General features: G+C 41.0%; 47 protein-coding genes and 3 pseudogenes (1 of these 50 cut by a window edge). 34 read left to right on the forward strand and 16 right to left on the reverse strand.

Features of this window, described 5'->3' with window-relative positions; genetic code table 11:
- The first annotated feature begins 129 nt into the window (after positions 1 to 129).
- Positions 130 to 576: a hypothetical protein gene (locus tag V7K27_RS33930; protein ID WP_334953137.1), complete on the forward strand. Its 447-nt coding sequence runs from the start codon at positions 130 to 132 to the stop codon at positions 574 to 576.
- A 316-nt stretch (positions 577 to 892) separates the two neighbouring features.
- Here the strand turns inward: V7K27_RS33930 and V7K27_RS33935 are convergent, their stop codons facing one another.
- The gene (locus V7K27_RS33935) at positions 893 to 1,666 is read right to left on the reverse strand and encodes an MlaE family ABC transporter permease (protein ID WP_334953139.1); all 774 of its coding nucleotides are present in this window, start codon (positions 1,664 to 1,666) and stop codon (positions 893 to 895) included.
- A gap of 931 nt (positions 1,667 to 2,597) precedes the next feature.
- Here V7K27_RS33935 and V7K27_RS33940 point away from each other — a divergent pair.
- The gene (locus tag V7K27_RS33940; RefSeq protein ID WP_334953140.1) at positions 2,598 to 3,992 is read left to right on the forward strand and encodes a hypothetical protein; all 1,395 of its coding nucleotides are present in this window, start codon (positions 2,598 to 2,600) and stop codon (positions 3,990 to 3,992) included.
- A gap of 156 nt (positions 3,993 to 4,148) precedes the next feature.
- Complete coding sequence (gene ggt / locus V7K27_RS33945) at positions 4,149 to 5,960, forward strand: gamma-glutamyltransferase (RefSeq protein WP_334953142.1); 1,812 nt, start codon at positions 4,149 to 4,151, stop codon at positions 5,958 to 5,960.
- 97 nt (positions 5,961 to 6,057) lie between these two features.
- Here the strand turns inward: ggt and V7K27_RS33950 are convergent, their stop codons facing one another.
- Positions 6,058 to 6,324, reverse strand: coding sequence for a hypothetical protein (locus V7K27_RS33950; RefSeq protein WP_334953144.1), 267 nt, complete (start codon positions 6,322 to 6,324; stop codon positions 6,058 to 6,060).
- A 340-nt stretch (positions 6,325 to 6,664) separates the two neighbouring features.
- On the reverse strand, positions 6,665 to 7,264 hold the full coding sequence (locus tag V7K27_RS33955; RefSeq protein ID WP_334953146.1) for a DUF1802 family protein: 600 nt from the start codon (positions 7,262 to 7,264) through the stop codon (positions 6,665 to 6,667).
- 74 nt (positions 7,265 to 7,338) lie between these two features.
- Between V7K27_RS33955 and V7K27_RS33960 the strand changes: the two are divergent.
- The 3 genes and pseudogenes from V7K27_RS33960 to V7K27_RS33970 form a co-directional block, all read left to right on the forward strand.
- Positions 7,339 to 7,683: pseudogene (locus V7K27_RS33960) on the forward strand (aldo/keto reductase); the annotation flags it as partial.
- Between the two features lie 657 nt (positions 7,684 to 8,340).
- Positions 8,341 to 8,529, forward strand: coding sequence for a hypothetical protein (locus V7K27_RS33965; RefSeq protein WP_334953148.1), 189 nt, complete (start codon positions 8,341 to 8,343; stop codon positions 8,527 to 8,529).
- Positions 8,516 to 11,380, forward strand: coding sequence for a CHAT domain-containing protein (locus tag V7K27_RS33970; RefSeq protein ID WP_334953150.1), 2,865 nt, complete (start codon positions 8,516 to 8,518; stop codon positions 11,378 to 11,380). The genes V7K27_RS33965 and V7K27_RS33970 overlap by 14 nt, the downstream gene beginning before the upstream one ends.
- Before the next feature lie 379 nt (positions 11,381 to 11,759).
- On the opposite strand, the gene V7K27_RS33975 is transcribed toward V7K27_RS33970, so the two are convergent.
- Positions 11,760 to 12,299, reverse strand: coding sequence for a DUF262 domain-containing protein (locus V7K27_RS33975; protein ID WP_334953151.1), 540 nt, complete (start codon positions 12,297 to 12,299; stop codon positions 11,760 to 11,762).
- A gap of 1,115 nt (positions 12,300 to 13,414) precedes the next feature.
- Between V7K27_RS33975 and fbp the strand changes: the two genes are divergently transcribed.
- The 4 genes from fbp (at position 13,415) to opcA (ending at position 19,073) form a co-directional block, all read left to right on the forward strand.
- A complete protein-coding gene (gene fbp / locus V7K27_RS33980; RefSeq protein WP_334953153.1) occupies positions 13,415 to 14,464 on the forward strand; it encodes a class 1 fructose-bisphosphatase in 1,050 nt (349 codons plus the stop codon).
- A gap of 328 nt (positions 14,465 to 14,792) precedes the next feature.
- Complete coding sequence (gene tal / locus V7K27_RS33985) at positions 14,793 to 15,938, forward strand: transaldolase (protein ID WP_334953154.1); 1,146 nt, start codon at positions 14,793 to 14,795, stop codon at positions 15,936 to 15,938.
- A 134-nt stretch (positions 15,939 to 16,072) separates the two neighbouring features.
- Entirely contained in the window at positions 16,073 to 17,602 is a 1,530-nt protein-coding gene (gene zwf, locus V7K27_RS33990; protein ID WP_334953155.1) for a glucose-6-phosphate dehydrogenase, read from the forward strand.
- A gap of 94 nt (positions 17,603 to 17,696) precedes the next feature.
- Complete coding sequence (gene opcA, locus V7K27_RS33995) at positions 17,697 to 19,073, forward strand: glucose-6-phosphate dehydrogenase assembly protein OpcA (RefSeq protein ID WP_334953247.1); 1,377 nt, start codon at positions 17,697 to 17,699, stop codon at positions 19,071 to 19,073.
- A 75-nt stretch (positions 19,074 to 19,148) separates the two neighbouring features.
- Here opcA and V7K27_RS34000 read toward each other — a convergent pair whose 3' ends face one another.
- Positions 19,149 to 19,778 carry a glutathione S-transferase family protein gene (locus tag V7K27_RS34000; protein WP_334953157.1) on the reverse strand — a complete coding sequence of 210 codons (630 nt, stop codon included), beginning with the start codon at positions 19,776 to 19,778 and terminating at the stop codon, positions 19,149 to 19,151.
- A 109-nt stretch (positions 19,779 to 19,887) separates the two neighbouring features.
- Between V7K27_RS34000 and V7K27_RS34005 the strand changes: the two genes are divergently transcribed.
- The 4 genes from V7K27_RS34005 to mutS all read left to right on the forward strand — a co-directional run bounded on the left by V7K27_RS34005 (position 19,888) and on the right by mutS (position 26,149).
- Positions 19,888 to 21,348, forward strand: coding sequence for a cobyrinate a,c-diamide synthase (locus tag V7K27_RS34005; RefSeq protein WP_334953159.1), 1,461 nt, complete (start codon positions 19,888 to 19,890; stop codon positions 21,346 to 21,348).
- 207 nt (positions 21,349 to 21,555) lie between these two features.
- Positions 21,556 to 22,728 carry an AAA family ATPase gene (locus V7K27_RS34010; RefSeq protein ID WP_334953160.1) on the forward strand — a complete coding sequence of 391 codons (1,173 nt, stop codon included), beginning with the start codon at positions 21,556 to 21,558 and terminating at the stop codon, positions 22,726 to 22,728.
- Entirely contained in the window at positions 22,728 to 23,435 is a 708-nt protein-coding gene (locus V7K27_RS34015; RefSeq protein ID WP_334953162.1) for a DUF4276 family protein, read from the forward strand. The genes V7K27_RS34010 and V7K27_RS34015 overlap by 1 nt, the downstream gene beginning before the upstream one ends.
- A gap of 101 nt (positions 23,436 to 23,536) precedes the next feature.
- On the forward strand, positions 23,537 to 26,149 hold the full coding sequence (mutS, locus tag V7K27_RS34020; protein ID WP_334953164.1) for a DNA mismatch repair protein MutS: 2,613 nt from the start codon (positions 23,537 to 23,539) through the stop codon (positions 26,147 to 26,149).
- 292 nt (positions 26,150 to 26,441) lie between these two features.
- Here mutS and V7K27_RS34025 read toward each other — a convergent pair whose 3' ends face one another.
- Positions 26,442 to 27,092, reverse strand: coding sequence for a type II toxin-antitoxin system PemK/MazF family toxin (locus tag V7K27_RS34025; RefSeq protein ID WP_334953165.1), 651 nt, complete (start codon positions 27,090 to 27,092; stop codon positions 26,442 to 26,444).
- A 1-nt stretch (position 27,093) separates the two neighbouring features.
- Positions 27,094 to 27,573 (reverse strand): type II toxin-antitoxin system antitoxin SocA domain-containing protein, encoded by a 480-nt coding sequence (locus V7K27_RS34030; RefSeq protein ID WP_334953167.1) that lies wholly within the window; start codon positions 27,571 to 27,573, stop codon positions 27,094 to 27,096.
- Positions 27,574 to 27,920: 347 nt separating this feature from the next.
- Between V7K27_RS34030 and V7K27_RS34035 the strand changes: the two genes are divergently transcribed.
- Complete coding sequence (locus V7K27_RS34035; protein WP_334953168.1) at positions 27,921 to 28,307, forward strand: hypothetical protein; 387 nt, start codon at positions 27,921 to 27,923, stop codon at positions 28,305 to 28,307.
- Positions 28,308 to 28,309: 2 nt separating this feature from the next.
- Here the strand turns inward: V7K27_RS34035 and V7K27_RS34040 are convergent, their stop codons facing one another.
- Positions 28,310 to 31,351 carry an Eco57I restriction-modification methylase domain-containing protein gene (locus tag V7K27_RS34040; protein ID WP_334953169.1) on the reverse strand — a complete coding sequence of 1,014 codons (3,042 nt, stop codon included), beginning with the start codon at positions 31,349 to 31,351 and terminating at the stop codon, positions 28,310 to 28,312.
- Positions 31,352 to 31,429: 78 nt separating this feature from the next.
- Complete coding sequence (locus tag V7K27_RS34045; protein ID WP_334953170.1) at positions 31,430 to 32,701, reverse strand: lipid-A-disaccharide synthase; 1,272 nt, start codon at positions 32,699 to 32,701, stop codon at positions 31,430 to 31,432.
- 147 nt (positions 32,702 to 32,848) lie between these two features.
- On the opposite strand from V7K27_RS34045, the gene V7K27_RS34050 reads away from it, so the two are divergent.
- Positions 32,849 to 33,691, forward strand: a complete 843-nt coding sequence (locus V7K27_RS34050) for an Rpn family recombination-promoting nuclease/putative transposase (protein WP_334953171.1) — start codon at positions 32,849 to 32,851, stop codon at positions 33,689 to 33,691.
- 222 nt (positions 33,692 to 33,913) lie between these two features.
- Here V7K27_RS34050 and V7K27_RS34055 read toward each other — a convergent pair whose 3' ends face one another.
- Complete coding sequence (locus tag V7K27_RS34055) at positions 33,914 to 34,402, reverse strand: helix-turn-helix transcriptional regulator (protein WP_334953172.1); 489 nt, start codon at positions 34,400 to 34,402, stop codon at positions 33,914 to 33,916.
- Between the two features lie 200 nt (positions 34,403 to 34,602).
- Here V7K27_RS34055 and V7K27_RS34060 point away from each other — a divergent pair, with 200 nt between their 5' ends.
- From V7K27_RS34060 to V7K27_RS34085, 6 genes are all read left to right on the forward strand, one after another.
- The gene (locus tag V7K27_RS34060) at positions 34,603 to 34,980 is read left to right on the forward strand and encodes a hypothetical protein (RefSeq protein ID WP_334953173.1); all 378 of its coding nucleotides are present in this window, start codon (positions 34,603 to 34,605) and stop codon (positions 34,978 to 34,980) included.
- A 6-nt stretch (positions 34,981 to 34,986) separates the two neighbouring features.
- Positions 34,987 to 35,310: a hypothetical protein gene (locus tag V7K27_RS34065; RefSeq protein ID WP_334953174.1), complete on the forward strand. Its 324-nt coding sequence runs from the start codon at positions 34,987 to 34,989 to the stop codon at positions 35,308 to 35,310.
- Positions 35,311 to 35,350: 40 nt separating this feature from the next.
- Positions 35,351 to 36,451, forward strand: coding sequence for an ATP-binding protein (locus V7K27_RS34070; protein WP_334953175.1), 1,101 nt, complete (start codon positions 35,351 to 35,353; stop codon positions 36,449 to 36,451).
- A 532-nt stretch (positions 36,452 to 36,983) separates the two neighbouring features.
- A complete protein-coding gene (locus V7K27_RS34075) occupies positions 36,984 to 40,970 on the forward strand; it encodes a magnesium chelatase subunit H (RefSeq protein ID WP_334953176.1) in 3,987 nt (1,328 codons plus the stop codon).
- A gap of 114 nt (positions 40,971 to 41,084) precedes the next feature.
- Positions 41,085 to 41,504: a XisH family protein gene (locus V7K27_RS34080; RefSeq protein WP_334953177.1), complete on the forward strand. Its 420-nt coding sequence runs from the start codon at positions 41,085 to 41,087 to the stop codon at positions 41,502 to 41,504.
- Complete coding sequence (locus tag V7K27_RS34085; RefSeq protein ID WP_334953178.1) at positions 41,492 to 41,827, forward strand: XisI protein; 336 nt, start codon at positions 41,492 to 41,494, stop codon at positions 41,825 to 41,827. Before V7K27_RS34080 ends, V7K27_RS34085 begins: the two co-directional genes overlap by 13 nt.
- 44 nt (positions 41,828 to 41,871) lie before the next feature.
- Here V7K27_RS34085 and V7K27_RS34090 read toward each other — a convergent pair whose 3' ends face one another.
- On the reverse strand, positions 41,872 to 43,653 hold the full coding sequence (locus tag V7K27_RS34090) for a GIY-YIG nuclease family protein (RefSeq protein WP_334953179.1): 1,782 nt from the start codon (positions 43,651 to 43,653) through the stop codon (positions 41,872 to 41,874).
- Positions 43,654 to 43,816: 163 nt separating this feature from the next.
- Positions 43,817 to 43,957: a hypothetical protein gene (locus V7K27_RS34095; RefSeq protein WP_334953180.1), complete on the reverse strand. Its 141-nt coding sequence runs from the start codon at positions 43,955 to 43,957 to the stop codon at positions 43,817 to 43,819.
- A 57-nt stretch (positions 43,958 to 44,014) separates the two neighbouring features.
- Between V7K27_RS34095 and V7K27_RS34100 the strand changes: the two genes are divergently transcribed.
- Positions 44,015 to 44,164, forward strand: coding sequence for a hypothetical protein (locus V7K27_RS34100; protein ID WP_334953181.1), 150 nt, complete (start codon positions 44,015 to 44,017; stop codon positions 44,162 to 44,164).
- A 23-nt stretch (positions 44,165 to 44,187) separates the two neighbouring features.
- On the opposite strand, the gene V7K27_RS34105 is transcribed toward V7K27_RS34100, so the two are convergent.
- Positions 44,188 to 44,583 carry a hypothetical protein gene (locus V7K27_RS34105; RefSeq protein ID WP_334953182.1) on the reverse strand — a complete coding sequence of 132 codons (396 nt, stop codon included), beginning with the start codon at positions 44,581 to 44,583 and terminating at the stop codon, positions 44,188 to 44,190.
- 278 nt (positions 44,584 to 44,861) lie between these two features.
- Between V7K27_RS34105 and V7K27_RS34110 the strand changes: the two genes are divergently transcribed.
- The 10 genes and pseudogenes from V7K27_RS34110 to V7K27_RS34155 all read left to right on the forward strand — a co-directional run bounded on the left by V7K27_RS34110 (position 44,862) and on the right by V7K27_RS34155 (position 53,083).
- Complete coding sequence (locus V7K27_RS34110) at positions 44,862 to 45,254, forward strand: XisH family protein (RefSeq protein WP_334953183.1); 393 nt, start codon at positions 44,862 to 44,864, stop codon at positions 45,252 to 45,254.
- A gap of 11 nt (positions 45,255 to 45,265) precedes the next feature.
- The gene (locus tag V7K27_RS34115) at positions 45,266 to 45,607 is read left to right on the forward strand and encodes a XisI protein (RefSeq protein ID WP_334953184.1); all 342 of its coding nucleotides are present in this window, start codon (positions 45,266 to 45,268) and stop codon (positions 45,605 to 45,607) included.
- Positions 45,608 to 45,869: 262 nt separating this feature from the next.
- Positions 45,870 to 46,100, forward strand: a pseudogene (locus tag V7K27_RS34120) (type II toxin-antitoxin system HicA family toxin).
- 29 nt (positions 46,101 to 46,129) lie between these two features.
- Positions 46,130 to 46,465 (forward strand): type II toxin-antitoxin system HicB family antitoxin, encoded by a 336-nt coding sequence (locus V7K27_RS34125; RefSeq protein ID WP_199346326.1) that lies wholly within the window; start codon positions 46,130 to 46,132, stop codon positions 46,463 to 46,465.
- 83 nt (positions 46,466 to 46,548) lie between these two features.
- Entirely contained in the window at positions 46,549 to 47,124 is a 576-nt protein-coding gene (locus V7K27_RS34130) for a Uma2 family endonuclease (protein ID WP_334953185.1), read from the forward strand.
- 272 nt (positions 47,125 to 47,396) lie between these two features.
- Positions 47,397 to 47,645, forward strand: a pseudogene (locus V7K27_RS34135) (zinc ribbon domain-containing protein); the annotation flags it as partial.
- 665 nt (positions 47,646 to 48,310) lie between these two features.
- Positions 48,311 to 48,877, forward strand: coding sequence for a DUF2808 domain-containing protein (locus tag V7K27_RS34140; RefSeq protein ID WP_334953187.1), 567 nt, complete (start codon positions 48,311 to 48,313; stop codon positions 48,875 to 48,877).
- A gap of 943 nt (positions 48,878 to 49,820) precedes the next feature.
- Positions 49,821 to 50,087, forward strand: a complete 267-nt coding sequence (locus tag V7K27_RS34145) for a hypothetical protein (protein ID WP_334953188.1) — start codon at positions 49,821 to 49,823, stop codon at positions 50,085 to 50,087.
- Between the two features lie 292 nt (positions 50,088 to 50,379).
- Positions 50,380 to 51,447 (forward strand): NADPH dehydrogenase NamA, encoded by a 1,068-nt coding sequence (gene namA, locus V7K27_RS34150; RefSeq protein WP_334953190.1) that lies wholly within the window; start codon positions 50,380 to 50,382, stop codon positions 51,445 to 51,447.
- Positions 51,448 to 51,766: 319 nt separating this feature from the next.
- Positions 51,767 to 53,083, forward strand: a complete 1,317-nt coding sequence (locus V7K27_RS34155; protein ID WP_334953192.1) for an MFS transporter — start codon at positions 51,767 to 51,769, stop codon at positions 53,081 to 53,083.
- Positions 53,084 to 53,274: 191 nt separating this feature from the next.
- Here V7K27_RS34155 and V7K27_RS34160 read toward each other — a convergent pair whose 3' ends face one another.
- The 3 genes from V7K27_RS34160 to V7K27_RS34170 form a co-directional block, all read right to left on the reverse strand.
- Entirely contained in the window at positions 53,275 to 54,099 is an 825-nt protein-coding gene (locus V7K27_RS34160) for an ABC transporter permease (RefSeq protein ID WP_334953194.1), read from the reverse strand.
- 5 nt (positions 54,100 to 54,104) lie between these two features.
- Positions 54,105 to 54,887 carry an ABC transporter ATP-binding protein gene (locus V7K27_RS34165; protein ID WP_334953196.1) on the reverse strand — a complete coding sequence of 261 codons (783 nt, stop codon included), beginning with the start codon at positions 54,885 to 54,887 and terminating at the stop codon, positions 54,105 to 54,107.
- A 120-nt stretch (positions 54,888 to 55,007) separates the two neighbouring features.
- On the reverse strand, positions 55,008 to 55,949 hold the full coding sequence (locus tag V7K27_RS34170; protein ID WP_334953198.1) for an ABC transporter substrate-binding protein: 942 nt from the start codon (positions 55,947 to 55,949) through the stop codon (positions 55,008 to 55,010).
- A gap of 669 nt (positions 55,950 to 56,618) precedes the next feature.
- Here V7K27_RS34170 and V7K27_RS34175 point away from each other — a divergent pair.
- Positions 56,619 to 57,671 carry the 5' portion of a vanadium-dependent haloperoxidase gene (locus V7K27_RS34175; protein WP_334953200.1) on the forward strand. It continues 795 nt past the right edge of the window, so only the first 1,053 of its 1,848 coding nucleotides appear in the window; the start codon lies at positions 56,619 to 56,621; its stop codon lies beyond the right edge, outside the window.

A 57,671-nucleotide genomic window follows, 5' to 3' on the forward strand; every position in this document is an offset into this window, starting at 1 on the left:
GAATTCAGAAGTAAAACAGGCTTTATACCTAGATTTGAGACGAATCGTTGTGTACTTCACCTTCCTTGAAATCTGCTGTATATTCAGTAATGGAATAATACCTTGACCCTGTACTAGGAATATCAACCCATGTCAATTTTGAAAAGAGTTCCTTGGGTGTCCCTGGCGCTAGTGCTGCTTAGTTACAGTACTTTGGGCTGGGTAATATCTGAAACACATGCTCGTCAGTTTGTATGGCTGGCAACTGTGATTGCTATCTTGTTGTTAATAGTAACGGTGACTGCTCCTTGGCCGAAGATGACATATTACTACAGTATTTTGCTTAAATCAAATATCAGGACTTTCGGCGTTGCCGTCTTAGCAGCTTTCTTGTTTTTTATTATGATTGCCTGGTTTCAGGTATTTCTTGATACCTTACTCATCATTTCAGCGACTATATTAGTTAGGATAGACTTTCAAAGAGCGGGTCTTAGGGAAGGGCTAGCCTTTTCAACTGCGTCTATCTTTTCATTGGGAGGTTTAGCTTTGGGTGCGCTAATCTACAAGTTAATATATTCCCAAACTCCGCTAATGTGATCAAGTGGGCTGCGCCAAAACTTCAGAATTGATATTGCTTACCGAAAGATTTCCGACTTCTTAAAAAAGTCGGAAATCTTGTTCTTCAACAAACTTCGGCGGGTTTAAGTCCCCGGCTACAAGAGAAGCCGCAAGTATGTTAGGCGAGGTCTAAATCCCCCGAAGTAATGCGACTCGAAAACCCTCCCCACAACAGCACTCAACTCTTAGAGACGCTGTTCGGGTTCGTTACAAAAGTAGAGACGCGATTAATCGCGTCTCTACGAATTACGAATTACGAATTACGAATTACGAATTATTTAATACTTGCTTGGGTTCAAAATACAGGCTGTTCAAACAGCAGTAGAGAGAGGAAAAAATCCATGATAAAAATTGAGACCCAACTAGTAACAACTGCTTTTGTTGCAGATTCTCCTACTTCCTTTGCTCCCCCCTTAGTAGTTAACCCCCAACTACAGCCAATGACAGCAACCAGCACTCCAAAAATAAACCCTTTTAGCAAAATAATAAATAAATCTGACGGTTCTAAAAAATCTCTGACTGATTCTAAAAATGTTTCGGGAATAATTTGGTAAAAGTGTGATGCGGCAAAAACTCCGCCGAAGATGCCCGTAACTAAAGCCAAAATCGTCATCAAAGGCACCATCAAACAACAAGCAATTACTCTCGGAAGTACTAGATAATCAATTGGATCAGTTTTGAGCATATAAAGTGCATCAATTTGCTCTGTCACCCGCATTGCACCTATTTCTGCGGCAAAAGCAGAACCGACTTGCCCTGCCATAATACTAGCGGTCAAAATTGGAGCCAATTCTCTACAAAAAGCTAAGGCGAAAGCACCTCCCACAGCATTGACAGCCCCAAATCGGACTAATTCCCTCGCCGTCTGAATAGTAAAAATCATTCCTGCAAAACCACTGACAAGGAGAACTGGAGAGATAGAAACTGGCCCAGCAGTCACCAGATGTTGCAGAATCTTGCGGTAGTACGTTTTTCCTTGGAGAAAATGTAGCCACACTTGACCGAAAAGCAGTACTGCCGCAAAAAAGCGTGCAATCTCAGATTGCTCAAAATTTGTTTTTAATCGCAATTTTATCGTCCTTAAGACTGACTTTTTTGCACATATGTGATATCAATTCTCCAAAATAAGACTACAGATACAGATGGTGGAAACCCAGCCAGATGTAATCTAAGTTTCTCAATTATATAGACGCACGAAGTGCGGCTTCCCGCAGGATATTACGAATTGGTATTAGGGTATGGTACATGAACAGACGCACTAGATGTTTAGATGTTTACCTTCAAAGTTGAGGAGCTGTTTGGGCATGATTCAACTTAGTTTAGTAAACTTTCGTGAAAAATAGCACTTATGGTATTGTGAACTTTTTGCTACTGCTCTCATACTTTATGTGCTTGGGAGTTGCGATCGCTGGTCTGTGGTCTGTCATAGGAAAAGTAATTGACTCAACTCAAAGGGTTTAAAAATTTGATCATATTTCCAAATAATGTAATGTTAAACAATTTTTTATGAACAGGATTAAATACTTAATATTTATGTTGCTATTGATACTAGCTGCTGATGCTGCCAGTCCCTTGCTGTATTTTGGGAGATAAAGCAAAGTTACTCAAAAATTCTTCGCTAATTTTCCGGAATCGATCGCAACGGGGTGGTAGTACATATCAGAGCATCGATATTATACTGAACCTCTATAACTAACCTTCGGGGAATATAGCCCCATTATTTCTCCTCAAAAAACCGGTCTTCATGACCGGTTTTTTGATGTTTAGGGACTGACAGATAAAAAAATACTCTACTTCTTGTGGGGTGGGCATCTTGCCCGCCCGTAGCCAAAGGCGGGCAAGATGCCCACCCCACAAGATTGGGTAATTTATTTGTTGTCAGTCCCTAAGCTACGCACCAGCACTTCTTGAAATTGTCCGCGTATAAAATAAAACTGTTTTCCAGAAACCTTTGAGAGATTTTATCGGTCTGGTTCTCCAAATTCTGCAAAAATCTACCAATGTCATCTTCTGCTCAAGGTATTCCCGGATTACCCGATTTGACGCATCCGATTGAGCTTGTCCAATTTGGAACCCAGGCGCTCAAAGCTTCACTATTATTAGTATTTTTGGTCGTAGCTTTGGGAGTTGCGATCACTCTGATAAGTTTTTCTCTACGTCGCAACCAGCCGGAACAAGTGATAATCATTGGCGAATGGGTTGTTCGTTATTCCCAACTGTTACGCGGATTACAGCATTTAACTCTAATATTAGTTCTGTTAATACCTGGATTTTTTCTCTGTTCAACTTTGAGCAATCGCTATCACTATTGGGAACAAGCAAGGGTGGCTCAAGTGGCCGAAAGTGTCGCAGGTGAGAAGCTCGAACAATCTGCCCCGCAAGTGCGTTACTCTATTCAAGAGCCATACTCCTATAACACCCAAGTCAATGGCAAAATTGTCAAGGTAAATGAAACACGAGAAATCAACCGCTTCTTGACGTTGGGTGGTTCGCAAATTCAAGTCAAGCTTGACCAAAGCGTAGATGTTCCAGGGCGCAGTTCAATTTATCGCGTGGAATACACTGCTGATTATAAAGTAGTTAACCAACTCAAGGATATTAATAATTTCTTTTTTGAAGCACCGCCGCCTAACGGCTACACGCTGCTTGCTAGCTACAAAGTCGAGCGTGACGGTACTAGGTTACAACAAACCAATCCGGGAGATTATGGTTTTCCCTTCCGCCTGCAACCAGGGGAAGAAACCACCTTTCGAGTCACCTATCAGGCTCAAGGAGGACCTCGCTGGGTTTATAGCGCAGCAGGACAGTTGCTTTCTAATTTTCGCCTCACGGCAATTGCTAACTTTGCGCCGGCTGATTTTGCTAGTGGTGTTGTACCTAATGAGATTAAAGTTGATGGACGCACTACTCAGTTTACTTGGAAGTTTGACGATAATGTTTCAGTCAAAAATCCATTTGGAGTGTTTACCAACACCGATCCCATTCGTCACACTGGCGTTATTCCTCGGCTTTTATTACTAGCACCAGCAATATTTTTGTGGTGGATATTGTTGTTATATTTGTCACTGCCAATGAGTTTCAGAAATATTGCGATCGCAGGTAGTATTTTCTTTGCTTGTCTGTTGACTTTGACCTATCTAGCTCGCGTGATCAATGCTCAATTGGCTTGGACTTTAATTTCCATCATCTTACTAATTTTAACATGGGGATTGGGAGCAAGCCGCAGCGCTTCCCTGGCTGCGATTATCGCCACTATTGCTGGAGCAGTATTACCTATCTTTGGATTATTAGTACCGTTCAGCGGCCTCACCCTCAGCCTAGCAGGTTTGCTTTCTGCCGTCTGGCTAGCAGTTCGTCACTGGTATGGCTGGTACAGTTTGCACCCAGAAGACTAATATTGAAGAAGAATGCAGAATTCAGAATTCAGAATTCAGAATTCTTGACGTTAGGAAGTCGTACAGAATTCAGAATGAATTCTGTTTCGATAAAAATGTGTATCAAATACACACCTTAACGGTAGGCTAAGAAATATTAAATAAAATGGCATAAAAATGCTTACTGTTGTCAAACCTAAGCGGGTTGCGATCGCAATCTTTTCTTTCACCGTCTTACTTTACAGCCAAGTCGCATCAGCTGCCTTAACTTTACCCCTACGCAGCAAAAAAGGAATGGTGGTTTCAGCCCATCCCCTAGCAAGTGAAGCGGGAATTTTGATGTTACGCAAAGGTGGTAATGCAGTAGATGCAGCCGTAGCCACAACTTTTGCAATCTCTGTAGTTGAGCCTTTTTCGGCGGGAATTGGTGGCGGCGGATTTTTGCTGATGCACTCTGAGAAAACTGGCGAGATGAAAGCGCTAGATTTCCGGGAACGCGCACCCCTGAAAGCGACAAGAAAGATGTATCTTGACGCAGAAGGAAAGGTGCGTCCGAATGCAAGTATTAATGGTTATTTGGCAGTAGGGACACCAGGAACGGTGGCGGGACTTTATGAATTGCATCGTCGCTATGGTAAACTTTCTTGGCAAGAGGTGATGAAACCTGCGATCGCACTCGCTGCATCTGGCTTTGTTATTGGTGATGCCCCAATTTGGCGTTCTCTGCAAACAAGCCAATCCTCCAACCAAGCAATTCTCAACAATCCAGCAGGGCGAGAAATTTTCACTCACAACGGCAAATTTTATCAACCAGGGGACAAGCTAGTGCAGCGTGATTTGGCACGCACCTTAACCGCTATTGCCCAAAATCCCCAAAGTTTTTACACCGGAAGTATTGCGCGGGCGATCGCTTCTGATATGGTAAAAAATGGTGGTTTAATTACTCTAGAAGACCTCAAAGCCTACAAACCAATCTGGCGCACTCCCGTTTGTGGAAACTTTCGCAAAGCTAAAATTTGCTCAATGCCTCCACCGTCATCAGGAGGCGTTCATCTATTGCAGATTTTAAATATTATCGGTGACACTGATTTAAAATCTTTAGGATGGCATCATCCCGACGCGATACATTTAATGGTAGAAGCAATGAAGATTGCTTACGCCGATCGCTCCCAATATTTAGGCGATCCAGATTTTGTCAAAGTCCCTGTACAAGAACTGCTCAGTCCAGCTTACGCCAAAAAACGCCGTCAAGAAATTAATATGCAAGTGGCTAGACCTTCGACTGAGGTAAAGCCAATAGATAAACAGACGCTACAACGTTTTAGTCAAGCCAATAATCAGAAATGGGGAGAAAATATCATCCCGTTATCTTCACAATCTCTCAAACTACAAGCGACTCGGCATGAATCTCCCGAAACCAGTCATCTTACTGTTGTGGATGAAGAACGCAACGCCGTGAGTCTGACTTTCACGGTTAATCTCATTTTTGGTGCTGGTGTGGTGACACCGGGAACTGGAATTGTCCTCAACAATGAGATGGATGATTTTGCTTCTGCGCCAGGAGTGCCTAATGCCTTTGGTTTGGTTGGTAATGATGCCAACAGCATTGCACCCCGTAAAACTCCTCTATCCAGCATGACTCCCACAATTGTCACAGAAAATGGTCATTTCCGCATGGCAGCAGGTGCCCCTGGTGGTAGCACCATCATCACCCAGGTTTTGCAAGTGATCCTGAATGTGCTGGAATACAACATGGATGTTGGTGCGGCTGTTTCTGTTCCACGCATACATCATCAGTGGCTTCCAGATGAGTTGCGCGTAGAATCTTGGGGTTTGGATGCTCTGACTATGCAAGAATTACGCCGTCGAGGGCATAAAATTAAGGAAACTCCTCCTTGGGGTAATGGTAATGCGATCGCACTCACACCCGATGGAACTCTAGAAGGGGCGGCTGATCCTCGCGGTGAAGGTTCCCCCAGAGGGTGGTGAAGGGGATCAGGGAGAAATCAATTCAAAATTCAAAATTCAAAATTCAAACATTTTAGAACTTCTGCCTCCTCTTTCCAATGCCCAATGCCCAATGCCCTTATTGATTTTGGACTGTTGACTCTGCGTAGCTGCTGGTGCTGCCAAACTCGTTTGCCCGTGTGCTAGGTACTAGTGTCCAACCTGCTTTGAGAAGTTTTTGATAAGTTGCCCAACCTTTAGAACCACCTTGTATTTTATAATCTGGGACTGCAAAATGTCCAAAAGCTGTGTAGGGACGCCAAGGTTGATTGGGTTCTGTCTGCAAATACAAAATTTTCTCTCCGTCGCCACCAGACTTAGATAACCAGCACATTTGTCGATGCATTGCAAACTCCTTTGCTTTTGTTAATAACGCATAATAGCAGACTTTTGTCAAGCTAATTATCATCCTTGAGGGTAATTTTTTGCCCAATACTTTAGACAAAGTGTATCGGATACAAAGATAAACAGCTTTCCCTCACTTCTTTGCTAGGGAAGATTTTTCTAATGTTATCCGCGCTTTTTCTGTCTGTGTGTAGCAATAACTACTATTTTGACTGGAGTTTGCAATCAAACTATTTGTTTTTCTGCTTACATATATAAGCTCAGATTTTGGGAATTGCTTATAAGATTTAGATCCCCGACTTCGTAAAAGTTGTCGGGAATCTGGGCAGCAAGTTGGGTTATCAGAAGGATGGAGCATACAACTTATCGCCGACAATGCCGCGAATTGTCTCTACTAATTCGCTGTATGCAAAGTTAGATAAAACTGGTTTTGCTGCTTGCAACTGAATTGGTTGATCTAAATCAATCCATGACTTACAGCCAGCGTATTTGGCGTAATAGGGAATTTCTTGCTCTTGGGGTAGTTTATATGTCCGCAGGAGGAGAATATAAAGGGGTTGACGTGGTTTCCATTTGAGGCGATCGCTAATAAAATGCTCGTTCCAAATATGGAAGGGAAGTAAATTGTTGACAATAGACTCGTCACTCACTGGCAAAATATCAGTAATTTCAGCCCAACTGCCGATGCGAACTGTTTCAGGATGCCAACCTGATGTGACTGGATAAACATGATTGGCATATTCAGCTTTTAGCATGAAAGCTTGCTGATGTTCATAAGTAGGATAAAGCAAAATTTCCTTGTGGGCAACTTGGAAATGTCCATTTCGTTCATGGATACCGCCTTTGCGGAGCAACATAATTGTTTTGCCACTTTCCAAGGCATTTACGGCGACTGCCCATTCTTTGAGAGCATGAAAAGTTGTAGTCAATTCCATCAGCATCTACTGTAACTCTGATTTAATTTCAATCTAAAACCGATAAAGTATGCACCTATCCAAGGAAGTGAATTAGGAAAGGGAAATTTGCTCACGGTCATAAATTTGACCCAACAGATAACCGTGCTAAAAATAAACTGTTTCAAGGCGAAAACTTTGAACGTGCTCAACAAGCGCTACAACAACTGCGTCCCATAGCCCTTGTTCATAATTGTACCCTTGCTCAGTTAGCTTTGGCGTGGTTAATTGCTCAACCCCAAACAAATGCGTAGAGGCGTAGCGGCTTGTCGTCAGACATCGCCGGGGCGCGTTATCCCGAACAAGCACTAGACAACGCATTAGCCGCCCAATTAGCAGAAATTGATGCCATTGCACGTATTGTCACTGACCATCTGGATAACAGTCAGATTATGTGGAATTGGTGACAATGCTGTTTAGTTAGCCATGCTGATCTCTTCAAGATGCCTTCAACTCTCTTAAAAAGAGGGTTGGGGATCAAACTTCTGGTTCTAGATTGCAAAATCTAACAAAAGGTCAACTTTAGTAAACTAAGGGTTGCAACTCACAAACTAAGTGGTAAATTAAATAATAGGACACCAAACAAAAGGAAACCAAACTAAAAGGGTCAATGACTTAGTGTCCCCTGTCATCAACCCAAGCAAATTTCAGCATATCAAATATAGAAGTGGTAAAAAGCCTAATGTAGAAGGCAAAGCCAAATCCCAAAGCGGAAAAACGCAATGATGCTGAGTTTGTTCGTTGTTTAGTCCACCTAGTTATTAACTTTCAACTACTTAATTAGTTTAACAATTTGAAACCTGTGAACTCGATAAAACCTGGTCAACCTTGACCAGGTTTTTGGTATTTTATCAAAACAGAATTCAGGAGTCAGGAGTCAGAATTCAGGAGTCAGAATTCAGGAGTCAGAATTCAGGAGTCAGGAGTCAGAATTCAGGAGTCAGAACTGTACCAATACTGCGTAGGTTTTGAGTCGATCCCCCCAACCCCCCTTAAAAAGGGGGGCTAAAAATGCCTTATTTTTCCCCCTTTTTAAGGGGGACTAAGGGGGATCTCAAATGACTATGCACCAAAACCCGAGCAGTATTGAGAACTGTACTTCCGACTTCCGACTTCCGACTTCCGACTTCTTTAATCTTTCCCCCTCTCTGGTAAGGGATGGCAATGGTAACATTACCCTGGTAGCACAAACACCTACAGTTAATCCTGTGCGTTCTTGGTTATCACTTACCTCAAGCCATGCTTATGACTAAAACAACTAAGATTTTTGGCGCGAATTCTGTAAAAGTTCAAAGGCAAAAGCAGCCAGGGCGTAGCTCGCCTTCTCTACAAAACGCGCCTTCGCGTTGGGAGAAGATCAGGCTGGCTCAGTTTTTACGTTTGCCTTTGTACTTCCTAATCGCTTTGTTATGCATCCTTGGTTCACCCGTGCTGGCAAAAGTTCCTGGCTCAAGTAATTCCTCATCCCAACTACCAATTAACAGTCTGATGTCGCTGACTCTGGCCGTTGACCCCGCCTCACTACTACAACAGGGCAAAGTTTTATACAATGGCGGAAACTTTGCTAAGGCTGTAGAAGTGTTACAACAGGCTGTCCAAGCATATAAGCAGCAAGGGAAGACTCTGAGACTGGCAGCGACACTGAGTAATCTTTCCCTAGCTTATCAGCAACTTGGTGCATGGAGTCAGGCACAGCAGGCAATTACAGAGAGCTTAAATATGCTCAAAGGACAGGATGGAAACCAAAATCTGCAAATATTTGCCCAATCACTGGATATTCAAGGTCGTCTCCAACTGACAATGGGAAAGGCCGAGGCAGCTTTAGCAACTTGGCAGCAGACGGAAAAAATTTACAAGGAAGTAGATAATAAAAGTGGCGTGCTGCGATCGCTAATCAATCAAGCACAGGCATGGCGAACCCAAGGATTTTACCCTCGATCTGTCAAAACACTCGATCAGGTTAGTCAGACATTAAAATCTCAGCCAGACTCGATCGAAAAAACAGTGAGTTTACGATCGTTCGGTGATGCCCTTTTGGTATTGGGCGATTTGGAAAAGTCACGCCAAGCTCTAGAACAAAGTCTGAAGATTGCTCGAAATCTGCAATCAAGCGCTGATATTGGCGCTAGTCTGTTCAGCCTGGGGAATAATGCCCGTAAACAACAAGATAAAGCAAAAGCGATCGCCTATTATCAACAAACAGTCGAAATATCTCCCTCACCTCTGACAAAAGTCCAAGCCCAACTGAATCACCTGGGTCTACTCATTGAAGATCAACAATGGGCAGAGATTCAAACTCTCTTGCCGTTAATTGAGTCTCAACTCGACCAACTCCCCCTCAGCCGCGCTAGTATTTACGCTCAGGTTAACTTTGCACAAAGTATAGAAAAAGTCAATAGTGCTGAATTACAAGCATCCAATAAAAATTATTTGCCCCAACTCCCCACTCCCATTCGGCTACGCTCACGGCAAGCCAACTCCCCACTCCCAACTCCCCACTCCCCACTCCCCACTCCCCACTCCCAACTCCCCACTCCCCACTCCCCACTCCCCACTCCCCACTCAGCACTATTACTCGCCAGTGCCATCCAGCAATCCCAGAGTTTAGGCGACAAGCGTGCAGAAGCCTATGCTCTGAAAAGTTTAGGCGGCTTATACGAAAAAACCGGACAGTGGTCAGAGGCGCAAGACCTTACCCGCAAAGGATTAGCTTTGGCACAGAGCAGCAATGCACCAGAAATTAGCTATATATTGGAGTGGCAGTTAGGTAGATTGCTCTCGGCACAAAAAGATATTAGTGGGGCGATCGCGGCCTATGATGGTGCTGTGGAAACTCTTCAGTCTCTTCGCAAAGATTTAGTAGTCAATAAAGATATAGTCAACCAGGATGTGCAATTCAACTTCCGAGACAGCGTAGAACCCATCTACCGACAGTCAGTAGAGTTATTGCTGAAATCCCAAGAAGGAAAACCAGATGAAAAAATATTGGAGAAAGTCCGCCAGAGGATTGAAGCACTTCAACTAGCAGAGTTAGATGACTTCTTCCGGGAAGCTTGCCTACAAGGTCAAAGAATAGCCCTCGATCAAGTCGTAGACCAAGATAATCCCACGGCTGCCATCCTTTATCCGATTATTCTTCCTGACCAACTCCAGGTAATTGTCAAAATTCCCAAACAGCCCCTGCAAAACTACACTACTCAGATTTCCCACACAGAAGTAGAGAAACTCTTAGTAGAACTGCGAAAGAATCTTGTGAATCCCACCGCTACCAAAGCCGTCCAAACCCAGGCGCACCAAGTTTACAACTGGCTGCTCAAACCCATTGAGTCACAATTGCAAAAAAGTGGCGTAGATACCCTAGTATTCGTTCTGGATGGCGCGTTACGCAATTTACCAATGGCAGCTCTCTACGATGGTAAGCAATATTTGGTAGAGAAATATGCGATCGCACTGAGCGTTGGTCTGCAACTCCTCGACCCCAAACCGCTTGTACAACAGCAGCTAAAAGCGCTAACCGCCGGATTAACTCAGCCACCGCCAGGTTTTTCCAATTTTGCACCGTTGCTGGCGATCAAATCTGAATTCGAGGGCATTAGCAAAGCAGGAGTCTCGACAACTAGCCTAATAGATAAAGATTTTAAGAAAAAGAATTTAGAGAGTGAAATTAGTGCTGCTTCATTCAACATAGTGCATTTAGCAACCCACGGTCAGTTTAGTTCCCGCCTGGAAGACACTTTTATTTTGGATTTCGATGGTGAGATAAATGTCAAGGATTTTGATACTCTCTTCCGCAGTCAGGGTAAAACCATAGTAGAATTATTAGTTTTGAGTGCTTGCCAGACAGCAACAGGAGATAGCCGTGCAACACTCGGTCTAGCAGGAGCAGCTGTACGAGCTGGGGCACGCAGTACCATCGCCTCCCTGTGGCAGATTGATGATGAATCAACGGCAATGTTTGTTAGTGCCTTCTATCGAGAACTCAAGACTGGCAAAATCTCCAAAGCCGAAGCTGTCCACCGTGCCCAGCTACAACTGCTAAAACATCCTAATTACAAAGCACCAAGCTTTTGGTCTGCCTATGTGTTGATTGGCAATTGGTTGTAATTTTGGGGGCTGGGGGCGATCGGTAGAGAAATTTATGGTTTTACGTTTGCTTACAAATATAGGACTTACGCACTTTATAAATTGAGTATTATGTGCATATCAAGCTTATTCAGATAAAAGTCTTGCCCTGGCTCGTTCCCAGGCTCTGCCTGGGAATGTGATCACTCGGAGGGCTGCTGCCTCCGAGTTTGACAGGAGGCAGAGCCTCCCACAAGAGCATTACAAGGCAGAGCCTTGTAACGAGAGGCTAAGAAAAGGTTATAGGTTAAGGTATTTACTATATGAATCTCAAGTCGCTCATAAAGCTTAACGCAACGCCAGTTGCTACAATGGATAGCGTTGGTAGCCTCCGCAACGCACTGGCTCCCCTACGTGTATTTCAAAAATCAAATATGAGTCCTATACTGTTTCTTAATTCTTGAGCATTAAGAGAAACTGACCCTTTATGGAGTCTTCCAAATACTTCAAATTGTATTTCTGGGTGGGTATCCCTTTCAATGATAATGATATTGATTTGGCGTTCAAAAAACAGACTACTTATACTGGGTGGAAGTGATGAAAAACTGGTTTGGTTTAAATCTGGTAAACTTTCAAGACCTGAGAGTTTGAGACTTCCATTCATAAAGTTACCAAGAGTAGCGACTCTTTGAACTCCGTCAATTATTTCAAAGATTGTTTTGCCTGTCTCATTCCTGAATTTTTCTACTAAGAATAAAGGTGGAATTGGAATATCCATAAAAATAGATTCAATAAATCGGCACTGCTTTGCGTCGTCCCATACAAAAGTTCGCTCGTAATCTGGTATTAGGATTTTCTCATTTTTAAAGTCTTCCATTAAATCCCTGACTGTGCGAATTATTGTATTTTTAACAACTCTTACTTTTTTTAACTGTGTTAGAAAATCTTGTCCTACTGGCATATATTTTGTATTAGATTTATTTGATTTGAAATTCAACCTTACGTAAATTAAATCTTACGCGACAACCGTACAATGGCGTAATTTTACTCACTTATTAATATCAGTGAGTAAATGGTTTCCACCAAAAGCACAATCTAGGTTTGCATATTTGCATTACTACAGATTGAACCTCACCCCCAACCCGCTCCCGCAAGGTGGCTTGACATCTTGCTTTTTAAGTTTCGTAGGCCGTGCGTTATGGCAATTAAGTTAAAAAATTTACATTTATCGGAATATTTTCGATTTTATATGCCCTAGCGTTGCTTTTTCAACTCATTACGTCTTATCTCTAAGCTTTCCGTCTTAAAATCACGATTTTTTCTTAAAATCACGATTTTTTTCTTAAAATCATGATTTTTTTCTTAAAATCATGATTTTTTTCTTAAAGTCATGATTTTTTTCTTAAAGTCATGATTTTTTTCTTAAAGTCACGATTTTTTTCTTAAAGTCATGATTTTTTTCTTAAACAGTACTTACGCACTAAAAACTTGAAACCTCGATCCCCCCTAACCCCCCGATAAATTGGGGGGAAACTCAAAAGCCCCCAATTTATCGGGGGTTGGGGGATCTCTTGTGCGTAAGTTTATCTCGTTCCCAGTCGGAGACTGGGAATGCCCCTCATTGAGGCTCCGCCTCCGTAACTTGCGGCAGAGCCACCAGGAACTGCATTTCCAGCAAGAGGCTGGAAACGAGATTTTAAAGGAGTTTGGGCTTAAGTTGACACCAATGAGCTTTTTCTTTGCCCCTACCGCGTGGTCTATTTACCTGAAAATAGCTGTAATATCTTGTGCATCAACGAGAATACGTGGTTTCAGGCTTTTAGAAATCATCCTTTATTACTTTCTGTAGTCATTTGATTTAGGTAAATCATTGACTCAATATTGGCAATGTCTACGGCAAGCAATTACGTATTTAGGCTTTGGGCGCAGGAGTCACAAAAAATTGATTTCTTTAGTTTATCTAAAGTCGCATCTAAGTTCTCAAATTACCTTTCTAAGATAGAGGCAGCAACTACTATAAGTTGTCATACACGACTAAAACCCAACTAACAGCTAGTGGCTGCAAATAACACAAAAATGACTAAAGCGCCAGAATCTTTAGACTTATCTACCTACGAAGCAACAGACAAAGCCCTAGATCGTGATTGTACAACCTTATCTCGTCACGTTTTACAACAACTTCAGAGTTTTTCGCCAGATGCACAGGATTTAAGTGCGCTGATGAATCGCATCGCCCTGGCGGGGAAGCTGGTTGCTCGTCGCATGAGTCGCGCCGGTTTAATGGAAGGCGTTCTCGGATTTACTGGGGAAGTTAATGTGCAAGGAGAATCCGTCAAAAAGATGGATGTCTATGCCAATGATGTGTTTATCTCGGTGTTTAAGCAAAGCGGCTTAGTTTGTCGCCTCGCTTCTGAGGAAATGGACAATCCCTACTACATCCCGGAAAATTGCCCCATTGGACGCTACACTCTACTGTATGATCCAATTGATGGCTCATCCAACACTGATAACAATCTCAGCTTAGGTTCCATTTTCGCCATTCGCCAACAAGAAGGAACTGATAGCGATCGCAAGGCAACTGACCTACTCACCAATGGACGTAAGCAAATTGCTGCCGGATATATCTTGTATGGCCCCTGCACAATGCTGGTTTATACTATAGGTAAGGGCGTTCATTCCTTTGTCCTCGATCCCAGCTTAGGAGAGTTTATTCTCACAGAAGAAAATATTCGCATTCCTAACCACGGGTCTGTTTACAGCGTCAACGAAGGTAACTTCTGGCAGTGGGAAGAATCGATTCGAGAATATATCCGCTACGTTCATCGCACAGAAGGCTACAGCGCTCGTTATAGCGGCGCAATGGTGAGCGACATCCATAGAATTTTGGTTCAAGGCGGCGTGTTTCTCTACCCAGGCACAATTCAAAACCCAGAAGGGAAATTGCGCTTACTTTATGAAACCGCTCCTCTGGCCTTTTTAATTGAGCAAGCAGGCGGTCGTGCGACTACAGGACAGATGGATATCTTGGATGTCGTGCCGAAAAAACTGCATCAGCGCACGCCTTTAATTATTGGTAGCAAAGAGGATGTTGCAAAGGTGGAGTCTTTTACTCAAAACGGACATTAGTATCCCAAGGTAGAAGACAAAAGAAAATAAAGCTTTATTTACAAGCTTTTTCAACTGGATAGTTATTTTTGCCATACTGCATTAGAAGACGGTGACAAAAGCATCAAGGATGCGTCTAGCCTATGGCATTAATTAAAAGTTAATCATGGTGATTTAGGATTGGAAATGGAGAATAGCACTTCTTAAAGATGTATTAAAGATTATCTCAGCTGGCCGATGCGATAAGTGATTGGCAACGTCACAATTCAAAAGTCACCATCAAAATTTGATGGGTTTTGCCAACTTCACTTAGAAATATCACTATACAGGAGTGAAACAAATTAGAGCTATGGCTACCAATCATCTACTAGAAATTAAGGAATATGGTCAAAGTATCTGGATAGATAATTTGACCCGTGACATTATTCAATCAGGCGAACTCAAAGACCTGGTTGAAAATCAAGGGATCTCTGGGATTACCTCTAACCCAGCTATCTTTGAAAAAGCGATCGCTGGTAATGTCATTTATGATGCCGATATCGAAGCCGGAGTCCGGGCTGGCTTACCGATACAGAAAATTTACGAATCCCTAGTTTTTGCAGATATCCGTAATGCCTGTGATATTTTACGCCCTGTTTATGAAGCCTCGAATAGACTAGATGGTTATGTGAGTATGGAAGTACCCCCAACCATTGCCCAAGATACGGAAGCAACAATCGCCGAAGCCCGGCGCTATTTCCAAGAAATTGGTCGGGAAAATTTGATGATTAAAATTCCCGGTACAGAATCTGGTTTGCCAGCAGTGGAACAGGCGATCGCTGATGGTATAAATGTGAATATTACGCTACTGTTTTCTGTAGAGAGCTACATCAACACAGCACTGGCTTATATTCGAGGCTTAGAAAAACGGGTGGCTGAGGGTAAAGACATCAGTAAAATTGCTTCAGTTGCTAGTTTTTTCCTCAGTCGCATTGATAGCAACATTGACGGCAAAATTGATGCTAAGTTGAAAAAAGGCGTTGATGATATTGCCGTGGAAGCAAAGCTCTTGGCTGTGAAAGGGAAAGTAGCGATCGCTAACGCGAAGATTGCGTACCAAGAATACAAGAAAATCATTAGAAGCGAGCGCTGGCAAGCTTTAGCAGCAGAAGGGGCGACAGTACAACGGCTACTTTGGGCTAGCACCAGCACCAAAGACCCCAACTACAGAGACGTGATGTATATCGAAGAGTTGATCGGCCCTGATACCGTTAACACCGTACCACCAGCGACGATTAAAGCTTGTGCCGATCATTGTAACGTAGGCGATCGCTTAGAAACAGATGTAGACAAAGCTTACACGCTGATCGAAAACCTCAAAGATCCCGACATTAACATCGATCTCGATGCCGTAATGGATGAACTGTTAGTTGAAGGTATTGACAAATTCATCCAACCCTTCCAGTCCTTGATGAACTCTTTAGAAGAAAAGATCAAGGTATTGTCACCAGTGTAGGGGCTGGGGAGTGGGAATTTTAGATTTTGGATTTGCGATTTTAGATTGAAGTCCAATCCAAAATCCAAAATCTAAAATCTAAAATCGCTTCTCATGCCCAATCCAAAATCCAAAATCCAAAATCCAAAATTCCTATGGTTAGTCTGCTAGAAAATCCCTTGCGCGTTGGTCTGCAACAACAAGGGATGCCCGAACCCCAGATTATAGTTATTTTTGGCGCTTCTGGTGATCTCACCTGGCGCAAACTAGTGCCAGCACTTTACAAATTGCGGCGAGAACGGCGTATTCCACCAGAAACTACCATTGTCGGTGTGGCACGTCGAGAGTGGAGCCACGAATACTTCCGTGAACAGATGCAAAAAGGCATGGAAGAGGCACATCCCGACGTCGATTTAGGAGAACTCTGGCAAGACTTCTCTCAAGGACTCTTCTACAGTCCTGGGGATATAGACAACCCCGAAGGCTACCAGAAACTGAAAACCTTATTGACTGAATTAGACGAAAAACGGGGCACGCGAGGGAATCGGATGTTTTACCTCTCAGTCGCCCCCTCATTCTTTCCCGAAGCCATTAAGCAGCTAGGAAGCATCGGGATGCTAGAAGATCCCTACAAACATCGTCTAGTAATTGAAAAACCTTTTGGTCGGGACTTGGCTTCTGCCCAGAGTCTTAACCAAGTGGTACAGAAATTTTGCAAAGAAAACCAAGTCTACCGCATTGACCACTACTTGGGTAAAGAAACAGTCCAGAATTTGCTGGTGTTTCGCTTTGCCAATGCGATTTTTGAGCCATTGTGGAATCGTCAATTTGTTGACCACGTACAAATTACCGTGGCAGAAACCGTGGGAGTGGAAGACCGGGCTGGTTACTATGAAAGTGCCGGCGCACTGCGGGATATGTTGCAAAATCACCTCATGCAACTTTACTGCCTAACAGCGATGGAAGCACCCAACGCAATGGATGCCGACAGCATCCGCACAGAAAAAGTGAAGGCACTCCAAGCTACTCGTTTAGCTGATGTTCACAATCTATCACGGTCAGCAGTACGCGGTCAGTATAGTGCTGGTTGGATGAAAGGTGAAGCAGTGCCAGGGTATCGGACAGAACCAGGCGTTGATCCCAACTCCACCACGCCCACCTACGTAGCGATGAAGTTTTTGGTAGACAACTGGCGCTGGAAAGGTGTTCCTTTCTACTTGCGTACCGGAAAGCGGATGCCGAAAAAAGTCAGTGAGATTTCGATTCACTTCCGCGAAGTTCCGTCTCGGATGTTCCAATCTGCCGCCCAACAGGTAAACGCCAATATTTTGGCGATGCGGATTCAGCCGAATGAAGGAATTTCCTTGCGTTTTGATGTCAAAATGCCGGGGGCAGAATTCCGCACCCGTTCCGTTGACATGGACTTTAGTTATGGTTCCTTTGGCATCCAAGCAACATCCGATGCCTACGATCGCCTATTCCTTGATTGTATGATGGGCGATCAAACATTGTTCACACGGGCCGACGAAGTAGAAGCAGCTTGGCAGGTAGTAAATCCAGCCCTTTCCGTTTGGGATGCACCCGCCGACGCAAATACTATTCCCCAGTACGAAGCAGGTACTTGGGAACCAGCAGAAGCAGAATTCTTAATTAACCAGGATGGCCGTCGCTGGCGCAGACTCTAAATATTAGTCATTAGTCATTAGTCATTAGTCACTAGTAAAAACAAATGACAAATGACGAATGACAAAATCCAAAATCCAAAATCCAAAATTCCTTATGGCTCCCCAAGCTTCTACAATTTTTTCACTTCAGGCACCAAAAGATATTTCGCTTAACGAATTAGATGCGGAACTGAGTCAAATTTGGCAAAGCTACGGCATTAATGGCGATAACGGTGGGCTTCCTGCTGCTACTCGCGCTACGACATTTACCTTAGTGGTTTACGAACCGGAAGAAACCCAGTATCTTTTGGCCACTTTGGGATTTTACAACGGCCCGCTTGACGGAATTTTAGGGCCTCAGATGGAAACTGCGCTGCGGCAAGTGCAGAGAAAATATGCACTGCCAGATAGTGGAGTAGCAACACCTCAAACCCTGACTGTGTTGAGAGAAGAATTTGCCAAACGTCAAGGAAACGGGGCTACGGGGGATAATGGTTCTGGTAGTATTCCCAGCTTAAATGCCCCAAGCCCCAGAATTGCTGATGAAATCGCCCTCCGCAACCCCTGCCGCATCATTGCGCTGTTTCCCATTGCTGGCGAAGATGAAGGAGTTAAGGCTCAAGTTTCTGCCTATTGCCCCATCCAAAAGCAATCGTCAAGCACACTAATCTGTTGCGAATATATAACTCTCAGTGGAACTGCTGCTGCCTTAGAACGGATAGGCGGCATGATTCCAGCATTGTTGATTGGCGGCTTACCAAAGTTTCTCTGGTGGAAAGCCACACCAGACCCAAACAACAGTTTATTCAAGCGGCTGGCAGCAGTCTGCAATAATGTGATTGTGGATTCTTGCCGCTTTAACGAGCCAGAAAGTGATTTACTCCGTCTACAAGAGTTGGTAGAAAGTGGTGTTCCCCTGGCTGACTTGAACTGGCGTCGCCTCTCAGCATGGCAAGAGTTGACAGCTGAAGCCTACGACTCACCCCACCGTCGCGCGGCGCTTAGAGAAGTTGATCGAGTAACTATTGATTACGAAAAAGGCAACCCCGCCCAAGCTTTGCTATTTTTGGGCTGGCTGGCAAGTCGGTTAGAATGGCTGCCAGTTTCTTATCAAAAGGAAATCGGAGATTATGACATCACTCGCATTGCCTTCGTGGCCAAAGATCAACGACAAGTCGAAGCCGAGTTAGCGGGTGTCCCGGTTGCTGATGTGGGTGAGATTATGGGAGACTTGATTGCCTTGCGCCTCAGTTCGACAAATCCGCAGGCAGACTGTGGTACAGTAATCTGCTCGGAAACTGGTGGTTGTATGCGGATGGAAACCCACGGTGGTGCCCAATCGGCCGGTTTGTTTCAACAAGTGACTTCACTTTCGGAACAAAAGGCGGAAGCATTGCTGAGTCAGCAGGTGCAACGTTGGGGCCGCGAGTCACTTTTTGAAGAAAGCCTGGGAATTACAGCGAGTATTTTCAAATTGGAAACAAATAGTTAACTTCGCCTGGAAAGAATAAAAGTTACACACAAGCTCTTCAGATTTTTGGATATTTCAATAATCTGGAGGGTTTTTCTATCTAAAGTCGTATGTGCCTCCACGCTCAAGCGCACGTTTGTAAGCAGGTCGCGCATGAATCCGCTCGATAAATTCTTTGAGCTTTGGCCGACTCTCGACCTCTTCGGGGTGCATGGCGATTAGTTCAAGTGGAAAGCTCATTTGAATATCGGCGGCGGTAAATTCCTCACCCGCAAACCACGTACTTTTACCGAGTTCGCCTTCTATGTAGTCAAAGTGAAGTTTGATCTGGGGCGCTACGAATCCGCTAACTACGTTGCTCTCACCTGCCCCGAAATTATTCAAGACCGTCCGCATCACCAAGGGTAGCATTGCAGAGCCTTCGGCATAATGCAGCCAATAGGTATAGCGCAGATGTTCCGGCGTACCGGATGCTGGAACTAGCCGACCATTGCCGTAGCGAGCAACTACGTATTCGATAATGGCACCCGACTCAGCGATCGTCAGGTCTGCATCTGTAATCACTGGTGACTTCCCAAGCGGATGGACTTGGCGCAGCGACTCTGGTGCCAGCATCGTCTTTGGATCGCGTTGATAGAATTTTATCTCGTATTCGATACCTAGTTCTTCGAGCAGCCATAGCACACGCTGCGATCGCGAGTTGTTAAGATGATGAACAACGATCATAAAACGTTCCTCTTTTGCTAGATGTTCTCAAACACCGAATCATTTTAACAGTCAAATTTTAACTAATACTTATAATAGTTAGTGCATAAAAATCTTATTTGTTTCATTTATGGCTTTAGTCATTGCCGGGGAACGTAGTGGAGTGGGCAAGACAACAGTCACGCTGACCCTTTTAGCATCTTTACGTCGTCGCGATCGCCTGGTGCAATCTTTTAAGGTAGGCCCAGACTACATTGATCCGATGTTTCATCAACACGTAACTGGTCGTGCCTGTCGCAATTTAGACCCAGTACTGACTTCTGAAGCCTACGTTCAGCAATGTTTTACCCGTCATAGCCAATTGAGTGAATATGCTCTAGTGGAAGGGGTAATGGGATTATTTGATGGAGTGAAGGGGAGTAGGGAGTGGGGAGTGGGGAGTAGGGAGTGGGGAGTGGGGAGTAGAGAGTGGGGAGTGGGGGAAGAAGAATTAATAACCAATGCCCAATGCCCAACAGACTTTGCGAGTACGGCACACATTGCGCGGCTTTTAGATTTACCAGTGGTGTTGGTGATTGATTGCAGTCGTTTATCTGGTTCTGTAGCTGCGATCGCTCACGGCTACCAGTCTTTTGATCCCCGAATTAAAATAGCTGGGGTAGTATTAAATCGCGTGGGAAGCGATCGCCATCTCTCTCTACTCAAAGATTCCCTAGAACCCTTACAATTACCTATTCTCGGCGTGCTGCGTCGTCAAGATAACATCACAATTCCCGATCGCCACTTGGGTTTAGTACCCACAGCCGAACTTCCCCAACTCAACGCTTTAATTGATCGCCTCGCCGATTTAGGTGATACTTGCTTTGATTGGCAACGCTTATTACCTTTGTTGAAATCAAAACCACTCCCTCATCCCCCTCATCTCCCTCATCCCTCATCCCCAGTTAGGATTGCAGTAGCCCGCGATCGCGCTTTTAATTTTTACTACCAAGATAATCTCGATTTGCTGCAACAGCTTGGTGCAGAACTGGTTTTCTGGAGTCCTTTAGAAGATGCTGGCATACCAAAAGATGTGCAGGGAATGTATTTTGGCGGTGGTTTCCCAGAAGTTTTTGCCCAGCAACTAGCAGAAAATACCCGCGTTCGTGATGCAGTGAAAACGGCAATACTTAAAGGAATGCCGACAATTGCCGAATGCGGAGGATTGATGTATTTGTGTGAGCAAATTATCGATTTTGAGGGTAAATCTTGGTCGATGGCGGGAGTTTTACCAACATCTGCTGTGATGGGTGGGGGTTTAACTTTGGGCTATCGTCGTGCAGTAGCTTTGCAAGATAATCTGTTAGTTAAGACAGGCACAACTGTTTACGGACATGAGTTTCATCGTTCCCATTTAACCTTAACTCCCACTCAGCCTCTATTTGAAACTTCTCGCTACGATTGTGAGGAAAATATGGGATGCGAGGGATGGGGTTTTCCCGCAAATGTTCATGCTTCTTATGTTCATCTACATTGGGGAGAAAGTAGAGAAATTCCCCAGCAGTTTCTTAAAGAATGTCTGAAAGTAGCATCTTCAGGAACGTGGATTTAAGCTAGTACCAAGTTTGTTACAATACCCTCAATGACAGCTAATATAACGAAGGGTAAAATATCATTGAGCGTAGGCGTAGCCCGCCGCAGGCATCGCTATTCCTCTCTAACATCAAGCTATCATCAGATATTATGGAATTTCCGTGCGTAATTATTAGTATCTATGACATTAATAGAATATAGATAATTAACTAAATAGGGAAATATAATGGAAGGTAAAAGATTTATCCGCACTCTGCGATTAGAAAACTTCCTTTCTTATGGAAGTGAGGGTGAAGAAATTGAACTGCAACCTCTGAATGTATTAATTGGCCCTAATGCTTCTGGGAAATCGAATTTAATTGAAGCAATTGGAATTTTAAAGGCAACACCCACAGACTTACCTGCCCCATTTCGGCAAGGGGGAGGGATTGATGAGTTTCTGTGCAAGGGTGGACAGGAAAATCCAGTAGCCAAAATAGAAGCTATTGTTAATTATCCAGAAGGATTCCAACCCTTACATTATCAGTTGAGCTTCACGTCTACTAGAGGAAGGCTAGATTTAATAGACGAAGTAATAGAAAATCAGTACCAAAATTCTGTTGATAATATTCTCATTTCTTACTATCGCTATAACAGTGGGTATCCAGATTTGCGTAGGGGAGACTTATATGTTAACCCACTCAATGTGAAACTAGACCAATCTATTTTCTCTCAGCGAACAGATCCAGATTTATATCCACAACTCTCTTATCTCAGCACTACATTTTCTAATATAGCTTTATATCGTGACTGGCAAATGGGGCGATATTCAGAACCAAGAAATGCTCAAAAAACTGACTTACCCCAACATCCTTTACTAGAAGATGGGAGCAATTTAGGTTTATTTTTAAATGATTTACAATCCAAAATAGGTAGGAGAAATCCTATTGAAAAGCTGAGAAAATTTTATGAGTCAGCCGAAGAATTGGATGTAAGAATATATGGCGGTACAGTACAGATAATTATTCGTGAAGAAGGACTTATTCAACCAATTCCTGCAAATCGGTTATCTGATGGTACACTTCGTTATTTATTTTTAATGGCTTTACTGCTTGACCCAACTCCACCACCACTTATTTGTCTTGAAGAACCAGAGATTGGTTTACATCCAGATATTTTATCCACTATTGCCGAAATGCTAATCGAAGCATCACATAAAACACAATTAATAGTGACAACTCATTCTGATGCTTTAGTTTCGGCTTTGAGTGAATATCCCGAATCAGTCATAGTTTGTGAACGAGATAAAAAAGGTAGCCACCTCCATCGTCAGGACCCTGAGAGATTGAAAAAATGGTTAGAAAAGTATACGCTTGGTGATCTCTGGCGGATGGGGCAAATTGGTGGAAATCGTTGGTAATGAAGATATACATTTACATTGAGGGTGCTGGAGATGAAGATGATACTGAACTGCTAATCAGACCACGCCCAGGTTTTCGTAGTGGGATCAGGAGTGGAAAAGAAACCACAACTGGACTACGCCCAGGTTTTATAAAATTTTTTCAAGAACTATATGATATTGCTGGCGAAAATATTAATATAATTATTGTTATGTGTGGATCAAGGCGTGATGCTTATGAAGATTTTAAAACAGCTTTAGAATCTCAGCCAGAAGCTTTCAATGTTTTATTAATTGATGCTGAATCTCCAGTTGATTCCACTGTTACACCTTGGGAACATCTGAGAAATAGAACAGAAGATCATCGTTGGATTTTAGATGCAGTTAATTTTGACGATGAGCAGTGCCACCTGATGGTGCAAACGATGGAAGCATGGTTTATTGCTGATATTGATGCTTTAAAAGAGTTTTATGGGGAGAGATTCCGGGAAGATGGAATCCTTCAGGGAATGGCACGGTATGGTAGCGTAGAAGAAGTTTCTAAAGCTACTCTGAAAGTATGGCTTGAGGCAGCTACTCGCCGTACCGATAAGAGAAAATATCATAAAAAAAACCATGCTCCAAAGCTCTTGGAATTGCTTGATGTAGCTAAGGTTCGCCAAGCTTCGGCATACTGCCATCGCATCTTCACCACTTTAACAGAAATAATGGGTGCATCAGCAAGCTAATATAACGAAGGGTAAAAAATTCTTCAGCGATCGCTATTCCTCTCTAAGATCAAGCTATCATCATATATTGGGGAATTTCCGCGCGTAACTCAGTAGCATCTATGACCGCTTCTCACTCTGAAACTCCATCTACCAAACCCGACGCGAGTACTTTTATTTCCGACCATCGACAGGTAGACCGCACCAAGCTAAGTCAAATGTACCTCCACTATGTCGAGACGAAGGATAAATATCCTCACGCCGTATTGCTGTATCGGGTAGGAGATTTCTTTGAATGCTATTTCCAAGATGCTGTAAAACTAGCGCAAGAATTGGAATTAGTTCTCACTAGCAAGCAAGCTGGAGAACAAGGACGGGTGGCGATGTCTGGTGTTCCGCACCACGCATGGGAACGCTACGCGACACTATTAGTAGAAAAAGGCTATGCAGTCGTAATTTGCGACCAAGTGGAAGATGCTTCGGAAGCAGCTGGTAGATTGGTGCGGCGGGAAGTAACGCGCATCCTGACTCCTGGTACTTTGCTGGAAGAGGGAATGCTGAAATCAAGTCGCAATAATTACTTAGCAGCAGTAGTAATTGCCGCGAATCATTGGGGTTTAGCTTATGCAGACATCTCCACAGGGGAATTCCTCACGACTCAAGGCAGTGATTTAGAACATTTGACACAGGAATTAATGCGCTTGCAACCTTCAGAGGTGTTAGTTCCGACAAATGCGCCCGATTTAGGTAGTTTACTACGTCCGGGAGAAACTTCGCCACATCTTCCCCAGTGTTTGCCATCATCATTTTGTTATAGTTTGCGATCGCAGGTTCCCTTTTCTCAAGCCGAAGCTAGACCTAGATTATTGCAGAAATTTAAGGTGCGATCGCTCGAAGGACTCGGTTGTGATCATCTTCCTCTCGCCGTCCGTGCGGCTGGCGGTCTTCTGGAATACTTGGAAGATACTCAAAAAGAAAACCCAGTCACTCTTCAAAGACTCCGCAGCTACACTGTTACCGACTACTTAATTGTTGACAATCAAACCCGCCGTAACCTGGAAATTACTCAAACTGTCCGGGATGGCACTTTTCACGGTACCCTACTCTGGGCGTTAGATAAAACTAGTACAGCGATGGGTGGGCGGGCTTTGCGGCGGTGGTTATTGCAACCACTACTCGATATTAAAGGCATTCGGGCCCGTCTTGATACCATCCAAGAATTGATGGAAAATACGCCCCTACGTCAAGATTTGCGGCAGTTGTTACGCCAAATTTATGACCTAGAACGCTTGACAGGAAGGGCGGGTTCTGGTACAGCGAATGCTAGAGATTTAGTAGCTTTGGCAGATTCCCTCTCACGCTTACCAGAATTATCCTACTTAGTAACTGAGGCGCGTTCTCCCTTCCTCAAAGCTTTGCAGAAAGTCCCAAGTGTGTTGGAAGAATTAGCACAAAAGTTACACGCGCATCTTGTAGAGTCACCACCCATACAAATCAAAGAAGGCGGATTAATTCGCCCTAGCGTAAATTCCCTTTTGGATGAGAGAAAGGCGACTGTAGAAGCGGATCAGCAATGGATTGCCAATTTAGAAGTTGATGAGAGGGCTAAGACGGGAATTTCGACACTGAAGGTAGGATTTAACAAAACTTTTGGTTATTATATCAGTATTTCCCGCACCAAATCCGATCAAGTACCCGCTAATTACATTCGCAAGCAAACCCTGACGAATGAAGAACGTTATATTACTCCAGATTTGAAGGAACGGGAAGCGCGGATTCTTACGGCGCGGGATGATTTAAATCAGTTGGAATATGAGATTTTTACGGCGTTGCGGGAAGAAGTAGCACAAGAGGCGGAAATAATTCGCAATCTGTCTCGTGCAGTGGCGGCGGCAGATGTGTTGTGTGGTTTAGCTGAGTTGGCGGTGCATCAAGGTTACTGTCGTCCAGAAATGTTGTCAGGAAGGGAGATAAACATTGTTGATGGGCGTCATCCGGTGGTGGAACAGTCTTTACCTGCGGGTTTCTTTGTGCCGAATTCGACTCAATTGGGTCAAGAGTCATTAGTCATTAGTCATTTGTCATTAGCAGATGACCAAGGACAAAGGACAAATGACAATCCTGATTTAATCATTCTCACTGGGCCAAATGCTAGTGGCAAAAGTTGTTATTTGCGTCAGGTGGGATTGATTCAGTTAATGGCGCAGATTGGTAGTTTTGTACCAGCTAAGTTTGCTAGATTGGGAATATGCGATCGCATTTTCACTCGTGTAGGTGCAGTAGATGATCTTGCAACTGGTCAATCTACGTTCATGGTGGAGATGAATGAAACGGCAAATATTCTCAATCATGCCACATCTAGGTCACTGGTATTATTAGATGAAATTGGCCGCGGGACAGCGACATTTGATGGTCTTTCTATAGCTTGGGCGGTGGCGGAATATATCGCAGTGGATATTCGGTCGCGCACAATTTTTGCCACTCATTATCATGAATTGAATGAACTAGCCAGCATTTTGCCGAATGTGGCTAACTATCAAGTGACAGTCAAGGAATTACCCGACCAAATTATCTTTTTGCATCAAGTCCAACCGGGAGGCGCTGATAAGTCTTATGGGATTGAAGCGGGAAGATTGGCGGGTTTACCTGCGGTGGTGATTCAACGAGCAAAACAAGTTATGGAACAAATTGAGAAACACAGTAAGATTGCGATGGGTTTGCAAAATCTGGATTGATGTCTCTCGATTGAGTAATTATTATGAACCTAAATTGTTTATAAGAAGAATTCAGAACTCAGGAGTCAGAATTCAGTATGAATTCTGTACGAGTGGGTGATGAATATTGGTTAAAAGCCAATACGGTTCAGTTAAGGCTAGCACTCTTTGTCAAAGTCATTTTTTTTAACGAACCACAGAGGCGCAGAGGACACAGAGAGAGAAGAAAGAGAAGGAAAAAATTGCTTAACTGAACTGTATTGGGTTAAAAGCGAGTGGAATGGTGGGCGAAAAAAATTAAAATATTCTCATTTTAAAACTCTATCCCTTTATGGGTAGAGTATTCTGAATTCTGTATTCTGTATTCTGACTCCTGTTTTATTAATTCTTCTATGACTAAACTTTTGGTTTCTTCAGGTAGATAATCAAAGACTTTTTTTAAAAATTCTGGAGACGCATTTTGAGCAAACCAGTCATCACTAGGATTTTCTTGAATATTCAAAAAATACTTTAACCGTTCTTCTATAGCGTCTTTATCTGGTTTATCTAATTGTCCAATTCTATCTAACCAATTTGCTGATGAGTCTTTGAAGCAATTAGCATCAACAGTACAGATTTGATGAACTAAAGCGTAGGAATTTTTATCAAGACCATTTCTAGTTGTAGAGTTAATTGGATATGTGGTTGGTAAACCCTTAAATGTTGTTTGTGAAGTCAGAGGAATAACGGAAAAGGTTGCTATGTATCCAGATTCATCTTGAAATTGATCGCTTGTCCAAATGATGTAAGGATGTGTTCCTCTGAAAACCCTGCTTGAATTAATATTCTCAGTGCAAGTTTGACATTCTACTTCCCCTGGCTCATCTAAATTATAAATATGGACATGACCAAGTTTGCAACGAAGAGATACCCTATAGGGATTTATGGAATAGATCCAACCTTGTCTAGGTCTTTGTCCAACCACTTCACAATCCTAATTCACTAACTAATTTTTCTCTTTCTGCTTGTAAATTAAGTTTAACTTTTTCTTCTGGTCGATGGGTATTTTTTGCTTCCAGCATTGGAGCAGTGCTATATACATACTCTAGTAACTGATTCAGTTTATCTGCGCCAGCCCACTCTCTCCGAATATTATCCAGCACGAACTTAAGACTTAGAGGTATTTGCAAATCATCTACCTGAGCAGCTTCATTGACAGGTTTAATGTATGTTACATTTTCCTGAGATTCTTGAATAATCTCTTTCCCATTCATTTGATTTAAAGCAGAATCTATACCCTCATTCCAAGGGCCAAATTGATAATAATACCAATCTAGATGAGTCAGCTGCTTTCCTGTCCACTTAACAGAGTAAAGATCAGCTAAATACAAAAACTTGATCAGCTGTGTTTTTGTAATATACCCTTTTGTCGCGTAGACAAAATATTTTATGAGTTTATCCAACATCACCTTTCTCTCTGCTAACTGCCACAAAATAGTCTAATTAATTAACAAACATAAATGTATATAAAGATTCATATAGCGTTTCCTAATCACATGAAGTACATCATAGTCCCCTCTCGAAGAGCGGGGTGGGGTTCCTCAGGCTGACCGCGAACTAATTGCAGGTGTAAAATTAGACGATGAATCATTAATCAAATCAGATTCCTATATGTTAGTATCCTAGCTTAAAGGAGCAGGAGAGTTGCCAAGTAGTTGAAATATTGTTAGCATCTATGGTTAAAATTGCACAAAAGGTTTATTTAGCATCTACTGACAGCTAAAGTTGACCCTTTGCAGGACTCTCATAAACGATGCTGACTGAAATTTTCCCTTTCCGCTTTGAGTTAGACACGATCGCTATCGCCGGAGCGAGTTTGTGGTCATTGGCGCTATATCTAGGTTTATCAAGAGTCAATGAATGGGTAATCGAGCAACTCAATCGCTGGTTTAACTTTGCGGAGCGATCGCTTTACACCAGCCAGTCAGAATTTGAAAAGACTCGTAAAGCCAGAGAATCCCAAAACGCTTTCTACGCTTCTCTGTTCAGCATCGCGCCTTTTTTGGTAGTTGGTGCTTTATTGAACTGGGGTCTAGAAATTAGTTTAGGTGAGAGTTGGGGAATTAGTACAGGTATATTAGCTTGTATCTCCGCCGGCATTTATGAACTTGGGCGAAGAGATGGAGAATCTTCTGATTAAATTCATGCACCTTCAACAATAGCTATTTCCTCATCAGTTAATCCATAGAGTTCATACACTAATTGATTTATTTGTCTATCTGTGGCATTAATTTGTTGTTGAATTCTTTTTTTGGCTGGCGGTGTTTGTGCTTCATTTAGTTGTTTATGGAGTACAAGCATTTGTTCAACAAGTTGAATTATGTGATTATGAATGTTTTTTTCTTGAGAATTGGAAAAATCAATCAATCGAATTGGTAATTGTTCAATAAACTGAGTAAAATAACGAAAAAAGCCTCCTCGCATTGTGGTACTAATATTCTTCAGATAAAAATCTAAAACTTTACTATTGAGTAATCCTAAAATATATTTAATTGATTCTTGAACATTATTCTTAAGTATAATTCCATAACCACTGGTAAATGCATAATTTCCTTTTTCATCCCAAGCAAAAGAAGCTCGATTTGCAATATCAGGGACTAATATTTTTGATTTTTTCATCAATTCTATATTTTTAGGATAAATATAAGCATACCAATCTGAACCTAGCATTTTTCCTTTTTCTCTATTTTCTAAAAATTCTTTATTTTGGATTAGATAATCAAAAGTTTGGGGATAGTTATTACGCAATTTATCTTCCTTAATAAGATGAACATTTCCATTTTTTAGTTCATAAGGAATAATTAATAACTTACTTGAATATAAAAGTTGATACGGCTTTATTTCCTTACCCTGTAAAAACAGAGAAGTTAAATTAGATTCAATTGTAACTATTTTATTTAAAGCTTTAGAATATACCTGGAGCAAATTATCTTCTTGAGAAATAAAATCTACAACATATATTTCATTACCACTTGTTCTAATACCTTGAGAGATATTAGTTTTTAGCTGACTTAAACTGATAAATTTATCATTATTGAATTTTTCAAATAAAATAGAATTTTTACTTTTACCAAAATCCCAACTTTGACTTGTAACAGATTCATCAGTTAGCAGCATTTCTTCTGCATTACCATCAATAACCCATTTTAACAAATCCTTAATTTCAATAAAACTTACCTCTGATTGTTTTGTTTTAGACAAGAAGCACAAACAAGTATAAGTTGAAACCTTTGGAAAAACTTGTTGATCTCCAAAATGAACAATCTTTTTAAGATATTTACCTTCAGAGATTAACCTTCTTAAAGATTCTCCATATTGAGCATTAAAGAACTTATGGGGTAAAATAAAACCTAAATGACCGTCTTTTTTTAATAAATCCAATCCCTTTTCTACAAAAACAACATAAATATCATAATTTCCCTGACTAGCAGAAACATATTGTTTCTTATAAAACTCAACTTCCAGAGAAGCCCATTCTTTTAAAGCTTGAATTCTAATATAAGGAGGATTCCCAATAACCACATCAAATCCCCCTCGTTTCATAATTCCTGAGAAAGCTGATTTCCAGTCAAAAATATTAACTCGATAAGCTATATCTTCATCTAGTAAACTAAGTTGATTTTTTTGATAAAATTCTCCATCTATCAAAGAATTACCACACTGAATATTATTATCTAAATCGGGTAAAGCTCTTTCCTTAAATAAAGTTAACTGTTTCGTAATTGCTTCTCCTGACTCACCCTCTAAAACCTTTAACAACAAAGATAATTTAGAGGTTTCTACCGCTTGCTGATCAATATCCACTCCATAGATATGAGTTAATAAAATGCGCTTTCTTTCAGTTGAAGTTAAACGGAAGTTACCACCCGTAGTTTGATATACTTTATTTTGATCTTTTTTCTTGGGATTTTGAAGATACTGTTCTAAATACCAATCTAATAAAAATTGATAAGCCACAATTAAAAAAGAACCTGAACCACAAGCCGGATCAAGAATTGTGATTTCTTTTATCTTTTCTGGTTTTTTACCCTCTAAAAGTTTACCAATAGTTTGTTTAACAATATAATCAACAATATAACTAGGAGTGTAATAAACACCTCCTGCTTTTCTCACTTCTGGTTTAGCTTCGACAGATGCTTGACGACTTGCTGATAAAGTAATTATTTTACCCAAAAACTGCTCATAAACCTGTCCCAAAATTTCCACCGGAATAACTGAAAACTCATAAGGACTTTCAGGAAGATAGAGTTTTCTGATAATTTGTTTTAAAGTGGTATCATCAATTTTAATATTGAGGCTAAAATCATCTGGCTCATCCCGTCCTTTCTCAGTTTGAAAATGAAACAAGCCAGAATTATAACGATAATCTGCATTCCTAAATAAACGCCCTAATTCTTCATAAATATTTTCTAATCTTAATAAATTAAACAACTGTTCATAAATTTCAATTCCCCGATCTTCGCAGATACGTAAAAAGACAATTCTGTTAATTGTCATTTGCACTGCAAAATTTAACTCCCGTTGGTTAATTTCCAGGTTGCGCCAAGCAATATTAGCAGCTAAATTTTCTCGCCAATTTTCAATTTCCTGTAAAAAAGCTTTATCAACAGTAATCCCTGATTTAACTTTAGTTTCAGCAAATTTTTCTAAGGAACCATTTAACACAGCTTCCTTAGAAAAAACATTATAAATTTCTTCCCATTTTTCCAAATATTCTGTATAGTTAAAATGCTTAATTCTAGCAGTCGATGCTGAATCATTTTTATTCGGCATGATTCGACAATCATAAACGGAAAATTCTTCAAAATCAGTTAGAATGCTCAGGGGTAATTTGGCTGACCATCCATAACGCCTAAGTTGAAAAGCAGCACTAATATTTGTTCCTACATTCACAGCAGGTTTTTTCGCTTCGACAAAAAACTTTCTAGCTCCACCAACACGAAAACTATAATCAGGGGCTTTAGCTTTTTTGGCATCACTAATTTTTAAACTATCTTCGTGAACAACATCTTTATAAATATCAGAAGATTGTTGTTCATTTCTAATATCCCATCCTAACGCTGCAAAAAATGGATCGAGAAATTCAATTCTAGTTTGTGTTTCATTTAAACTACCAGCCCGATATAAATCTATTGAGGAGTGAAAATGATCAATGAGTTTAATAATACTAGATGGTGCGGTCATAATTAATCCTTAAAATGGTTGAATTAAGCGATGAATCGCTCACTACAAACCAATTTTATTTTTCCTTAATTCTCATCTTCAAAATTTATCAATTTCTTCCCTCACCAAAGTTGCTAATTTTTGGGCTGCACCGCTTTCGCCGCGAATATTGCGGAGTTTAGCGCGGATATCAGCCAATTTTTCTGGATGGGCTAATAAGTCTAAAACCATTTCTCCAACTTCTTGTGGCTGGAGTTTGCCTACAAGTTCTGGCACAATCTCTTCCTGTGCCCAGATATTCGGCCATGCTAATAAACCTTTACGTCTGAGGAATACCCAGTTAATCACCTTGGCAAATGTGGAACCCACCCCTGGCAAATTCGCCAATAAACCTGGTAAACCATCCCAAGAACGCATCGCGTCTAGTTGTTGCGTCGGTAACACAACAATCATCGGTATGCCTAAAGCACCGAGTTCAGCAGTGTTTGCCCCTACTGTCGTTATGCAGATACAACACTGTGATAATAAGTCATAAGCAGGGTTTTCTTGGAATAACTCTACAGTTAAGCCTTTCTGTGTTTTTAGTGATGCCTTGCTTTTACCGTCCTCTGGAATAATTAAGGAAGCACCGCTAAAACCAAAAATTTCCACAAAAGGGTTTTTTTGGGAATCGCCAAAACTAGCTAAGGTTTGTAAATCCAGGGTTGGAGCGACAGGAATCACAAATTTAGTTTGGGGTTTCTTGGTGTGGATGTATTCGGCGATCGCTAACATTAAAGGTATCCCTTGGGTTAATTTTGCCGCTTTTGAACCCGGTAAGATACCAATCAAGTCAGTTATTTGTCCTTTATCATTTGTCATTTGTCCTTTGTCAGAGGAATTACTACTAGCTTCTAACATCAAATCTCCCACAACAGTGAATTTGTGGGCATATTTTGGCGAAACACGGGCAGCAACTTGAGCTTTCATCACGCCAAAGCGATCAATCCAGTTATGCCAACGGGCTGACCATTCAGCGTAAATTACTGTGCGATATCCGAGCTTTTTACCTATGACTACAGGGAAAATTTGATCGCCACCGAGAAAAACGACTACACCGCGACTTCTCCAGTCCCAATTCTCAAATGTTTTCCCCGAAAGCAAAAATTGCCAAAAATGCTCTGCTCCCTGAACTCTATCTACTTCTGGGTAAGAAAGAGCGATCGCTGCTTCTTTACCAGTAGCATTTGGGCAAGGTGATAATACCACAGAAATCCTTACTACAGAAGGGTCATCCCCTAGTTGTTGCCGCAACGCCTTTACTACTGGACGCACCCAGGTTGTTACTTCTCCAGGGCCATTGGAGAGAATTAGAATATCTACTTGAGTCATTAGTTAATGGTCAGGAGTTAGGGGGGCGATCGCCACAATGACACAATTACGATGGTTACAGTGCGCCGCAATTGTAATTCTAGCGGTTTTGTGTTTACAGTGAGCGATCGGACTCTGGTCTGTTATTAAACTGATATAATTTGCTCTATGTTTGATAATGTCTGCAAGTTTCTCGCAGAGTCATTTTCCAGCGACTTTGCAACTTGGCTACTCGGTGAACCAATAACTCTCACCGAACTGAGCCCTTCTGAATTATCCCTCGAACCCATCCGCGCCGATGCACTAATTTTGTTGCAGTCGGATGAAATTATCCTCCATCTCGAATTCCAAACCGCACCTAAAGCCGATATTCCCTTTCGGATGAATGATTATCGCTTACGGGCATATCGAAAATTTCCCCATAAGCGAATGCGTCAGGTGGTAATTTATCTAAAACCAACTGATTCTGAGTTAGTTTATCAAACAGAATTTGTTCTAGAAAACAGCCTGCACAGATTTGAAGTCATCCGACTTTGGGAACAGCCAACCGAAGTATTTTTCAATTCTCCGGGTTTGCTACCGTTTGCAGCTTTAAGTCAAACCAACGATCAAACGCGAACTTTAGAAGAAGTTGCTCAAGTTATTGAAGCACTCAACGACACCCGAATCCGCAGTAATATTGCTGCATCAACAGCAGTATTAGCTGGGCTAGTATTAAATAAAGACGTGATTAAAAGAATATTGCGGAGTGATATTATGCGCGAATCTGTAATTTATCAAGATATTCTGCAACAAGGGCTTGCACAAGGATTAGAACAAGGTATTGAACAAGGGCTTGAACAAGGGCTTGAACAGGGTTTAGAACAAGGTTCAGAACAAAAAGCTGAGGAAATTGCAACAAATATGCTCAATGAAGGAATTGCGATCGCATTAATTATCCGCGTTACTGGTTTAACTGTCGAGCAAGTTCAACGATTACAGGCTCAAAGGAACGATAATCAAGCTGAGTGACATAAAGGGCGGGGAACCCCACCCCTACAAATGCATCTGTCGCATTCTTTTTTCAAATTGGTATAATAATCTCCAACCTCTATTATGTAGAAATCGAATACTCTAGGGAACGTGGATTATCGATTCTTTTGGAAGCGTCTAATATTTCTAGCCCGATAATATTTCCATATTTTTATTCTGTTTGCTCATCAAGCATGGTCTGATTTAGGCAGAAAATAAATACTAATTATTTTTATAATTATCTAAATTATTTAATTCATCTTCCAAAGAATCTGGATTTTCCGAAGTAGGAATGCAAACTTTAATACCAATAACTAATTGATTCTTGTCAATATTTATATTAGTTACATTCACAATTGTTTTATCAGGCGATAAATCTAAACCTGGAACCTTTATCGACTGATTTTTATACCCTGCATCATCAAGCCATTCAGAAATATTTCGCCAATTTTCTAACTTTTCATCAGACTTATCCAGCAGACTTTTTACATACCTATATACAGTTGCACAGAGATCAGTTTCTACACCCTTACCATTTTTACCAAGTTTCTCAGCGATTTCAGCCGGACTGAAGCCACAAAGCAAACCTCGTAAGTGTCGCTTTTCCACTGGTGTCAAACGCTTACCTTTGACTGATGACAAATCGGAGTAAAGGGTTTCCAAGTCCCAGCTATTCGCTGCTTGCGTAAAGGGTTCATTGCTGGATGCCATAATCAAATTTTGAATATTGCCTTACATTTCCTGATGTAATCTTACCATTATCCCTGATGGTAGCTAGTGGATAATTAGCTTTTAGTTAAACCATACTGATGTAAGAGCAATAAAAAATACACGTCGCTCAGTAATTAATTAATCAAGTTAAACCTGACGGATCATTAAATTTTGCATGAGAACATGAGAGGAATTAACTGATGTTACCGGATTGGTTATCTAAAGAGTTACCTAAACAGAAAAGCGTTGATGATTTTGTTCCATCCATAATCTTTAATTTCAATAAATGGTTACAAGACTTGTGTAAGGTGCGGGAAGTCGTGTCTGTCATGACCTATGAAAATGCAGTCAAGTATTTTGTGACAGAGCGACCATCCGACCCAGAAGTTAAAAGGGGAGCAATTCTAAAACAACATCACCAACAAGGTTATTATTTAGCTCAAGTTTTTCTTGATAGTTATAATAATGTTCTTTGTGAAGCTAATGGAAAACCCTATGGTCGTCAATTAGTTGCTAGAGAACTTGATGAAGAATTGCGAGATATTTTTGGTAATAAAGATTTAATTATTGTGGAGTAAAAAAGTATGTTTGACCCAATTTCACTTTTGATTGGTGGTGTAATATGTGCAATGGCGGTTTGTGAAATTGTTGAAATTGTCTATTATGCTTACCTTACCTGGAGGAGAATTGTTGATTGGTTTCAATACTATAAATCTCTTGCTATTCAACCTAATAATGTAGCTGCAACTATCAAAACTAAACTAGATAGTGGAGAAAATGCTGTTATTCAGGGTGTTTTTGATAGGAAAACTGGTGATGCTGTAGAAATACGTACTGTTAAGTATGATAAACTCGATTCAGATATTAGGGATGCTCACCGAGGAAGTGAAGTTGTTATTTGGCAATAGAATCAGACACAAGGTTTTAAAAAAAATTGGTATTTGTCAAATGAAAGTATCTCCAAATTTCGTAGTCCAGGGTATCCCCAGTAATGTCCCTAAAGATATTGCTACTGTTTGTCATACTCGACTTTTAACTGCTGTAAATAAATTAGTTGATGAAACAAGTTTAGAGAAAATCAATATCATTATTACGACGGCTTCGGAAGCAAGAAATATAGGTGAAGAAAATTCTACTAAAAAAACCGAAGCTAATAATCAAAAGTCAAATAATAATGATTTGTCAGTTGAAGAACGTGCTGGTAAATATAAAGCCGTACAACCACTATTTGATTTTGAACAGTTAGTCATCACCGAAGAAGTGAAAGATGACCTTTTGCTAGCAGTTGACTTAATTGAGTTAGAGGCTAAGGTTTTTGATGATTGGGGTTTGAGACAAATAGAACCTTTTCCCCGGACTGCATTAAATTTTTACGGTTCACCAGGCACTGGAAAAACTTTATCTGCACATGCAATAGCTTCTAAAATAAAACGACCAATTTTAGCTGCTAGCTATGCTCAAATTGAGAGTATGTATCACGGTGAAGGACCGAAGAATCTGGAGGCAATTTTTCTCGCAGCAGAACGAGATAATGCTTTGCTATTTATTGATGAAGCTGATTCTTTACTTTCCAAGCGACTTACAAATGTAACGCAAGGTTCAGAACAAGCTATCAACTCAATGCGTAGTCAATTATTAATTTGTCTGGAACGATTTAGTGGAGTTGTAATTTTTTGTACGAATCTAGTTGAAAACTATGATAAAGCGTTTGAAACACGGGTGCGTCATGTACATTTTTTAATGCCAGATTTTGCGTGTAGAATAGAAATTTGGAAAAGGCATTTTCCCGCAAAAATGCCACTAGCAGCAGATGTTTGTCCTGAAAGACTCGCTCAAGTTGAAGATGTTTGCGGAAGAGACATCAAAAATGCCGTTATCGATGCTGCAATGAGAGTAGCAAGAAAAGGCAAGCTTTCTGTTGATCTAAGTGATTTACTTAACTCAATTAATAGAATTAAATCAGCGAGAATTAATATTTTGCAATCAGATGATTTATCTCCACAGACAAGAGAAAAAATTAGCCAGCAGTTAAAAGAAGCTCTATCTTAAAAAAAGTTAGAAAGTAAGTAATCTTTTAGCTCATTCTCCTCAAAAAAATCGGGTTCTACTTTTTAGTGTTGAGATTCTCTAAATTTAATCTCAAATAAATCCGGTTTCTCTAGCCAATGCTTTGTGCTGTGCGTAGCTTGCTTCCTCGGAGGATTACGCCAAAGTTCCCTTACCCTAGAAGATTAAGGCTAGACTCACAAAAGCTGCGATCGCACTGTAAAAAATACTTAATCAACCCGCTTATGCGGGTTTTGTTTTGTAAATATATCTTTAAATAACTATTTAACTATTAAATACAATGTTACAGGAAATTTACAAACAAGTGAGCAAATACTTTTATACACAGTAAATAATTACAAAGAAATATTTCGTTTTTTATATCAATTTGTGTCAAATAGAGGATAAAATGCCCAGTGGGTAAGCGTTTTCTGATAGAAAACACATATTGCCGAAAAATAACGAAGTCAACTGTGGCTGATGATGCCGCGAAGAACTTCCAGTAGAGAACACGCATCAAAGGAGCCGAAGAAGCATGTTCACACACGTCAAGTCCACCATTAGACACATTGCGCCAGATAACTTACGCGGACGTAATTTAATCAAGGTGGTCTATGTCGTGCTAGAGTCCCAGTACCAAAGTGCTTTGTCGCAAGCGGTTCGCACGATTAACGCGAACAATCCCGACTTGGCGATTGAAATCAGTGGGTACTTGATTGAGGAACTCCGCGACCCAGAGAACTACAAGGAGTTCAAACGAGAAATTGAGAGTGCGAATATCTTCATCGCTTCCCTCATTTTCATCGAAGACTTAGCACAGAAAGTAGTAGCAGCAGTAGAACCACACCGCGATCGCCTGGATGTTTCTGTTGTCTTTCCTTCGATGCCAGAAGTCATGCGCCTGAGTAAAATGGGCAGCTTTTCTCTGGCACAGTTGGGTCAGTCAAAAAGTGCGATCGCGCAATTCATGCGGAAACGCAAAGAAAAATCCGGCGCGGGTTTCCAAGATGGGATGCTGAAGCTTTTGCGAACACTGCCGCAAGTGCTGAAGTTTCTACCAATGGATAAGGCACAGGATGCCCGAAATTTCATGCTCAGTTTTCAGTATTGGCTAGGTGGTTCTCCAGAAAATCTGGAAAACTTCTTGCTAATGCTAGCTGATAAATACGTATTTAAAGGTTTAGAGAAACAAAATTTTGCACCTTCTACATATCAACAGCCAGTGGTTTATCCCGATTTAGGGATTTGGCATCCTTTGGCTCCCAGTATGTTTGAGGATGTCAGAGAGTACCTAAATTGGTATACAGCTCGTAAGGATATCTCTAACGATCTCAAAGATCCCCTAGCTCCTTGTGTCGGGTTAGTATTGCAACGCACTCACCTAGTTACAGGGGATGATGCCCATTATGTCGCAATGGTGCAGGAGTTGGAAGCATTAGGCGCACGGGTACTACCAGTTTTTGCTGGTGGTTTGGATTTCTCCAAACCTGTGGATGCCTACTTCTACGAACCGATTACCAACATACAGTTAGTAGATGCAGTGATCTCGCTGACTGGTTTTGCTTTAGTGGGTGGCCCAGCTAGACAAGATCATCCCAAAGCAATTGAGTCACTCAAACGCTTAAACCGTCCTTATATGGTGGCGTTACCCTTAGTATTCCAAACCACAGAAGAGTGGATGGATAGCGATTTAGGGTTACATCCGATACAGGTAGCTTTGCAAATTGCGATTCCCGAATTGGATGGGGCAATTGAGCCGATTGTATTATCAGGTAGAGATGGGACTACAGGGAAAGCGATCGCACTGCGCGATCGGGTTGAAGCTGTAGCCGAACGCGCCTTAAAATGGGCTAACCTCCGCCGCAAGCCGAAGCTGGATAAAAAAGTCGCCATCACCGTTTTCAGTTTCCCGCCAGATAAAGGCAACGTCGGAACCGCCGCCTACTTAGATGTATTCGGTTCCATCTACGAGGTAATGAAAGCCCTCAAAAATAATGGCTACGACTTACCAGAATTGCCAGAATCCGCCGAAGCGCTGCTGCAAGAAGTCATCCACGACGCCCAAGCGCAGTACAACAGCCCGGAACTCAACGTTGCTTACAAAATGTCCGTTCCTGAGTATGAGGCGCTAACCCCATACTCTCAACGCCTAGAAGAAAACTGGGGTCCACCTCCTGGACATCTAAACAGCGATGGGCAAAATCTGCTGATTTATGGTAAGCAATTCGGTAACGTCTTCATCGGTGTACAACCGACATTTGGTTACGAAGGCGATCCGATGCGGTTGTTATTTTCCCGTTCTGCTAGTCCACATCACGGTTTTGCTGCCTACTACACTTACCTAGAGCAAGTTTGGAAAGCTGATGCTGTACTGCACTTTGGTACACACGGTTCCTTGGAATTTATGCCAGGTAAACAAATGGGGATGTCTGGTGACTGTTATCCAGATAACTTAATTGGTTCAATTCCTAACCTGTATTACTACGCAGCCAATAATCCTAGTGAGGCGACAATTGCCAAACGTCGGAGTTATGCCGAAACAATTTCCTACTTGACACCGCCGGCAGAAAATGCTGGTTTATATAAAGGTTTGAAGGAACTGAGCGAGTTAATTGCTTCCTACCAAACCTTGAAAGATAGTGGACGCGGTGTTTCCATTGTTAACAGCATCATGGATAAATGCCGGATCGTGAATCTGGATAAGGATATTAACCTGCCAGAAACCGATGCCAAAGAGATGAGTGCTGGCGATCGCGATAATATTGTTGGCAACGTCTACCGCAAGTTGATGGAAATTGAGTCGCGGTTATTGCCTTGTGGTTTGCACGTCATTGGTAAACCTCCAAGTGCAGAAGAAGCGATCGCAACTCTGGTTAATATTGCTAGTCTAGATCGTCAGGAAGAAGGACTTCAAGGCTTACCGGGAATTATCGCTAACAGCATTGGGCGTAACATTGATGATATTTACCAAAATAGCGATCGGGGCATTTTAGAAGATGTCCAGTTATTGCAAGATATCACCTTAGCAACCCGTGCAGCAGTTACCGCCCTTGTCCAAGAGCAAATCGACGCGGAAGGGCGAGTTTCTCTGGTTTCTCGGTTGAATTTCTTCAACATGGGCAAAAAAGAACCTTGGGTAGAATCATTGCATAAAGCAGGTTATCCCAAAGTTGACACAGCCATACTCAAACCCCTATTTGAGTATTTGGAATTCTGCCTCCAGCAAGTTTGTGCCGATAACGAACTAGGGGCATTACTCAGAGGCTTGGAAGGTGAATACATCCTACCTGGCCCTGGTGGCGATCCCATCCGCAACCCGGATGTATTGCCCACAGGTAAGAATATCCATGCACTCGATCCGCAATCCATCCCCACAACAGCAGCAGTACAATCAGCCAAAATCGTTGTAGATAGGCTTTTGGCACGTAACAAAGCCGAAAACGATGGAAAATGGCCAGAAACCATTGCCTGCGTCCTCTGGGGAACCGATAACATCAAAACTTACGGTGAATCCCTAGCGCAAATTATGTGGATGGTGGGCGTGCGTCCAGTTCCCGATGCCTTGGGACGGGTGAACAAGTTGGAATTGATATCTCTAGAAGAGTTGGGACGCCCCAGAATTGATGTGGTAATCAACTGTTCTGGTGTATTCCGGGATTTGTTCATCAACCAAATGAACCTGTTAGACCAAGGTGTGAAGATGGCTGCTGAGGCAGATGAACCCTTAGAAATGAACTTTGTTCGCAAACACGCTTTGCAGCAAGCTGAAGAAATGGGGATTAATCTGCGTCAAGCAGCGACGCGCGTTTTCTCCAATGCTTCTGGTTCCTATTCGTCAAATATCAACTTGGCGGTAGAAAACAGCACTTGGGACAGCGAAGCCGAGTTGCAGGAAATGTATCTCAACCGGAAATCCTTCTCCTTTAATTCCGATAACCCCGGAATCATGGACGAATCCCGGCAGATTTTTGAAAGTACATTGAAAACTGCTGATGCAACTTTCCAAAATCTCGATTCTTCCGAGATTAGCTTAACGGACGTTTCTCATTACTTTGACTCTGATCCTACTAAGCTTGTGGCAAGTCTGCGGGGTGATGGTAAAAAGCCAGCATCTTATATTGCAGATACAACCACAGCTAACGCACAGGTGCGGACATTATCAGAAACCGTGCGTTTGGATGCGCGTACCAAATTGTTAAATCCCAAATGGTACGAGGGGATGTTATCTCACGGTTACGAAGGTGTGCGCGAACTCTCCAAGCGATTGGTAAATACAACGGGTTGGAGTGCGACAGCCGGCGCTGTGGATAACTGGATTTATGAGGATACTAACGAAACCTTCATCAAAGATGAAGAAATGCAGAAGCGGTTGCTGAACCTTAATCCCCATTCTTTCCGCAAGATTGTATCAACTTTGTTGGAAGTGAATGGACGCGGTTATTGGGAGACTAGCGACGAGAATTTAGATCGTCTGCGCGAGTTGTACCAAGAGGTTGAAGACCGGATTGAAGGGATAGAATAATCCCTAATCATAAATGTAGGGACGTTTTATAGAACGTCTCTACATAAAAAACGGTTTTGACAAATTGTATGGAATGCGGGTAAATGAAAATCAAATATATAATTATAGATATGTATGTCTGCTAAAGATGTCTTTCATGAAGTTGTCAAAACAGCTTTAAACAAAGATGGTTGGCAAATTACTCACGATCCACTCACAATGAGCGTGGGAGGAGTTAACCTTTCGATTGATTTAGCCGCCCAAAAGCTGATTGCAGCAGAACGTGAAGGACAAAAAATTGCAGTCGAAGTCAAAAGTTTTTTAGAGAGGTCGTCTGCTATTTCAGAATTTCATACAGCATTAGGACAGTTTATTAATTATAGAGGTGCATTACGACGGCGGCAACCGGAGCGTGTTTTGTATTTAGCAGTACCTTTAACAACTTACAAAACATTTTTTAAACTTGATTTTCCTAAAGAGATGATAGCAGAAAATCAAGTGAAAATGCTTATTTATGATGTAGAACAAGAGGTGATTTTCCAATGGATAAATTAACTCGATATCGCCAGCTTGTACAACAGATATTACATGATTATAGTGAGCAAAAACCAGCTAACGGGAATATAGAAGTTGAAACAATTTTTGATACAGAACGTGACCATTATCAAATAGTTAATGTAGGGTGGGAAGGTCAAGACTGGGTACATAGTTGTATTATTCATATTGATATTAAAGGTGGGAAAATTTGGCTTCAGTGGAATGGTACAGAAGATGATATTGCAGCTAATTTGGTAGCTGCGGGAGTTCCCAAGGAAGACATAGTGTTAGGTTTTCAGTCTCCTTTTATGAGACAGTTTACAGAATATGCAGTGAGTTAGGAGAGATTTTGAGAATCTGCTAGAATAAAACATAAAAACACTAATTAAATGTTGTCCAAATCAGTTGTCGAGTCCGTTGTATGTGATTCTGCAACAAATTGGTCTGATGTATTTGAATTTAGCAACAAAAGTGCTTTTAAACTATCTATTTGGATTGATTTGTTTTGATTCGTTTTTAATCTTCTTTGATTTACTAAATTCTGCTGCTGAAATTCATAGTCTTCATAAATATCAATCCATTCTTGCGGAAAAACTAAAGTACGCCAGTTAATATTAGCCGATGTAGACAATCTTCTTTCTATATTTGCAATATGATAAGATTGCTCATCTTGATGTCTTCCTATAATATATTTTCTCAAAATTTTTAATCTTTCATTATGAGGGTAATGACAATAATACTTTTGTATGTTATTTATCTGAGACAAGGCAGATAAAAGAAGTTGTGTATTGAATATTCTTCCATTCCAACCATGATTTAATAGATATAGATATATATTAGGAATTTGATAATCTACATTTTTTAAAGCTTTTTGTGCTTCTTCCTTAGTTTCGTATGCTTCTAGATATAAAATTGATTTATCAAAGGTATTATTATTTTTGCAATCTATAATTATTACAGGTGTTATAATAACCCCAGATATAACTTTTTGATTCTTATTATTTAATTCGGCAGAATACTGAACTAAATACTTTACTTCGTTTTTTCTAAGTTTTTTGACTGTGCTAATATCAGATGTTATTTCAGAGTTATCAGATTTTTTTCGACTTGAACGATTTCTGATTTGCTCTCTTATTTTAACCAGATCAAATATTTCAGCTAACACATCATAATTAATATTATTTCCTATTTCATCCCATAAGTGTAAATATTTAGATGTATTGCTTAAAAAATCTTTAAGCGTTATTTTTGTACCAGTCCAACCTAAATTAATGAGATGACGATAAGCAAAATCCATTCTTGCTACTGTTCCCGCACATTCGACTCCTAAAAATGTTTGTCTACCACGCGAACAATCATTATTTGTCAATAACCCTCCTCCTGATTTACTCCATGCTTGTTGTTCTACTTTTTCAGCATCTTCTCTAGCTTTGAATGGTAAAGTATATAAAATCCACATCTGTCCTTTTACTGCTTCTTCACGGGTTGACTTGACTTCACCACGATAATGTTGTTGCATTCTTTGGGTTAAATTTGATGTCATTCCCCAATAAATTGCATCTAATTTTTCTAAATATAAACAGTAGATAAAATCAACCGTGCTTACTCTCTTAATTAGTTGTAATTGCTTAAAATATTCACTAAAATCAAGAGAAGATTTAACTTTTATATTTCTAGATAATGGATAATAAGCATCTAGGGAATTTAAGTCAATATCATCTATGCTATCTTCACTAATACTTGTAGTAATATTAGTCTTCTGCTCAGGCTGCAAACTTTCTAGTATGCTAGTTTGTTGATTTAATAAAAGACGTAAACTCTTAGCTTCCTCTTTACCCTTTTCTGTATTTGTTACTACTTCAAAAGTAACGCGCATTCCTTCTGGTAAAGAAACAGGGTAAAAATTATTTGTTGATGATAAGTATTCCCACTCTATCGCTTTTGGATCTTTGTTAATACTCCATTCAGACAGATTAGGTTTTAATTTCTCAGATTCAATAATACTTTCTTCTAACCCTAATCTTTCAGCGAGTTCAGCAATTGTATAACAAGCGTTATCTTTGTGGATATAAACTTCATTACCGTCTTCACGCTTGATAAAACCAAAATTAGTTATCGGATTTCTTCGTTTCTTACCAAAAAACTTAATTACACCTGTTTCTCTCATACAATATATTATTCAAAAATAAACTTTGTGATAATTATCCCAAATCATTATCTATAATTATTTATTGTCCTGATTGTATTTTGCACAATCTAATAATATATTTGTTAACCGTATAATTACGTAAAATCATAAAAAATCGTTAATGAAATTGCCTAGAATGCGATCACTGTTTGGGAGTGTGGGGTGTAATTGTTCTTGGGAAGATTTTGGGAATGCGATCGCACACTCTTTCATAACAGGCGATCGCATTATTTTTGAGGTTTTCTGCAAAGCGTAGGCGTAGCCCGTCGTAGACATCGCTCACTCTTGGACAACAGGCGATCGCTTAGTTTTTGAGGTTTTGTGCAAGGCGATACCTACGGTGAGCTACGCTAACGCACACGCTTCCACAACAGGCGATCGCTTAGTTTTTGAGGTTTTCTGTAAGGCGATACCTACGGTGAGCTACGCTAACGCTCACTCTTGGACAACAGGCGATCGCTTTATTTTTGAGGTTTTCTGCAAAGCGTAGGCGTAGCCCGTCGTAGACATCGCTCACTCTTGCACAACAAGCGATCGCTTTATTTTTGAGGTTTTCTGCAAGGCGATCGCATTTGCTATTTCAGCGACAGCATTTGCTATTTCGGCGACTACATTTGCTATTTCGGTGACAGCATTTGCTATTTCAGCGACAGCATTTGCTATTTCAGCGACAGCATTTGCTATTTCAGCGACAGCATTTGCTATTTCGGCGACTACATTTGCTATTTCAGCGACAGCATTTGCTATTTCGGCGACTACATTTGCTATTTCAGCGACAGCATTTGCTATTTCGGTGACAGCATTTGCTATTTCAGCGACAGCATTTGCTATTTCAGCGACAGCATTTGCTATTTCGGTGACAGCATTTGCTATTTCGGCGATCGCTGTTACATAAATGATTAGGTTCATCCTGAAACAACAGACAAATACAGGTGGATGGATTAGTAAAAATACAGAGAAACTCTCAATATTAACTCTTAATTAAATCTACAAAACTACTCATCTCACGTAGAAAGGCATTCCGCGTCTTATTTTTGAGGTTTTCTGTAAGGCGTGACCGAACAGCCCATCGTAGACATCGCTCTTTGGGAGTGTAATTTTGAGGGGATGGGATATTGAAGTTCTTGGTTAGTTAGTATAATTATAATAACTAAACTTAATATCTAGCCGATATTACTACGAAGGAAATGCCAGCAAAAGACATTTACCATGATGCTGTTAAAAATGCCTTAATTAAAGATGGCTGGATAATTATAGCTGATCCTTATTTTTTGCAGTATGAAGACGCAGAACTTTATGCTGATTTATTTGTAGAAAAAGCCTTATTAGCAGAACAAGAAGGACGGAAAATAGTTGTAGAAATCAAGAGTTTTATCAGTCCTTCTCCCATGAGAGATTTTGAAAATGCTCTAGGTCAATATATTCTATACCGCGATATTTTACAACTAGCCAGTAAAAACTATAAAATTTATCTAGCAATCAGAGATACAGTATTTGATACTTTCTTTCAAAGAAAATCTATTCAAGCAGTGGTTAAACTTCAGCAAATTGAATTTATTATTTTTAATAATGAAAGGTAGGAAATTACTTTATGGATCAATTAATAGCATATCGAGAGTTAATTAAGCAGGTGCTAACTGAATATGATAATTTATCTCGTCAATCACCTGATAAAAATGCTGAAAATTGCTTAGTGTTTGATGAAAATCACGATCATTATCTCTGGTTAACTGTAGATTGGCAAGGTAGCAAAAGACTTAAATATACTCATGTTCATATTCGGATTAAGAATGAAAAAATTTTCATAGAAGAAGACTGGACAGAAGAGGGAATAGCGACTGAATTAATGAATTTAGGTGTAAATAGCAGCGATATTGTGTTAGCTTTTCAGCCCCCAGATGTGAGAAAATTTACAGAATTTGCAACAGCTTAGTAAATTATTATTCTACCGAGGCGATACCTACGGTGAGCTACGCTAACGCTTTATTTTTGAGGTTTTCTGCAAAGCGATACCTACGGTGAGCGTCTCGTAGAGAAGCTCCGCGAACGCTAACGCACTTTGGGAAATTTTGAAGGTGTAGTGTACCCCAGCTACGCCTACGCTTCTATATTTTCCACGATATCATAATATGATATCATTAAATCTGTGGCTATATTCAACTTAACTGTAATATGGCTGGAATTGTATTGATTAAATGGATCTCAATAACAAACAACGTCAGATTTTAGAGTTAATTTTTACAAATCCTGTACCATCTAATATTCTTTGGAAAGATATTGAAAGTTGATTGATAGCTTTAGGTGCTGATATTACTCAAGGTAGAGGTTCGCGGGTTCGTGTGAAATTAAATGATGTGAAAGCTGTTTTTCACGAACCGCATCCTCAAAATGAGACAGATAAAGGAGCAGTCAAATCTGTTAAATAATTTTTAATTAAGGCAGGAATTGAAATATGATGACTTATAAAGGATACACAGCTAGTATAGAAGTAGATGTAGAAGCGGGAATACTTTTTGGTCAAGTCCTAGATATTAATGACGTGATTACCTTTAAGGCAAAAACTGTAGACGAAGCGCGTCAAGAATTTCAGATTTCTGTTGATGATTATCTTGCTTTCTGTGAAGAACTAGGAGAGGAGCCTGATAAACCATTCTCTGGGAAACTTCCATTCCGCACAACTCCAGAACACCACCGCAAAATATTTATTGCTGCTAAAAAGGCTGGCAAAAGCATAAATGCTTGGATGGATGAAATATTAACTGGTGCTGCGGATAAAGTAATCAATACTTAGAGTCAATCATTCTAAATGTGTTTTTCGCTAAAGTGCATTCGCCTTTGGCATTTTTATGGGAATATTCAAGTTGAAATTTTTCTATGGATGCGTTAACTATCAACTTTGCTCCTGTTCTTCAAATAACAGATGAGCAATTCTTCCAGTTATGTCAGATAAATGAATTAATCAGATTTGAGCGTAATGCTGATGGCACATTGCTACTAATGCCTCTAGTCGGAGGTTTAACTAGCAACCGCAATGCTAATTTAACTGCTAAACTTGGAGTGTGGAATCGTGATGAGTCACTAGGTATAGCTTTTGGTTCTTCGGTTGGGTTTATTTTACCAAATGGGGCAGTTCGTTCGCCTGACGCATCTTGGTTAAGACGTGACAGATGGGATTCTCTCACACAAGAGCAAAAAGAGGGATTTCCGCCTGTATGTCCTGATTTTGTAGTGGAATTGCGTTCTGATACTGATTGTTTAAGAAGGCTACAAAATAAAATGCAAGAGTACCGAGACAACGGTGCTAGATTAGGTTGGTTAATTGATTTAGAAAATCGGCAAGTAGAAATTTATCGCTCTGGTAGAGATATTGAACTACTGCAATCTCCTGCTAGTTTATCAGGAGAAGATATACTACCTGGATTTGTGCTTAATTTTGAAGATATCTGGTGAATTGATTAAAACACGAAGTGCGATGTCTACGACGGGCTATTCGGCGTCGCACACTGTTCCATAACAGGCGATGCCTGCGGCGGGCTGCGCCAACGCTCTTTTGTTAACTATTATTTATCTTTAGGGGAAAATCTCAAAGCTATCGCAGTCCTGAGGTCGATATAATCTAAAATCTCGTTGTCTAAGCTGTTACGTATATAACTTGCACTATCAGGGCGGGCAAGATGCCCACCCTACAATACATATAAAAAAATATTAGTGCAAATTAAACTCCAGCTTGGACTAGTCAAACTTGCCATCAATGCCTACATATTGGACTGCGTTCTGATAAACGTTTCAAATGCACTAATGAAGCATGTTATTGGAGTGGAGATGCCGACTACAACGCTAGCAAGAATATATCTGCTATTGGGGTTGTTTTTGTAAACCAGCCTAGAGGCTCGAACTGTTTATGCTGTGAACTCAGCGTAGATAGTTCAGGGCTACTAAAAGCCTGCATCGACCGCGAAGCGGCGATGTAGGTAGTTTACTCTTAGTGTCTCCCGCGACCCCCTCACCACTCTGCGTCTACGCTCTGTTGGGGAATTAAAACAATTCGCAATTCGCAATAGAGCCTCCGGCACGCTACGCGGTTTTCATGCCCAAAGGGCTGTACGCAATTACGTTTTGTGACGGGGATTTAACTTAGGCTTCAATTCACGCTGCTTGTAGAAACAGGGGACTTAAACCCCCAAAGTTGGTTAAATCATCATAAATCAGTGTATTTCCCTCTCTCACTATAATTCTCTAATTATAAATTCAGTAACATTATTGATATGTAATTCAATTGATAAATTTACTGCCGTGTAAAATTATCGATTTTTCAGATAATTTACTATTTTAAACTACGGCAAACTTATCAATATACGGGTGTTTAGGTGTAGTCAAAGTCCGGTAAAATCATCGGCTTTTGAGGGAATTTATTAATAAAAATTGCGGCAAAATTATTAGTTAAATTAATTTTTTTTATTCCTATACAACTTGAAATCGCGTGCTAGAATTACAGCAAAACTGCCTTATAAATAGTCGGTAAAGTTGATTATAGTTGCTGTGGTAATTGATTTTATCAGGCTTAAGTATGGGGATTTGAAACAAGACTTAATAATTTAAGTCCCAGAGAAAAATCATTGGGGTAAAACTATAAATTATGAAGGACGTTACTAGTTTTTTTAGTACTCTATTTGTTGTTAGCGCTGGACTATATTTACTACCTCATTCGGTAGCCGATGCAGTTACCTTAAGCAATGGCACAATCGCCTTTCTCAAACCACCACGTTTAGTTAGTGCCAGCACTCCATACAGCAATACAAGTGTTCCGAATGCGAGGTACTATTTCACTCTGGAAGTGCCAGCGACGGCTGGGGAACCGTTGCAACAGGTTACTTTTAACCAGATTGAGGGGACTGAAGATATTGAATTCAATGAGAAAGATACTTTTGCTTTTGAAGGCACACGCAATCACCAAGGTTCAAAATTGGCACTCAAAGCGGTAAAAGGCCACGACAAACAACAGACTTTCACAGTAACCTTTGACACTCCTATACAGCCAGGTAAGACGGTTACTATTGGTCTGCAAACTTACTACAATCCTTTTAAAGATGGCGTCTATTTATTTGGCGTTAAGGCTTTTCCCTCTGGTGAGAAAACTGCTGGCCAATTTATCGGCATTGGACGCTTGCAATTTTTTGACGGAAACACGAGTGAAGACAATTAATTTCATCTATTCGACGCAGAATCTGTTATTTTATAGCGTTCCCTAATCTACTGAGGTACAGCTTAACCTCACCCCCAACCCTCCCCGAACTCACGGAGAGGGGTTGGGGGTGAGGTTTTGATTAGTAATATCAATAAATTTTAATAACCTCTTGTTTTTTAGCACAATCTATGTAACTCTCATAAGTATATATTACGGTAACTCGATTGAGTTACCGTATAATTAGTAGCAAATTAGGTGGGTTAGCCAATAAACTCAAAATTTAATGCCAAGCAAACTTTTAGCGTTTATTACAAGGGTTCTTGAAGGAATGGCACTAAGAAAAGCCCAAAGGCTTGTGTAATCTCGTTCCCAGTCTCAAGACTGGGAATGTATTCCGAGAGGCTCTGCCTCTGGTCAAGAAACAGGAGGCGGAGCCTCCCAGAGTGGTTTCCCAGCCTGGAGGCTCTTAACCAGTCTTTATCCAGAAAAACCCTTCACCGAGGAAGGATTGAAACTTTTGGACTCGACGAAACAGTTTCTCGCCGATCAAAAGTTGTTGAAGTCTGACTTTTACTGCAAACATAAACACTTCAAACTAAAAATTAGGTGATGCTCCTTGTTAGTCACTATATATACTAAAACCAAATATTTAATAGTCATTCAAATCGGGGTGATAGGAATCATATCTAAAGATATTTTGAAGTTTTTAAATGCCAAGCGAGCATCTCAATCAGGCTTAGAAGTAAAAGTTGTTACTTTTAACATTGAGCTTTCATGAATAATGCTATAAAGGAACTCAAAATCAATTTAGTACGATTAAACCTAGTTTCCTTAAGGACACTCTTATTAACAATCAGTATCAGGGGCGAATAGTACCTGTATTTTCAAGACGGCGGAATAATGAAGGATGAGAATTTTGCTACTTCATCTTTCAGAAATTAGGATTTACTAAACTGAAACTGTGACATTACTGGAGAAGAAAGCAATGTTTTTCGGACAAAATGAAAAAGAATTATTTTGTGGAGAATTTTGGTCAATTTGGCAAAACAATAAATTACCAGATCATCTACAGTTATTAGTGGATCAAGAACTAGGAAAACGCGATATCTGGGAACTTCAGACCCAAGAGCCTGATAATCAGCCTATTCATCCAAGTCTTAATGAGGATTCTAGTCATTCAACGAAAATCGGCTATTCCTCCCATCCCTTCAAGGGGTGGGAGGAATAGCCGCCCGCCGATTTAGTCATTAGTCATTAGTCATTGGTCATTGGTACTAATGACTAATGACTAATGACTAATGACTTCGATTTGCCCCCGGCTTGAAGCCGGGGGATGAGTTAACAAGTATTTAACAACGGAGGTAGGTTGTGGCAGTGAAACGGCGTTTGTACCTTGGGATTCTTTTTGTTGGCTGTGGCGTTTATCGCTCATTTAAGTGTACGTAAGAAAAAATTTACAGCCGTTTAATGCAAATTCGTCCACAATTTCTTTTACCTAGCAAGCGAAGGAATCAATATTAATGGCACATCTGTTTGAACCATTCAAGATTCGTGAAGTTACCTTTCGCAACCGCATCGCCGTTTCACCCATGTGTCAATATTCCAGTACAAATGGATATGCTAATGATTGGCACGTTATTCATCTGGCTTCTCGCGCAGTTGGCGGTGCAGGTATAGTGCTAACAGAAGCAGCAGCTGTAGAGTCGCGTGGGCGCATTAGCCCCCAAGATTTAGGAATCTGGTCAGATGCACACATAGAAACTTTGGCCAAAACTGTGGCATTGATTCATAACTTTGGCGCTGTTGCAGGTATTCAACTTGCTCATGCAGGTAGAAAGGCCAGCACTGCCAAACCGAGTAAGGGAGGAAAAGTGCTGGATGAATCTCAGGAAGGTTGGCGTCCCTTGGTTTCGAGTAGTGCGATCGCTTTCAGCAAAGATAGCCCAATTCCAGAAGCTCTCAGTCTTGAGGGAATTCAACAAGTTATTAACGCCTTTGTCGAAGCTGCTAAACGTTCTCTGCAAGCTGGCTTTAAGGTAGTGGAAATTCATGCTGCCCACGGTTATCTACTGCACCAGTTTCTCTCACCCCTTTCTAACCAACGGCAAGATGATTATGGTGGCAGCTTTGAAAACCGGACTCGTCTGCTTAGAGAAGTTGTTCAAGCAGTCCGAGAAGTTTGGCCCCAGACAAATCCCCTCTGGGTGCGTATTTCTGCCACCGATTGGGTAGATAAGGGTTGGGACATTGAGCAAAGTATCGCTTTAAGTGACAAACTCAAGTCTCTAGGGGTTGATCTCATCGATACTTCATCGGGAGGTATTATACCTGGCATCAATATACCAATTAAACCTGGTTATCAGACTCAGTTTGCCGAACGCATCCGCCGCGAAGCCAATATTCATACAGGAGCGGTGGGCTTAATTACATCTCCTGAACAAGCTGACGAGATTATTCGCACAGAAGTAGCTGATATAGTGCTGTTGGGACGTGAACTACTCCGCAATCCTTACTGGCCGCATCTGGCAGCTAAACAACTGGGACACGATAAACTCTGGCCTGTTCAATACGACCGAGCTTGGCTGTGATCTCACCTGTGTTTAATTGAGCATCAACCACTTCAAACCCTTGCTGCTTGGCGGTAGGGGTTGTGGGTTGATTTGCAAGAATTGTGGGTATTCGACCAGACATGGTATGATACGTAGTCTAATGATACTGCTGCTATTTTTTTGTTCTAATAGTAAGCATACAAACTTTCTGTCTGACTAACATTAAGCTTTGCTAATACTGTTTTCATCAAAAAAATTAGTAGCTCTAGCCCTTGAAATTGAGCGATAAATCACTCACTACGAACCACTAGTTCATATTTTCAAGTGAAGTCTATTTTGACAAAACAGGGAAACGCTCATGCTACCAAGTAATAGAGAAAACTTCCAAAAAGACAAACTAAAGTTTGTTTCTTTTGAACTTCCGTCTGCGCTTAAATCCGTGAATTTCTCTTGTTTCGTTATCGGAGAAAGCTTATCTTTTTTTGGGTCTTGGATGACTCAAATTGCTTTAGTATGGTTAGTTTATCAATTAACTAATTCGGCTGTATTAGTTGGTGTGGCTGGATTTACAAATCAAGCTACGGGTTTGATTATTACACCTTTGGTAGGAGTCTTGCTAGATCGCTGGAATTTACGATATGTCCTATTAACTACTCAGCTAGTATCTATTGTGCTATCTTCTACCCTAACTTTTCTAACTCTTAGTGGTAACATCAATGTTGTATGGATTATTGCCATTGGCACGCTTCAGGGAACGGTAAAAGCTTTCGATTTACCAGCCCGTCAGGTAATTATTCCTAGACTTTTGGATAAGAAATCAGATACTTATAGTGCGATGGCTTCCCATTCATTTTTGATTAATACAGCGAAGTTTGTTAGTCCGATGATTGCGGGTTTACTGATTGCTCGATCTGGTGCAGCTTCCTGTTTTTTAGTAGATAGTATTAGTTATCTACCATTTGTATCTGCAATCTTAACTGTCAAAATCAACCCAGTTATAAATATTTTATCTACTCAAAAATCAGAAATTTGGAAAAACCTTAAAGAAGGGTTTGTTTACGCATACGAATTTTTGCCAATTAAATATTTATTATTCTTGCAAATCGTTATCTGTTTTATGGGAATGACTCACGTCAATTTAGTCCCCATTTTTGCCCAAGAGGTTTTGAAAGGTAACGCTGAAACTATGGGTTTTTTGATGACAGCTTCGGCTCTTGGTTCTATAGTTTCAGGCATTTATCTGATCTCTAGAAAAAATGTTATAGGATTGGGAAAGATTATAGCAAGTTCTGCCGCAATTCTAGGTTTAGGTTTAATAGTTTTTTCTCGCTCAACCAATTTAGAGATTTGTCTAGTATTCATGTTTATCATCGGCATGAATAATAGTCTAACTTTGGCTTCAATTAATAACTTTATGCAATCAATTCTTCTTGAGGAAGATAAAAGAGGTAGAGTAACTAGTATATTTACAACTGGTTTCTTAGGAATCCTGCCTTTTGGCAATTTATTTTTTGGAGCATTAGCAGGTAATCTGGGTGTTACTAATGCTTTATTATTTGGCGGTATTTGTTGCATTTTAGGAGCATATTTCTTTAGTAGACAACTGCCCCAAATAAGAAAGATAGTACATCCAATTTATGCAGAGTTGGGCTTACTTCCACAGTCAACTGTTTAACCGAGTACCGCGGGTTTAAGTCCCCCGGTTCAAAATCGCGCAAGTTTTGGGTCGGGGTCTGTCTTGAGAAATCGCTCCTCTTGGGCAAAGCCCAAGACCGCGTTTCTCGCTAAATCCCCGTCACAAAAGTACAGACGCGATTAATCGCGTCTCTACGAATTACGAATTACGAATTACGAATTACGAATTATTTAACTACGTTTCATACCCCATTTTTGCACTGTTCTGATTTCAATTAATCGAAAAATATAATCGACAGCTAAACCCAAAATTGCAATCACCACTAATCCGGCAAATACGCGATCGGTTTGCAGGAAGTAGCGACTGTTATTAATCTGCCATCCCAAACCGCTAGTAGCACCCCCTGAACCAAACACTAACTCAGATGCAATCACGGTGCGCCAACCAAAAGCCCAAGCAGTTCTCAAGCCTGTTAAGATGTGAGGCAATGCAGCAGGGAGCATAATTTCTCGAATCAGTCTAAAACCATCTAGACCCAGGTTTTTCCCCACCATCAGAAGCGTTAGGTTGATGGTACTGAGTCCCATTTCTGTATTCAGGGCAATCGGCCAAGTTGTAGCATGGGCAGTAACTACGATCAGAGAAACAGAAGTGAACCCAAACCAAATTATCACTAGGGGTAAAATAGCGATCGCAGGTAAGGGATTCAGCATCGAACTCAGCACAATTAGCAAATCTTGACCAAAACGAGAAACTTTGGCGAAAGCTGCTAAAGACGTACCCAGAATCACACCCAAGACCATACCAGTACATAACACGGACAAAGTGCTAAGTGTTGCTTGCAGCAGTTTTTGACTCAATAAATCTTGCCACAGTACTTCTAGGACTGCTATTGGGCCAGGAATCAGTAAGGCGGGAACTTGGGAAACCGATACATACAATTGCCAAAAAATCAATAGACCACAAAAAATTACTCCGCGCCTAAAAGTACTACTGGCTTGGAGTGAAGCATATAACTTCTCAAATTTATGGGAATTTGCTGTTGTTCGAGTCACAAATCTCATACTCGAAAAGCCTCACGACGGGAATCATTGCCGAGTAAACTTTCTAAATAGGCAGCAACTTCGACAAACTTATTAGTGTTGATCTCATTAATCTCTGCGGTATCAACAATTTCTTTGACAGTTCCTGGTACTGGTGTCATCACTAAAACTCGATGTCCCAGGTAAACAGCTTCTTGTATGGAATGGGTGATTAAAATGATTGTCAACCCTGTATTCTGCCAAATAGTATTGAGTTCGTATTGCAGTTGAGTCCGTGTTAGCGCATCCAAAGCGCCAAAAGGCTCATCCATCAGGAGAACTTGAGGTTTTACAGCCAAAGCGCGGGCGATCGCTACCCGTTGTTTCATCCCGCCTGATAACTGATGGGGATACTTATTGACAGCTGCTGAGACTCCCACCAAATCGAGATATCTTACAGCTTCAGCAATGGCAGCTTTCCCAGCAGCTTTACCTGTAGTTTCAAGGGCATAAACAACGTTTTGCACCACAGTCTGCCAAGGTAGGAGTTGTTCAAAATCTTGAAAGACAACGATCCGATCTGGGCTGGGAACAGAGATGCGTTTACCTGCCATCAATAATTCTCCGCTACTGATAGACTGAAAACCAGCGATCGCCTTTAACAGCGTACTCTTTCCACAACCCGATGGCCCAATAATTACAAACTTTTCTCCTGGTTTGACAGCAAAGCTAACATCTTCCACAGCCGAAAATTTATTCTTACCTTCGCTGTAGCTAATGTGTACATTTTTTGCTACTATCAACGATTCTAAATTCACCATGAATTTAACCAATTATGTGGGTTTAAGTCCCCCGCAACGCCAACGCACTGGCTTGACTTTGCGCTAAATCCCCGTTACAAAACTGTACTTCCGACTTCCGACTTCCGACTTCCGACTTCTTTAATCTCCCCCAGCACCTTTAAGCGGCGGTAAAATCAATTCATTAATTGATTTGGGCTGCTTGTTTAACATCCCGATTTCATGCATAAATGCCCCACATTTGAGGAAGGCTCTTGGCTCAATCCCGTATGCCACCGCCTTATTCGTGAGCCACTTTTTATATTGCTCCTGTGAGACTTTTCCACCATCTATTTCTGAGAGAATTTTGGCCGCTTCATCAGGTTTTTCATTCACGAGTTTAGTAGCATCTACAATTGCGGTATACAAAGCTTTACCAAACTCAGGATATTGATTGTAGAATTTTTCAGTCGTAAATGCACTTGCTATGCTAGTCTTACCAAAAATATCAGAACTTTTAATAATTACCCTACCACCTTTTTCAACTTCCTGAAATTCAAAAGGTGGCGTTGTAAAATGTGCATCAATTTGACCGGTTAACAGAGACTGCAACCCTAGAGGGTGAGCAATCACTTGCAGGTTTTGATCAAGTGCTGTGGGATTTCCTAAGTCTTTTTGTGCCACCTTCCGCAGTACAATTGCCTGTACCCCATCTAGAGATGGTACACCAATTTTCATTCCTGGCTTGAAATCTTTGAGACTTTTGATGTTGGGGTTTTTCGTGATTAGCCAAAACTCACTATAGTTAAGTGAAGCTAATATTTTCCAGCCCACACCTTTATCCCAACCTACGAGAAACGACCCTGGTCCACCTGCACCAACTTGTATTTGATTAGCGATAATTCCGTCTCTAATAGCTCCACCATTCGATAATTCTTTCCATTCAAATTGTGTCTTGGGAAATTGTTTTTCTAAAATTTGCTGCTGCTTAACGATAAGTAGATTAGCGTAATTAATTCCAGGTTGATAAGCAATTGTTACTTTTTCTGGTGTTTGTGATGCAGTTTGATTACCAGAAGCACAAGCTACAAATACAAACGTCAATAGTGCTAATCCAATCAAGAAACCCCACGTTCTAAATCTCTTGAATATCATCATTTTTTCCCTTTTGTAAGAGATTTATGTTATTTTCTAAATTTAACGAAAGTATCACACAGCTAGCAGCAAAAAACAAGGTCTTTTCAAGCTAGACTCTCACAGACGGTTCGCCCACAACCAGGGCATCAAAATTTCTCCCCCCACTCCCCATCTTGCATTGCCGTAATTTCCCCAGGGCTTTCACAATCTTGGTAAGTTTTTTGTAAAAACCTCTTGATTTTCATCGCCAGTTGTGAGAAAGTCTGATTTAACATCTATAAAATACGGTAAATCGATAGAATTACCGTATTTTATAGTTTGAGTGGAAGTAAGCGGTGGTTTTAGCTGTGCTTTAACCCCGGCAAGATGCTATCAGACTGATTACAACTACAGATGTCTAACAGCCATGTGATCAAGGCATCATACCAGCACTAAATACCTACATGACTTTCAGGAGAATCACCTCCTGTGGAAGTTACCTTGCACAAATTTCATCCCAAATCCGGTGAGATTACCCTGTTTCTCTGGAGCTGGATGTCTCGTGTGTGGCGCAAAGTTGCCTTGTAACTTTTAGCTGCTCATGTACTCGCTCATGACTAGATTTTTGGATTATTTTTTGTCACTGGAGAACATCTCATGCAAGTAGATCCTAATTCTGATCAAGGTTTCGAGCAAAATGCTCAGGCTAATAACGAAATAGATAAACTGAAACAACCCCGTGTAGCTAGCAAACGTTTTTTTGGTACTCACGCCAGTAGACGCTCATTTCTCGGTCGCGCTGGTTTGTTTAGTGCCGCTAGCGTTGTTGCAGGCGTTTTAGGTTCACCTTTCTCCTCAAAAAAGGGAGAAGATATTGTACAAGCCCAAAACATCAACAGGCTCCCTAATCGACCTTTCGACTACAAGAGCTTTGTTAATAGAGCTTATCGAGTACGTGTTGAAGCAGCCAGACTTCAACAGAGTGTTCCGATTCCGCCGCATCCGACCAACGGGGATGAGGCGAAGTATGCTAACAAAATTGCGACGGATACACGAGGATTACCCCATAACAAGCTGGGCGAAGTGGATCTGAAGGCTTATCAATCTTTTATTAATGCGTTGAACTCCGAAGATCCCAATGAGTATGAAAAGATCATCCTGGGTGGCAAACGGAAGCTGCTACAACCGCTCGGTCCATTAGCGGTTAGCTTGAGTGGGCTGAATGCGGCCCAATTGACAATTCCAGTGCCACCTACCCTCGATAGTGCAGAGCAGGCGGCTGAATTCCTCGAAATTGCTTGGCAACAACTGTTGCAGGATATACCCTTTAGCGAGTTCCGCAATAATACAACTAACCCGCTGATTGTGGCAGCAGTTCAGGATCTGAATCGGTTGTCAGCATTCAAAGGGCCTAAACAGAACGGACGGGTTACACCAGAACTCCTATTTCGAGGCACCGCGATTTACGTTAATGCCTCTGGTGCAACGATTTACTACACGTTACCAGGGGTAGATGTGGGACCATACGTCTCCCAGTTTTTACTGCGTCCTGTGCCCGCAGGAACACAAAGTTATCTTCAGCTTAACCGTGTTCCCCTAGCTATTCCCGAAAACAGTTTTCAAACCAACTATAACGAGTGGTTGCTGGTGCAAAATGGTGGCGATTCTGGTCGAACGATTAAGTTTGACCCAACCCCTCGCTACTTTATC

It is taken from the genome of Nostoc sp. (genome assembly GCF_036919575.1).
GTDB lineage: Bacteria > Cyanobacteriota > Cyanobacteriia > Cyanobacteriales > Nostocaceae > Nostoc.

Coding starts and splice junctions, on each gene's coding strand:
- V7K27_RS34000 (WP_334953157.1), bottom strand. CDS start 19,778: ATGATCGTTGTTCATCATCTTAACAACTCGCGATCGCAGCGTGTGCTA.
- V7K27_RS34165 (WP_334953196.1), bottom strand. CDS start 54,887: ATGGTGAATTTAGAATCGTTGATAGTAGCAAAAAATGTACACATTAGC.
- V7K27_RS33930 (WP_334953137.1), top strand. CDS start 130: ATGTCAATTTTGAAAAGAGTTCCTTGGGTGTCCCTGGCGCTAGTGCTG.
- tal (WP_334953154.1), top strand. CDS start 14,793: ATGGCTACCAATCATCTACTAGAAATTAAGGAATATGGTCAAAGTATC.
- fbp (WP_334953153.1), top strand. CDS start 13,415: ATGACTAAAGCGCCAGAATCTTTAGACTTATCTACCTACGAAGCAACA.
- V7K27_RS34045 (WP_334953170.1), bottom strand. CDS start 32,701: ATGACTCAAGTAGATATTCTAATTCTCTCCAATGGCCCTGGAGAAGTA.
- V7K27_RS34015 (WP_334953162.1), top strand. CDS start 22,728: ATGAAGATATACATTTACATTGAGGGTGCTGGAGATGAAGATGATACT.
- V7K27_RS34070 (WP_334953175.1), top strand. CDS start 35,351: ATGAAAGTATCTCCAAATTTCGTAGTCCAGGGTATCCCCAGTAATGTC.
- V7K27_RS34035 (WP_334953168.1), top strand. CDS start 27,921: ATGCTGACTGAAATTTTCCCTTTCCGCTTTGAGTTAGACACGATCGCT.
- ggt (WP_334953142.1), top strand. CDS start 4,149: ATGCTTACTGTTGTCAAACCTAAGCGGGTTGCGATCGCAATCTTTTCT.
- namA (WP_334953190.1), top strand. CDS start 50,380: ATGGCACATCTGTTTGAACCATTCAAGATTCGTGAAGTTACCTTTCGC.
- V7K27_RS34125 (WP_199346326.1), top strand. CDS start 46,130: ATGACTTATAAAGGATACACAGCTAGTATAGAAGTAGATGTAGAAGCG.
- V7K27_RS33970 (WP_334953150.1), top strand. CDS start 8,516: ATGCTTATGACTAAAACAACTAAGATTTTTGGCGCGAATTCTGTAAAA.
- opcA (WP_334953247.1), top strand. CDS start 17,697: ATGGCTCCCCAAGCTTCTACAATTTTTTCACTTCAGGCACCAAAAGAT.
- V7K27_RS34140 (WP_334953187.1), top strand. CDS start 48,311: ATGAAGGACGTTACTAGTTTTTTTAGTACTCTATTTGTTGTTAGCGCT.
- V7K27_RS33955 (WP_334953146.1), bottom strand. CDS start 7,264: ATGCTGATGGAATTGACTACAACTTTTCATGCTCTCAAAGAATGGGCA.
- V7K27_RS34115 (WP_334953184.1), top strand. CDS start 45,266: ATGGATCAATTAATAGCATATCGAGAGTTAATTAAGCAGGTGCTAACT.
- V7K27_RS34040 (WP_334953169.1), bottom strand. CDS start 31,351: ATGACCGCACCATCTAGTATTATTAAACTCATTGATCATTTTCACTCC.
- V7K27_RS34105 (WP_334953182.1), bottom strand. CDS start 44,583: ATGAACCTAATCATTTATGTAACAGCGATCGCCGAAATAGCAAATGCT.
- V7K27_RS34075 (WP_334953176.1), top strand. CDS start 36,984: ATGTTCACACACGTCAAGTCCACCATTAGACACATTGCGCCAGATAAC.
- V7K27_RS33975 (WP_334953151.1), bottom strand. CDS start 12,299: ATGCCAGTAGGACAAGATTTTCTAACACAGTTAAAAAAAGTAAGAGTT.
- V7K27_RS34005 (WP_334953159.1), top strand. CDS start 19,888: ATGGCTTTAGTCATTGCCGGGGAACGTAGTGGAGTGGGCAAGACAACA.
- V7K27_RS34085 (WP_334953178.1), top strand. CDS start 41,492: ATGGATAAATTAACTCGATATCGCCAGCTTGTACAACAGATATTACAT.
- zwf (WP_334953155.1), top strand. CDS start 16,073: ATGGTTAGTCTGCTAGAAAATCCCTTGCGCGTTGGTCTGCAACAACAA.
- V7K27_RS34030 (WP_334953167.1), bottom strand. CDS start 27,573: ATGTTGGATAAACTCATAAAATATTTTGTCTACGCGACAAAAGGGTAT.
- V7K27_RS34090 (WP_334953179.1), bottom strand. CDS start 43,653: ATGAGAGAAACAGGTGTAATTAAGTTTTTTGGTAAGAAACGAAGAAAT.
- V7K27_RS33950 (WP_334953144.1), bottom strand. CDS start 6,324: ATGCATCGACAAATGTGCTGGTTATCTAAGTCTGGTGGCGACGGAGAG.
- V7K27_RS34130 (WP_334953185.1), top strand. CDS start 46,549: ATGGATGCGTTAACTATCAACTTTGCTCCTGTTCTTCAAATAACAGAT.
- V7K27_RS34110 (WP_334953183.1), top strand. CDS start 44,862: ATGCCAGCAAAAGACATTTACCATGATGCTGTTAAAAATGCCTTAATT.
- V7K27_RS34055 (WP_334953172.1), bottom strand. CDS start 34,402: ATGGCATCCAGCAATGAACCCTTTACGCAAGCAGCGAATAGCTGGGAC.
- V7K27_RS34010 (WP_334953160.1), top strand. CDS start 21,556: ATGGAAGGTAAAAGATTTATCCGCACTCTGCGATTAGAAAACTTCCTT.
- V7K27_RS34065 (WP_334953174.1), top strand. CDS start 34,987: ATGTTTGACCCAATTTCACTTTTGATTGGTGGTGTAATATGTGCAATG.
- V7K27_RS34050 (WP_334953171.1), top strand. CDS start 32,849: ATGTTTGATAATGTCTGCAAGTTTCTCGCAGAGTCATTTTCCAGCGAC.
- mutS (WP_334953164.1), top strand. CDS start 23,537: ATGACCGCTTCTCACTCTGAAACTCCATCTACCAAACCCGACGCGAGT.
- V7K27_RS34155 (WP_334953192.1), top strand. CDS start 51,767: ATGCTACCAAGTAATAGAGAAAACTTCCAAAAAGACAAACTAAAGTTT.
- V7K27_RS34080 (WP_334953177.1), top strand. CDS start 41,085: ATGTCTGCTAAAGATGTCTTTCATGAAGTTGTCAAAACAGCTTTAAAC.
- V7K27_RS33940 (WP_334953140.1), top strand. CDS start 2,598: ATGTCATCTTCTGCTCAAGGTATTCCCGGATTACCCGATTTGACGCAT.
- V7K27_RS34060 (WP_334953173.1), top strand. CDS start 34,603: ATGTTACCGGATTGGTTATCTAAAGAGTTACCTAAACAGAAAAGCGTT.
- V7K27_RS33965 (WP_334953148.1), top strand. CDS start 8,341: ATGCACCAAAACCCGAGCAGTATTGAGAACTGTACTTCCGACTTCCGA.